The 57,671-nt window shown below is 59.9% G+C and carries 43 protein-coding genes (2 of these 43 cut by a window edge); 28 read left to right on the forward strand and 15 right to left on the reverse strand.

Annotated features, from left to right (window positions below):
• From CFU_RS00200 to CFU_RS00230, 8 genes are all read left to right on the forward strand, one after another.
• Positions 1-896: the 3' portion of a YncE family protein gene (locus CFU_RS00200; RefSeq protein ID WP_014004031.1), read on the forward strand. Its footprint begins 307 nt before the window's first position; the window shows 896 of its 1,203 coding nt (coding positions 308-1,203); its start codon lies off the left edge, out of view; the stop codon is at positions 894-896.
• A gap of 198 nt (positions 897-1,094) precedes the next feature.
• On the forward strand, positions 1,095-1,811 hold the full coding sequence (locus tag CFU_RS00205; protein ID WP_148264718.1) for an alpha/beta fold hydrolase: 717 nt from the start codon (positions 1,095-1,097) through the stop codon (positions 1,809-1,811).
• 105 nt (positions 1,812-1,916) lie between these two features.
• A complete protein-coding gene (locus CFU_RS00210) occupies positions 1,917-2,711 on the forward strand; it encodes an SDR family NAD(P)-dependent oxidoreductase (RefSeq protein ID WP_041740993.1) in 795 nt (264 codons plus the stop codon).
• A gap of 231 nt (positions 2,712-2,942) precedes the next feature.
• Positions 2,943-3,083: a hypothetical protein gene (locus CFU_RS24750; RefSeq protein WP_014004034.1), complete on the forward strand. Its 141-nt coding sequence runs from the start codon at positions 2,943-2,945 to the stop codon at positions 3,081-3,083.
• A gap of 38 nt (positions 3,084-3,121) precedes the next feature.
• Positions 3,122-3,724: an SIS domain-containing protein gene (locus CFU_RS00215; protein ID WP_014004035.1), complete on the forward strand. Its 603-nt coding sequence runs from the start codon at positions 3,122-3,124 to the stop codon at positions 3,722-3,724.
• Between the two features lie 186 nt (positions 3,725-3,910).
• A complete protein-coding gene (locus CFU_RS00220; protein ID WP_014004036.1) occupies positions 3,911-5,875 on the forward strand; it encodes an arylsulfatase in 1,965 nt (654 codons plus the stop codon).
• 7 nt (positions 5,876-5,882) lie between these two features.
• Positions 5,883-6,917 carry a formylglycine-generating enzyme family protein gene (locus tag CFU_RS00225; protein ID WP_014004037.1) on the forward strand — a complete coding sequence of 345 codons (1,035 nt, stop codon included), beginning with the start codon at positions 5,883-5,885 and terminating at the stop codon, positions 6,915-6,917.
• Between the two features lie 5 nt (positions 6,918-6,922).
• Entirely contained in the window at positions 6,923-7,687 is a 765-nt protein-coding gene (locus CFU_RS00230; protein ID WP_014004038.1) for a MetQ/NlpA family ABC transporter substrate-binding protein, read from the forward strand.
• A gap of 15 nt (positions 7,688-7,702) precedes the next feature.
• Here the strand turns inward: CFU_RS00230 and CFU_RS00235 are convergent, their stop codons facing one another.
• Positions 7,703-8,428, reverse strand: a complete 726-nt coding sequence (locus tag CFU_RS00235) for a GntR family transcriptional regulator (protein ID WP_014004039.1) — start codon at positions 8,426-8,428, stop codon at positions 7,703-7,705.
• Between the two features lie 259 nt (positions 8,429-8,687).
• Between CFU_RS00235 and CFU_RS00240 the strand changes: the two genes are divergently transcribed.
• The 4 genes from CFU_RS00240 (at position 8,688) to CFU_RS00255 (ending at position 15,175) form a co-directional block, all read left to right on the forward strand.
• Positions 8,688-9,905 (forward strand): pyridoxal-phosphate-dependent aminotransferase family protein, encoded by a 1,218-nt coding sequence (locus CFU_RS00240; RefSeq protein ID WP_014004040.1) that lies wholly within the window; start codon positions 8,688-8,690, stop codon positions 9,903-9,905.
• A gap of 108 nt (positions 9,906-10,013) precedes the next feature.
• Positions 10,014-11,297 (forward strand): MFS transporter, encoded by a 1,284-nt coding sequence (locus tag CFU_RS00245; protein WP_041740997.1) that lies wholly within the window; start codon positions 10,014-10,016, stop codon positions 11,295-11,297.
• 49 nt (positions 11,298-11,346) lie between these two features.
• Complete coding sequence (locus CFU_RS00250; RefSeq protein WP_014004042.1) at positions 11,347-12,114, forward strand: 2-keto-4-pentenoate hydratase; 768 nt, start codon at positions 11,347-11,349, stop codon at positions 12,112-12,114.
• A 43-nt stretch (positions 12,115-12,157) separates the two neighbouring features.
• Positions 12,158-15,175, forward strand: coding sequence for an FAD-binding and (Fe-S)-binding domain-containing protein (locus tag CFU_RS00255; protein ID WP_014004043.1), 3,018 nt, complete (start codon positions 12,158-12,160; stop codon positions 15,173-15,175).
• 840 nt (positions 15,176-16,015) lie between these two features.
• Here CFU_RS00255 and CFU_RS23570 read toward each other — a convergent pair.
• Positions 16,016-16,192 carry a hypothetical protein gene (locus CFU_RS23570; protein WP_238531368.1) on the reverse strand — a complete coding sequence of 59 codons (177 nt, stop codon included), beginning with the start codon at positions 16,190-16,192 and terminating at the stop codon, positions 16,016-16,018.
• Between the two features lie 386 nt (positions 16,193-16,578).
• A complete protein-coding gene (locus tag CFU_RS00265; protein WP_041740999.1) occupies positions 16,579-17,151 on the reverse strand; it encodes an HNH endonuclease in 573 nt (190 codons plus the stop codon).
• 264 nt (positions 17,152-17,415) lie between these two features.
• Between CFU_RS00265 and CFU_RS00270 the strand changes: the two genes are divergently transcribed.
• The 3 genes from CFU_RS00270 (at position 17,416) to CFU_RS00280 (ending at position 22,585) form a co-directional block, all read left to right on the forward strand.
• Positions 17,416-20,238: a DUF2339 domain-containing protein gene (locus tag CFU_RS00270; protein WP_238531369.1), complete on the forward strand. Its 2,823-nt coding sequence runs from the start codon at positions 17,416-17,418 to the stop codon at positions 20,236-20,238.
• A 2-nt stretch (positions 20,239-20,240) separates the two neighbouring features.
• Positions 20,241-21,632 (forward strand): DUF3999 domain-containing protein, encoded by a 1,392-nt coding sequence (locus CFU_RS00275; protein WP_014004047.1) that lies wholly within the window; start codon positions 20,241-20,243, stop codon positions 21,630-21,632.
• A gap of 173 nt (positions 21,633-21,805) precedes the next feature.
• Positions 21,806-22,585, forward strand: coding sequence for a M48 family metalloprotease (locus tag CFU_RS00280; protein ID WP_014004048.1), 780 nt, complete (start codon positions 21,806-21,808; stop codon positions 22,583-22,585).
• A gap of 38 nt (positions 22,586-22,623) precedes the next feature.
• On the opposite strand, the gene CFU_RS00285 is transcribed toward CFU_RS00280, so the two are convergent.
• Positions 22,624-23,484 carry a CPBP family intramembrane glutamic endopeptidase gene (locus tag CFU_RS00285; protein WP_014004049.1) on the reverse strand — a complete coding sequence of 287 codons (861 nt, stop codon included), beginning with the start codon at positions 23,482-23,484 and terminating at the stop codon, positions 22,624-22,626.
• 55 nt (positions 23,485-23,539) lie between these two features.
• Complete coding sequence (locus CFU_RS00290) at positions 23,540-24,436, reverse strand: hypothetical protein (protein WP_041741001.1); 897 nt, start codon at positions 24,434-24,436, stop codon at positions 23,540-23,542.
• Between the two features lie 162 nt (positions 24,437-24,598).
• On the opposite strand from CFU_RS00290, the gene CFU_RS00295 reads away from it, so the two are divergent.
• From CFU_RS00295 to CFU_RS00310, 4 genes are all read left to right on the forward strand, one after another.
• Positions 24,599-25,438 (forward strand): M15 family metallopeptidase, encoded by an 840-nt coding sequence (locus tag CFU_RS00295; protein ID WP_014004051.1) that lies wholly within the window; start codon positions 24,599-24,601, stop codon positions 25,436-25,438.
• Positions 25,439-25,752: 314 nt separating this feature from the next.
• A complete protein-coding gene (tssM, locus tag CFU_RS00300) occupies positions 25,753-29,685 on the forward strand; it encodes a type VI secretion system membrane subunit TssM (protein WP_014004052.1) in 3,933 nt (1,310 codons plus the stop codon).
• The gene (gene tagF / locus CFU_RS00305; RefSeq protein WP_014004053.1) at positions 29,682-30,668 is read left to right on the forward strand and encodes a type VI secretion system-associated protein TagF; all 987 of its coding nucleotides are present in this window, start codon (positions 29,682-29,684) and stop codon (positions 30,666-30,668) included. Before tssM ends, tagF begins: the two co-directional genes overlap by 4 nt.
• Before the next feature lie 3 nt (positions 30,669-30,671).
• On the forward strand, positions 30,672-31,454 hold the full coding sequence (locus CFU_RS00310; protein ID WP_014004054.1) for an OmpA family protein: 783 nt from the start codon (positions 30,672-30,674) through the stop codon (positions 31,452-31,454).
• Between the two features lie 7 nt (positions 31,455-31,461).
• On the opposite strand, the gene tssA is transcribed toward CFU_RS00310, so the two are convergent.
• On the reverse strand, positions 31,462-32,547 hold the full coding sequence (gene tssA / locus CFU_RS00315; RefSeq protein WP_050808426.1) for a type VI secretion system protein TssA: 1,086 nt from the start codon (positions 32,545-32,547) through the stop codon (positions 31,462-31,464).
• 404 nt (positions 32,548-32,951) lie between these two features.
• Between tssA and CFU_RS00320 the strand changes: the two genes are divergently transcribed.
• The 5 genes from CFU_RS00320 (at position 32,952) to CFU_RS00340 (ending at position 42,953) form a co-directional block, all read left to right on the forward strand.
• A complete protein-coding gene (locus tag CFU_RS00320; RefSeq protein WP_050808427.1) occupies positions 32,952-33,464 on the forward strand; it encodes a hypothetical protein in 513 nt (170 codons plus the stop codon).
• A 295-nt stretch (positions 33,465-33,759) separates the two neighbouring features.
• On the forward strand, positions 33,760-36,003 hold the full coding sequence (locus tag CFU_RS00325) for a type VI secretion system Vgr family protein (protein WP_050808428.1): 2,244 nt from the start codon (positions 33,760-33,762) through the stop codon (positions 36,001-36,003).
• 23 nt (positions 36,004-36,026) lie between these two features.
• Entirely contained in the window at positions 36,027-37,673 is a 1,647-nt protein-coding gene (locus CFU_RS00330; RefSeq protein ID WP_014004058.1) for a hypothetical protein, read from the forward strand.
• A gap of 13 nt (positions 37,674-37,686) precedes the next feature.
• Positions 37,687-42,081 (forward strand): RHS repeat-associated core domain-containing protein, encoded by a 4,395-nt coding sequence (locus CFU_RS00335; protein WP_014004059.1) that lies wholly within the window; start codon positions 37,687-37,689, stop codon positions 42,079-42,081.
• Positions 42,075-42,953, forward strand: a complete 879-nt coding sequence (locus tag CFU_RS00340) for a hypothetical protein (protein ID WP_014004060.1) — start codon at positions 42,075-42,077, stop codon at positions 42,951-42,953. The genes CFU_RS00335 and CFU_RS00340 overlap by 7 nt, the downstream gene beginning before the upstream one ends.
• Positions 42,954-43,058: 105 nt before the next feature.
• Here CFU_RS00340 and CFU_RS00345 read toward each other — a convergent pair whose 3' ends face one another.
• The 9 genes from CFU_RS00345 to CFU_RS00385 all read right to left on the reverse strand — a co-directional run bounded on the left by CFU_RS00345 (position 43,059) and on the right by CFU_RS00385 (position 52,782).
• On the reverse strand, positions 43,059-43,424 hold the full coding sequence (locus tag CFU_RS00345) for a hypothetical protein (RefSeq protein WP_014004061.1): 366 nt from the start codon (positions 43,422-43,424) through the stop codon (positions 43,059-43,061).
• A 12-nt stretch (positions 43,425-43,436) separates the two neighbouring features.
• Positions 43,437-46,136 carry a type VI secretion system ATPase TssH gene (tssH, locus tag CFU_RS00350; RefSeq protein WP_014004062.1) on the reverse strand — a complete coding sequence of 900 codons (2,700 nt, stop codon included), beginning with the start codon at positions 46,134-46,136 and terminating at the stop codon, positions 43,437-43,439.
• 24 nt (positions 46,137-46,160) lie between these two features.
• Positions 46,161-47,243, reverse strand: a complete 1,083-nt coding sequence (tssG, locus tag CFU_RS00355) for a type VI secretion system baseplate subunit TssG (RefSeq protein ID WP_014004063.1) — start codon at positions 47,241-47,243, stop codon at positions 46,161-46,163.
• Positions 47,207-49,051 (reverse strand): type VI secretion system baseplate subunit TssF, encoded by a 1,845-nt coding sequence (gene tssF, locus CFU_RS00360; protein WP_014004064.1) that lies wholly within the window; start codon positions 49,049-49,051, stop codon positions 47,207-47,209. Before tssF ends, tssG begins: the two co-directional genes overlap by 37 nt.
• Position 49,052: 1 nt before the next feature.
• On the reverse strand, positions 49,053-49,544 hold the full coding sequence (gene tssE, locus CFU_RS00365) for a type VI secretion system baseplate subunit TssE (protein WP_014004065.1): 492 nt from the start codon (positions 49,542-49,544) through the stop codon (positions 49,053-49,055).
• Between the two features lie 62 nt (positions 49,545-49,606).
• Positions 49,607-50,098: an Hcp family type VI secretion system effector gene (locus CFU_RS00370; protein WP_014004066.1), complete on the reverse strand. Its 492-nt coding sequence runs from the start codon at positions 50,096-50,098 to the stop codon at positions 49,607-49,609.
• Between the two features lie 23 nt (positions 50,099-50,121).
• Positions 50,122-51,609, reverse strand: coding sequence for a type VI secretion system contractile sheath large subunit (gene tssC / locus CFU_RS00375; protein WP_014004067.1), 1,488 nt, complete (start codon positions 51,607-51,609; stop codon positions 50,122-50,124).
• Between the two features lies 1 nt (position 51,610).
• The gene (tssB, locus tag CFU_RS00380; protein ID WP_014004068.1) at positions 51,611-52,120 is read right to left on the reverse strand and encodes a type VI secretion system contractile sheath small subunit; all 510 of its coding nucleotides are present in this window, start codon (positions 52,118-52,120) and stop codon (positions 51,611-51,613) included.
• Positions 52,121-52,185: 65 nt separating this feature from the next.
• A complete protein-coding gene (locus tag CFU_RS00385) occupies positions 52,186-52,782 on the reverse strand; it encodes a tetratricopeptide repeat protein (protein ID WP_014004069.1) in 597 nt (198 codons plus the stop codon).
• Positions 52,783-53,043: 261 nt separating this feature from the next.
• On the opposite strand from CFU_RS00385, the gene tssJ reads away from it, so the two are divergent.
• From tssJ to CFU_RS00405, 4 genes are all read left to right on the forward strand, one after another.
• The gene (gene tssJ, locus CFU_RS00390) at positions 53,044-53,643 is read left to right on the forward strand and encodes a type VI secretion system lipoprotein TssJ (RefSeq protein WP_014004070.1); all 600 of its coding nucleotides are present in this window, start codon (positions 53,044-53,046) and stop codon (positions 53,641-53,643) included.
• A 67-nt stretch (positions 53,644-53,710) separates the two neighbouring features.
• Entirely contained in the window at positions 53,711-55,057 is a 1,347-nt protein-coding gene (gene tssK, locus CFU_RS00395) for a type VI secretion system baseplate subunit TssK (RefSeq protein ID WP_041741005.1), read from the forward strand.
• The gene (icmH, locus tag CFU_RS00400) at positions 55,054-55,830 is read left to right on the forward strand and encodes a type IVB secretion system protein IcmH/DotU (RefSeq protein ID WP_014004072.1); all 777 of its coding nucleotides are present in this window, start codon (positions 55,054-55,056) and stop codon (positions 55,828-55,830) included. Before tssK ends, icmH begins: the two co-directional genes overlap by 4 nt.
• A 63-nt stretch (positions 55,831-55,893) precedes the next feature.
• Positions 55,894-57,671, forward strand: the 5' portion of a protein-coding gene (locus CFU_RS00405; RefSeq protein ID WP_050808701.1) for a type VI secretion system Vgr family protein. It continues 862 nt past the right edge of the window; the window shows 1,778 of its 2,640 coding nt (coding positions 1-1,778); its start codon is at positions 55,894-55,896; its stop codon lies beyond the right edge, outside the window.

Consider the following 57,671-nt stretch of genomic DNA (forward strand, 5'->3'; position numbering starts at 1 on the left):
TCCGTGTCGGCTACAGCCCGCAGCACGTGGTTCCGGCCTGGGACCTGAAAACCCTGTGGGTGGCGAACAATGCCGAAGGCCGGCCCGACGGCAGCCTGACTCCCATCGATCCGAAGACCGCCAAGCCGGGCAAGGAAGTGGCAGTGGAAGACCCCTACAATATGTACTTCACGCCGGACGGCAAGGAAGCCATCGTGGTGGTGGAAGCACATGCCCAGCTGGACTTCCGCGATGCGCACACGATGGCCTTGAAATCGAGCCTGCCGGTGCCGGAATGCAAGGGCATCAACCACGCCGATTTTTCGATCGACGGCAAATACGCCCTGTTCACCTGCGAGTTCGGCGGCAAGCTGGCCAAGATCGACATGGTCAACCGCAAGGTGCTCGGTTACCTGCTGCTCGACAAGAAAGGCATGCCGCAAGACATTCGCATCGCGCCGGACGGCAAGGCGTTTTTCGTGGCCGACATGATGGCCGACGGCATTTATGTGGTGGATGGCGACAGCTTCACCAAGACCGGTTTCATCAAGACCGGCGTCGGCACCCACGGCTTGTATCCGAGCCGCGACGGCAGCAAGCTGTACATCTCCAACCGCGGCTCGAACAAGGTCCACGGCGCACGCCATGGCAAGGGCAGCATCTCGGTGCTCGACTTCGCCACACGCCAGGTGGTAGCCAACTGGCCGATCCCGGGCGGCGGCAGTCCTGACATGGGCAACGTCAGCGCGGACGGCAAGATGCTGTGGCTGTCGGGACGTTTCGACGATGTCGTGTACGCCATCGACACCACCAGCGGCGCGGTCAAGTCGATTCCTGTCGGCATGGAGCCGCACGGCCTGACGGTGTGGCCGCAACCGGGCCGTTATTCGCTGGGCCATACCGGCAACATGCGCTGACCGGCGTTACAGAACGCCCCTGCGATCGCTTTTCTCCGCGCCGCCGAGCGAAGACGTCGCCGCGGTGTTATTGCTGACATTTTTCCAGTTCGGCGGCGACAATCGCGGGCTTGTCATATTGATGGGTTATAGTTGGCGGGCAGCCTGCGTGCATCGCCGTCAGGGTGTGCCTGTCTGACCTCCACTTTCCACCCGATCATGCAAGCCACAGAATCTTTCGAAGTCGCCTACGACAACTTCGCGCTGAAAGGCGATTTCCATCCCGCCGCCTCGTCCAGCCATGTCCTGATACTGCACGGCGCGGGCGCCAGCTCGCGCGCTACCGCCAGCCGTTCGGGATTGCGGCCAGCGCTGCAGGCGCGCGGCGTCGCCAGCACTTCCTTCGATTGCATCGGCCATGGCGACACCGGCGGTTCGCTGCAATTTTCCTCGCTAAGCAGCCGCACGCGCCAGGCCGCAGCGGTGATCGCCGCGCGCAAGCTGGCGCAGCCGCTGGTGATCTGCGGCAGCAGCATGGGCGCTTACAACGCCATCCGGCTGACCCAGACCCATGATGTCGCCGGGCTGATCCTGATAGTGCCCGGCGTGTACACACCTTCGGCCTACAACGTGCCGTTCGGACCGCAATTCTCCACGATCATCCGGCGCGACCACAGCTGGGCCGACAGCGACGCCTGGGCGATCCTGGCGGAATTCAAGGGCAAGCTGCTGGTGATCGCCGCCGAACACGATGCGGTGATCCCGCCGGAGATACCGGAACGGCTGCTGCTGTCGGCGCGCAAGGCGCGTTCGCGCCGGCTGCGGGTGGTGGCCGGGACCGACCATCAGTGCCTGTTCCCATTGGTGAGTGAAGAACGTCCGGATGAGTTTGACGAATTGATGAGCTTGATTGTCGGCTGTGCGAGCGATTCCTAGCGGAGCCAGCGCCGGACCAATGCCGATTCCCGATTTCCTCTATGATTCAAGGGTGGCTGCATTGTGCATCGCGTGCCAGCGTTTCCAACCATCAGAGAGGATTCCATGAAAATCGATTTAAGCGACAAACATGCAATAGTGAGCGGTTCGACCGCCGGCATCGGCCTGGCGATTGCGCTCGGCCTGGCGCAGGCGGGGGCAACGGTGGTGGTGAACGGCCGCACCCAGGAACGGGTCGACCAAGCCCTGGCGCAGATCCGCGACAAAGTTCCCGGTGCCCGTCTGCAAGGCATCGCCGCCGATCTCGGCGCCCCGGACGGCGCCGCCTTGCTGTTCAAGCAAGTGCCCGAGACCGACATCCTGATCAACAACCTGGGCATCTTCGAAGCCAAGCCTTTCTTCGATATTTCCGACGAAGAGTGGCAGCGTTTCTTCGATGTCAACGTGATGAGCGCGGTGCGGCTGTCGCGCCACTATGCGCCGGCCATGGTCAAGCGCGGCTGGGGCCGGGTGCAGTTCCTGTCAAGCGAATCGGGTTTGCAGATTCCCAAGGAAATGGTTCACTACGGCGTGACCAAGACCGCCCTGCTGGCAGTCTCGCGCGGGCTGGCGGAAACCCTGGCCGGCAGCGGCGTCACCGTCAACGCAGTATTGCCTGGCCCGACCCGCTCCGAGGGTGTCGGCAATTTTTTCGCTTCGATGGCGCGCGACCAGGGTGTCGCAAGCGAAGCGCTGGAACGCGACTTCCTCAAAGAACATCGACCGAGCTCGCTGATCCAGCGCTTGGCGACGGTAGAAGAAGTCGCCAACATGGTGGTCTACCTGGCGTCTGTACAGGCATCGGCCACGACCGGTGCGGCCCTGCGCGTGGATGGCGGCGTGGTGCGGTCGATTTCCTGATCCACCCTGGATCCTAGGCGGCGGCTTCCGCTGCCCGCGCAGCCGATGTTTCCAGCTCTCCTGTGGGACCGCAGCGTTGTGCAGCGGCGCAGGAGAGTATGGTGATGTAGGTTTATTATAAAGAACGGAGATTTTTGTTAAATAGGTACATAAACTAGGAGCTGGCGCATTGACCGGAACATTTCACTCTACAGCCGGGTCTGTTAGAGCTACCATCCACACCATGAGACAATGATGCGCCTACTGTTTGCCCTGATAACAAGCCTGCTGCTGGCAGCCTGCGGCCATGTGACATCGCCTTCCGGCGAAAGCGGCACTACCATTACGCCCTACGGCGTGATCGATACCGGCGTCACGCGCACAAATCGCTAACAACGCGAACTTATGTCGCTAATTTATTCGAATGGAGCATGCAATTGAAGCAACACATTAACGCCAGCCTGGCCGAAGCGCAGCAATCGCTGGAAGCGCTGCTCGCCAACGACGCCGCACTGCAGTCGATCGAACAGGCGGCGGCGCTGCTGATCGATGTGTTTGAACGCAAAGGCCGCGTGTATTCATGCGGCAACGGCGGCTCCATGTGCGACGCCATGCACTTCGCCGAAGAGCTGACCGGCCGCTACCGGCTGGACCGGGCGGCGCTGGGCGCAACCGCGATCAGCGATGCCGGCCACCTGACCTGCGTCGGCAACGACCATGGTTACGAGCAGGTGTTTTCACGTTATATCGAAGGGCATGGACGCGCCGGCGATTGCCTGGTCGCGCTGAGCACCAGCGGCACCAGCAAGAACATCATCCGCGCGGCACAAACCGCACGCGACCTCGGCATGCATGTGATCGTGTTGTCCGGCAAGCAGGCCGAGCTGCTGTCGTCCCTGAGCGATGTTTATATCTGCACCCCGGGCGGCGCCTTTGCCGACCGCGTGCAGGAATTGCACATCAAGGTGCTGCACATCCTGATCGAGCTGATCGAACGTCATTTCTTTCCAGAGAATTACGCCTCCAAGGCATAGTTTCGGCAGCCCGCTGCATTTCTGTAATAAGGAAATGCAGTAATCGCGCATGGCTTCATTTCCGCGCAAACCGCAGGCGGGGCCTGGTTTCACGCGTGGATACATAAGCTAATAGATAGTAAGTAGTTGGGATGGAAACCGGATTTTTTTACGATGCATGCTCACTAAAGTGGGATGACATCAACAATGAAAAAAGCCGGATCGCAATCTCTCTCGCAATTTTTTGTTATTCGCCTCGGCGTGATCGCCGCCGCAATAGCCAGCCTGGTCACGCTCGCAGCGTGCGGCGGTTCGGACACGGGCCTGGCTGCGTCGGTTCCCGCCGCGCCGGTAGTGCAGAAACGCCCGAACATCCTCTATATCATGGCCGACGACCTCGGTTACTCGGACATCCGCGCTTTCGGCGGTGAAATCAATACGCCCAACCTCGATGCCCTGGTGCAGTCGGGCCGCATCCTGACCAACCACCACACCGGCACCGTCTGCGCGATCACGCGCTCGATGCTGATTTCCGGCACCGACCATCATTTGGTGGGCGAAGGTACGATGGGCGCGCCCGCCGACGAACGCAAGGGTTTGCCCGGCTACGAAGGTTACCTGAACGATCGTGCGCTGTCGGTGGCGCAGTTGCTGAAGGATGGCGGTTACCACACCTACATGGCGGGCAAGTGGCATATCGGTTCGGGCATTCCGGGCAGCGCCAACGGCGGCGGCCAGACTCCTGACCAGTGGGGCTTCGAGCACAGCTATGCCTTGCTCGGCGGCGCCGCCAGCAATCACTTTGCGCACGAACCGGCCGGCTCAAAGAACTACACCGAAGACGGCCAGTATGTACAGCCGGGCCAGCCAGGCCAGCCGGGCGGTACAGGCGGCAGCCCGGCGCTATTCTATTCGACCGATTTCTATACGCAGCGCCTGATTTCCTACATCGATGCCAACAAGGCCGACGGCAAGCCTTTCTTCGCTTACGCAGCTTTCACTTCGCCGCATTGGCCGCTGCAAGTGCCGGAGCCCTACTTGCATAACTATGCCGGCAAGTACGACCAGGGTTATGACGCCATACGCAACGCCCGCATCGCGCGCCAGAAAGCGCTCGGCATCATCCCGGCCGATTTCACGCCGTTTGCCGGGGTGCCGGAGAAACTGGTGTCGTCGCCCGCCACCGTCAACAACGGCAGCGCCAACGCCAAATACATCAACGCCGTGCACAGTGCGGCGCAAGGGTATTCGGACTATGGTCCGGGCGTGGTCGACAAGGCATGGAGCAGCTTGTCGCCGGCCGAAAAGAAAGCCCAGGCGCGCTACATGGAAATCTATGCCGGCATGGTCGAAAACCTTGACCACAACATCGGCCTGCTGGTCCAGCACCTGAAGGATATCGGCGAATACGACAATACGTTCATCATGTTCCAGTCGGACAATGGCGCGGAAGGCTGGCCGATCGACTCCGGCGCCGATCCGACCGCCACCGATACCGCCAATGCAGCCGATCCCGTGTATGCGGCGCTGGGCAGCGACAACGGCAAGCAGAATGCGCAGCGCCTGCAATACGGCTTGCGCTGGGCCGAGGTCAGCGCCACGCCGTTCCGCCTGACCAAGGGCTACGCCACCGAGGGCGGCGTGTCGACGCCGCTGATCGTGCACCTGCCGGGCCAGACCACGCAGCTGCCGACCTTGCGTCCGTTCACCCACGTGACTGACAACACCGCGACCTTCCTCGCCGTGGCCCAGATCGCCCCGCCCACACAGCCGGCGCCGCCGCTGCTCAACAGTTTGAACGGCGCCGACCAGAACGAGGGCAAGGTGGTCTACAACAACCGCTACGTTTATCCGATCAGCGGCCAGTCCCTGCTGCCGCTGCTGAACGGCCAGGGCGCGTCTGTGGTGCATAACGCGCCGTTCGGCGACGAGGCATACGGACGCGGTTACCTGCGCAGCAGCGACGGCCAGTGGAAAGCGCTCTGGACCGAACCGCCGAACGGCCCGCTGGACGGCCATTGGGAATTGTTCGACGTGACGGTGGACCGCGGCGAGAACCATGACGTATCGGCGCAGAATCCATCCGTCATCAGTAGCCTGATCCAGCAATGGAACAACTATATGAGCGCCGTCGGCGGCGTTGAACCGCAGCGTCCGCGCGGCTATTACTGAGCGCTCGATGAGAATGCGGATCTGGTTAAGCGGAGCGGCAGGCGCGGCGGCCTTGCTGGCGGCGGCAGTTGCCTTGCCGTTGACGGCGAGCGGCGGCGGCCTCGACCAGCAGAACCGGGCGCGCAGCCTGGCGCCGCTGGGTTCGGAGCCGCAGTGCGAGGCGTATTCGGGGTTGCCGGCGCGCTGGGGCAGCGATCCGCAAGCCGGCATGGTGCACCTGGGCGCCGGCGCATTCGTCTTCGGCAGCAAGTTCGGTTACGAAGACGAACGCCCGCGCGGCGACGGCAAGACCAGGGTGCGCGGATTCTGGATCGACCAGACCGATGTCACCAACGCCCAGTTTTCCTCCTTCGTTGCCGCAACCGGCTATGTCAGCGATGCCGAGCGCCAGGGTGGCGGCGCGGTGTTCCACAAGCCGACGCTGGAAGAACTGAACGCGCGCGACCTGGCATGGTGGAGCTGGGTAGCCGGCGCATCGTGGCGACACCCGGCCGGCCCCGGCAGCAGCCTGGAGGGTATCGGCAACCAGCCGGTGACCATGGTGACCCAGGCCGACGCTCTCGCCTACGCGCGCTGGCTGGGCCGCGACCTGCCCAGCGAAGCCGAATGGGAATACGCCGGCAAGGCTGGGCACGATGGCGCCGAACTCGACACCGCGCCGCGCGACCACCACGGCAGACCGACCGCCAACTACTGGCAAGGCGTATTTCCGCTGGTTAACAACAACGAAGACGGCCACATCGGCCTGGCCCCGGTCGGCTGCTACGCGGCCAATGACTTCAAACTCTACGATATGGTTGGCAACGCATGGGAATGGACCAAAGACATCTACAGCGGATCGCACCAGGTCCACAGCAACGGCGATACCGCAGCGGTGGCGCCGGCGTCGCGCCGCCACGACACGCCGATGGTGATCAAGGGCGGTTCCTTCCTCTGCTCGCGCGATTACTGCGTGCGCTACCGCGCCTCGTCGCGCGAACAGCAGGAAGCGGATTTGCCGGCATCGCACATCGGCTTCCGCACCATCTTGCGCGACAGCTGACGGGCATGCTGGCCGCCAGCCTGCTCGGGATTGTCGTGCCGCATGCGTATGCCGCGCCGAACGTGATCAGGGTCGGCGTGACGCCTGGCACGCATGCCGAGATCATGGAACAAGTGCGGCGTCTTGCATTAACCGGCGGCCTGAAGCTGGAGGTGGTTGTGTTCGATGACAAGAACCGTATCGATGCCGCGCTGGCGGCAGGCAAGATCGACGCCGCCAGTTTCGAGGACGGCCCGGGTTTCGAAGCGCAGCGCCGGCGTTACGCGCTGGCCGGCATAGGCAGCACCGTCACCTTGCCGATGGCGCTTTACTCGCGCAAGCTGAAGACGCTCACGCAGCTGCAGCGCGGCGCCACGATCGCGATTCCGGCCGATGCAGCGGGCACCGCAAGGGCGCTGGTGTTGCTGCAGAATTTCACGCTGCTGACATTTTCCGATCGCGCCGGCTTGCACGCAACGCTGGCCGATATCACCGGCAACCGCCTGCATCTGAACATCCGGCAAGTGCCGCGTTCGCAGCTGTTTGCCGCATTGGAGCAGGTGGCGTTCGCAGTGATCGACAGCGCCGACGCCGCCAAGGCCGGCCTGTATCCGGCGCGCGACAGCATCGGTATCGAGGATGCGCGCTCGCCCTGGCAGAATGTGCTGGCGGTGCGCGCCGGCGACCGCAACGAGCCCTGGGTGGCGCCGCTGCTTGCCGCCTATCATTCCGAACCGGTGGCGAAATTCATCCTGGAACGTTACCAGGACTCGGTGCGCAGGCCGTGGTGAACCAGCGCACGTGATTCAGGCCTGGGGACCGGCCTTGCTTTCAGCCGGCAGGGCCGCAGCCATCAGCACCGCATCGCGCTTGTCCAGCAAGTGCTGGCGCAATATCGCCGCCAGCCGTTTGCCGTCGCGCGCTTCCAGCGCTTTGACCATCTCGTCGTGGTCGTGCGCGGCGCTATCCCATTTGGTCGGCTGGAAATTCGATTTGAAGCGCAGTGCCTTCAGGCGCCGGTTCAGGCCGAGGTAAGTCTGGCGCAGGACTGAATTGCGGGCAGCATCGTTGATCTTGTCGTGTATCGCCTGGTTACGGCTGTAATAACCTGGCAGATCGTTCTGCGCCTTGCAAGCCAGCATCGCATAGTGCAAGGCCTTGATCTCGGCCAGTTCGACCGGCGTGATGCGGTCGCAGGCCAGCTCGCCCGACATCGCTTCCAGGCCGCTCATCAGTTCGAAGGTTTCCCAGATTTCGGTTTCCGACATCTTGGAGACCGACGCCCCCCGGTTCGGCGATATCTCTATCAAGCCTTCGGCCGCCAGCACCTTCAGCGCTTCACGCAACGGCGTGCGGGAAATCCCCAGCGTTTCGCATAACTCCCGCTCATTGAGCTTGGTGCCCGGCGTCAGCACCGCTTCGACGATCAGGTTGCGCAAATGGTCAACCACCGTGTCGTGCAAGCGCTGGCGCTCCAGTTTGGGCACCAGGGGAGCAGGTTTTTCTTCTTGCCCGGTTATCGCATTTTGCATTCAAAATCCTTTTTTACGCGTTTGATCGTATTTTAACATCAAATACAGGGTCAAAGAATCGTTGTCTGGCGCCATTCGAGATGAATGTAAAAAAGAATAAAACGGCTATAAAACCTCATATTTCATTGATTATTAAGGTTTTATGCTTGTTTTAAGCAAATGCCGCCATTCAGGTATTGTGAAAAATCTCTTTACGGCTGGAATTTGGACTGCTAAAGTATTTTGAATGCAAAATACAATTTGTTCAAAGGAGGCATACATGTTGACACTAGATTTCCATCCGGCCGGCCGTCATTTCCTGCAGATCCCGGGCCCTAGTCCGGTGCCTGACCGGATTTTGCGCGCCATGAGTTATCCGACCATCGACCATCGCGGCCCGGAATTCGGCGCGCTGGGTTTGCAGGTGCTGGCAGGCATCAAGAAGATTTTCAAGACCGTGCAACCGGTGGTGATCTATCCGGCTTCCGGCACCGGCGCCTGGGAAGCAGCGCTGACCAACACCCTGAGCGCCGGCGATACGGTGCTGATGTACGAGACCGGGCATTTCGCCACGCTCTGGAAAAAAATGGCCGAAGCGCTGGGTTTGAAGCCGGAGTTCCTCGGCCTGCCAGGCATCGAAGGCTGGCGCCACGGGGTGCAGGCCGACCGCATCGAACAGCGCCTGCGCCAGGACAGCGAGCATCAGATCAAGGCAGTGTGCGTGGTCCATAACGAAACCTCGACCGGCGTCACGTCCGACATCGCCGCCGTGCGCAGGGCGATCGACGCCGCCGGCCACCCGGCCCTGCTGATCGTCGATACGATTTCCGGCCTGGCTTCGGCCGATTACCGCCATGACGAATGGGGCGTCGACGTCACCGTGTCGGGATCGCAAAAAGGCTTGATGCTGCCGCCGGGCATCAGCTTCAATGCGGTATCGCAGAAAGCCATCGCCGCCAGCAAGAACGCCAAGCTGCCGAAAGCATTCTGGGACTGGACCGACATCATCGAGATGAACCAGGCCGGCTACTGGCCCTACACGCCCAACACCAATCTGCTGTACGGACTGTCGGAAGCGCTGGAGATGATCCTCGGCGAAGGCCTGGACAATGTCTTTGCTCGCCATCAACGTCTGGCCAGCGCTTGCCGCGACGCCGTGCGCGCCTGGGGCCTGGAAATCCAATGCGCCGATCCTGCGCTGTATTCGCCGGTGCTGACCGGCGTGATGACGCCGCCAGGTTTCGACGCCGATGCGATCCGCAAGATCATCTATGAAAACTTCAACATGTCGCTCGGCACCGGGCTCGGAAAAATGAAGGGTGGCATGTTCCGTATCGGCCACCTGGGCGAAGCCAACGACCTGACCCTGATGGCGACCCTGGCCGGCTGCGAAATGGGACTGAAGCTGGCCGGCGTGCCGCTGGCCGGCAGCGGCGTGGTGGCGGCGATGGACAACCTGGCTGCGCAAAAGAGCAAACCGGTATTGAAAGCCGCATAGGAACAGACACAGCGGAAACCGCTCCGGCACCGTCCCGCAGAGGACGGGCGGAGCAAGGATAAAGATGTCCTGCGGCGTTTGCCGGCCACCATAATATTGGAGACAACAATGAAACACCTGCGTTTGCGCGCGACCACCGTCGTGCTGATCATGTTATGCCTGATGTATTTCATTACCTACCTGGACCGCGTCAACGTCAGCACCGCCGCGGCCGGATTCGGCAAAGAATTCGATCTGTCGAAAACCCAGATCGGCCTGGTGTTTTCCGCATTCGCCTACCCTTACCTGGTGTTCCAGATCATCGGCGGCTGGGTCAGCGACAAGTTCGGCGCCAAGCGCACCCTGATCTATTGCGGAATCCTGTGGGGCATCGCCACCATCCTGACCGGCTTTGCCGGCGGCCTGTTTTCACTGCTGCTGGCGCGGCTGCTGCTGGGCCTGGGCGAAGGCGCCACCTTCCCCGCCGCCACCAGCGCCATGTCGCGCTGGGTCGCCAAGGAAAACCGCGGTTTCGCCCAGGGCGTCACGCATGCGTTCGCCCGCATCGGCAATGCGGTCGCGCCCACCTTGGTGGTGTTCATCATGGCCACCCACGGCTGGCGCGAATCCTTCTATATCTGCGGGGTGATCAGCCTGGTCTGGGTATTGGTGTGGGCATTTGTATTTGCCGAACATCCGGAAAAACATCCGCGCATCACCAAGGAAGAACTGGCGATACTGCCGGCAGTCAAGAAAAGCACGCCGAAGATTCCATGGGGGCCGCTGTTCAAGCGCATGCTGCCGGTGACCATCGTCTATTTCTGCTATGGCTGGACCTTGTGGTTGTTCCTGAGCTGGATTCCGCAATATTTCCTGCACAGCTACGACCTCGATATCAAGAAATCGGCGCTGTTCGCTTCCAGCGTGTTCTTTGCCGGGGTGATCGGCGATACCTTGGGCGGCATCGTAAGCGACAGGATCCTGAAGCGCACCGGCAACCTGAAGCGGGCGCGCAGCCAGATGGTGTCGGTCTGCATGCTGCTGACGCTGTTGTCGCTGCTGCCGTTGCTCGTCACCCACAATGTCTACGTCTCAATACTTTGCCTGAGCGCCGGTTTCTTTTTTGCCGAAATGACGATCGGCCCGATGTGGGCGATTCCGATGGATATCGCTCCGCAGTATTCAGGCACCGCCAGCGGCATGATGAATACCGGCTCGGCGCTGGCGGCGATCATCTCGCCGGTGCTGTCCGGCTACCTGATCGACCGCTTCGGCAGCTGGGAACTGCCGTTCGTCGGCAGCATGATCCTGATGGGATTCGGCGTGCTGCTGGCGTTCCGCATGCAGCCTGACAGCAAGTTCGAGCACAGCGTGGCGGATGGCGCGGCCAATTCGTTGAAAGCCGGGGCCTAGGGGTGCTGCCCGATCTGGTCATGCAGTCACAATTACTACAAGGGTTTTCATGATTTCTTCGCAATCTCCGCAAGAACGGCTGGCGCATCTGCTGAGCGCGGCATATGGCAAACATGCGGCAGTCGAATGCATCCCGCAGGAACTGGAACCGGCCAGTGCCGAGGATGCTTACCTGGTGCAGCAGGCATTCCTGCGGCAAAGGCAGGCGCGGATAGGCGGCTGGAAGATAGGCGCAAAATCGAACAAGGGACCGATACAGGGCGCACCGTTGCCGGCGGAGCGCATTTATCCGGCTACCTCGGTAGTCGAACGCGCGGATTACCCGGTGCTGGGCATCGAGCTGGAAATCATGTTTTGTTTCGATAGCGATTTCCAGCCCGGAGCGGCGCCGGTCCCGGAGCAGGAAGTCATGAGTCACATAAGCACGATGGCGGCGTCGATAGAGATCGTCTCCAGCCGCATCGCCGGCTGGCCGGAAGTGCCCAAGCTGAACCAGCTGGCGGACCTGCAAAACCACGGCGCGCTGGTCAGCGGCGAATTTGTCGCTTACGACGCTGCTTTTCCGTTCTTGCACCCTGCTGCGCACCTGACCTTGAACGGCAAAGACATATTCAAGGGCAGCGCCAGCAATCCGGCCGGCGACCCGCGGCGCCTGCTGGGCTGGCTGGTGAACCACTGCCGCACGCACGGCATGGCCCTGCCTGCAGGCACGATAGTCACTACCGGATCCTATACCGGCATCCACTTTCCGGATGAACCCGGCCTGGTGATCGGCCAGATTGCGGGTTTGCCGCCGATTCATTTCGAGCTGGCCTAAGCCGGGCATCGGCAATTTTTCAAGTTTTTGACAGGACTCCATCATGCTGGTCAAGCCCATCCACCTGGTTCCTCGCAGTCCGACGCTCACTACGCCGCTGGCCGCGCAATTGCGGCGCGAACTGAGGGGCGAAGTCTTGTTCGGCCGGGCCGACCGTGGCCGCTACGCCACCGACGCCTCGATCTACCAGATCATGCCGCTCGGCGTGGTAGTGCCGCGCGACCAGGACGACCTGCTGCTGGCGCTGGACATCGCCCGCAGCCACCACATCCCGGTGCTGGCGCGCGGCGCTGGCACCAGCCAGTGCGGCCAGACTGTGGGCGAGGCGCTGGTGCTCGACAACAGCAAATGGCTGAATCAGGTCATCGATTTCGATCCTGCTGCGCGCACCGTGACGGTGGAGCCCGGCATGGTGCTCGACCATCTTAACGCCTGGCTTAAGCCCCACGGGCTGTGGTTCCCGGTGGATGTCTCGACCGCGGCCCAGTGCACGATAGGCGGCATGGCAGGCAACAATTCCTGCGGCTCCAGGTCGATCGAATACGGCAACATGGTGCACAACGTGGCCGCCATCGACGCCGTCCTGGCGGACGGCACGCAAGGGCGCTTTGAACGACTGGACCGCATGGCGCAGAACGGACGGATCGGCGCCATCGTCGCCGGGCTGCAGCACATCGCCCAGCGCGAACGGGCCGAGATCGCGGAACGCGTGCCCAAGGTGTTGCGGCGGGTCGGCGGCTACAACATCGATCTCTTCGATTGCCAGAACCCGCGCGCCTACACCGACGACGGCGTCGCCAACCTGGCGCATATCCTGGTCGGTTCCGAAGGAACGCTGGCCTACAGCCGCCAGCTCACCCTGTCGCTGGCGCCGCTGCCGGCGCACAAGGTGCTGGGCGTGGTCAATTTCCCGACCTTCTACCAGGCCATGGACATGACGCAGCATATCGTCAAGCTCGGCCCGACCGCGGTCGAACTGGTCGACCGCACCATGATCGACCTCTCCATGAGCAATCCGGCATTCAAGCCGGTGATTGAAAAAGCCCTGGCAGGCCAGCCGCAAGCGATCTTGCTGGTGGAGTTTGCCGGGGACGATCACGCCGCGTTGCTGAACAAACTGGCCAGCCTGGATCAATTGATGGCCGACTTGGGCTTGCCCGGTTCAGTAGTGCAAATGAGCGGCGCGGCCGACCAGAAAGCATTGTGGGATGTGCGCAAGGCCGGCCTCAACATCATGATGAGCATGAAGGGCGACGGCAAGCCGGTGTCGTTCATCGAAGATTGCGCCGTGCCGCTGGAACACCTGGCCGAATACACCAGCCAGCTGACCGAAGTATTCCATCAATACGGCACCGAAGGCACCTGGTATGCACACGCCAGCGTCGGCACCCTGCACGTGCGGCCGATACTCGACATGCGCCGCGGCGGCGCCAAGGACATGCGCGAGATTGCCGAAGCGGCGTCGGTGCTGGTGCGCAAATACAAAGGTGCGTATTCGGGCGAACATGGCGACGGCCTGTGCCGCGGCGAATGGGTGGCCTGGCAATACGGCCCGAAAATCAATGCGGCCTTCACCGAAATCAAGGAACTGTTCGATCCGGAGAACCGTTTTAACCCGGACAAGATCGTGCGGCCGCCGAAAATGGACGATGCCAGCAATTTCCGCTTTGCGCCGGGTTACAGCGAGTTGCCGCATCGTCCTTTGCTGGACTGGTCGTCCTGGAACGTCAGGCGCAATCCCCTGACCGGCGCAGAAACCGCAGCCGGCAGCGGCGGCGACAAGACCGGCGGCCTGGCCAAACTGGTTGAGATGTGCAACAACAACGGCCATTGCCGCAAATTCGACGCCGGCACCATGTGCCCCAGCTATCGCATCACCAAAGATGAAAAGCACGTCACGCGCGGCCGCGCCAATACCCTGCGCCTGGCGCTTTCGGGCCAGCTCGGGAGCGAGGGCCTGGCCAGCGCCGAGGTCAAGGAAGTGCTTGACCTGTGCGTGTCGTGCAAAGGCTGCAAGCGCGATTGCCCGACTGGCGTCGACATGGCCAAAATCAAAATTGAAGCGCGCGCCGCATGGGCCGATAAGCATGGCCTCAGCCTGCGCGACAAGCTGGTCGGTTTCATGCCGAAATATGCGCCGTACGCCAGCGCCATCGGCGGCCTGATTGCCTGGGCAGACGGCATTCCGGTGCTGTCCGGCTGGTTGAAAAAGCAGCTAGGCCTGGCGCCGCAGCGATCTTTTCCGCGGTTCAAAAGCGCTTTCCTGAACCATGCAAGATCGGCTGCAGGGGGCGGACGCGAAGTATTGCTGTTCGTCGACACTTTCAATAATTACATGGAGCCGGAAAACGCCCGCGCCGCGCAAGCGGTGCTGGAAGCCGCCGGTTACCAGATGCACTTCAACACGGTGGCGGGCCAAAAACCTTTGTGCTGCGGCCGCACCTACCTGTCCGCCGGCCTGGTCGGACAGGCAAAAGCGGAAGCGCGCAGGACGCTGGATGCATTGATGCCTTTTGTTGAACGCGGAATCGCCATCGTCGGGCTGGAGCCCTCCTGCCTGCTGTCTTTGCGCGATGAGTTCCTCAACTACGGTTATGGCGAGGAAGCGCAGAAACTGGCGAAGTCGGCCTATCTTTTTGAAGAGTTCCTGGTCAAAGAAAAAAAGGAAGGCCGTTTCCATCTGGACTTGCAGCCGCTGCCAGGCAACAAAGTTCTGGTGCATGGACATTGCCATCAAAAAGCCTTCGACGCCTTTCGGCCGGTGCAAACGGTATTGCAGTGGATCCCGCAAATCGAGCTGGCCACGGTGGAATCCTCCTGCTGCGGCATGGCCGGCAGTTTCGGCTACGAGGCCGAACACTATGATGCTTCGGTCGCCATGGCTGAGCTGGCACTGTTACCGGCGGTGCGCGAGGCTGGCAAAGACAGTATCGTGGTTGCGGACGGCACCAGCTGCAGGCACCAGATCCGTGATGGGGCGGACATGGCTGCGCTGCATGTGGCGCGCGTGCTTGCCATGTCGTTAACCGGAAATGCGGCCGCAGGCGGTCCCGGCAAATAGCCGGAGCAAAAAAAAGACCCTTTCGGGTCTTTTTGAGGAGTATTCAACTGATATTTCTGAATTTCCCGTGAACTGAGCTGGCGCTTTCGTACCGCATACAGCGATGCGCAACCGTAATAATCCTGGCTGCTCCCCGTCGGCGCCATGCGGGCTTTATTTTCACGCATCACCCACGCCTTGCGGATAACATCCCAGCGCTTGTCGCAGACGGACTTTTTCGTGGCCACGCCGTCGATTTCCTGCAGGACAATGCGCGCCGGAGGCAGCTTATCCAGCGTCACCTCATACCAGACCTGATTGAGAAGATGCAATTGCACGCGATCTGAAACAATGCGGCGAATTTTGCTCTTTTCCTGTTCCAGCGCCAACTTCTGCCTGTTCCTGGCCGTGTAAAAATTTGTATAAAAGCGATTGCGCAGCAGGATTCCGGTCAGCGGATGGACAAACATTTCAGCGCGGGATTCCGCCAGTCCGACATAGTGTCCGGACCAGCTGTTTTGCCGAAGCACGACCCGGCCATCGCTGCCGTCCCCTTCCCAGCGTGTCTTGATCGCCACGAAATTATCCAGATGCTGCAGGATATGCTGTTTGACCGTGCTGCGTGCATCGATAGCAGCGCGGATTTCGCCGTAGACCTTATCCCACGGCCGGTTGATCTGTTTTTCCAGGAAGCGCTTCAATGGCGCCAGGTTTTCGTTGAGACCCTTGCGATCGTTGTAACCTTTCTTCATGCCGAGCAGGCCAGGCCTGTCTTCCCGATTGCGGAAAGAACGGCCATCGCCTTTGTACGCATTGCTGTGGACGCGGCGAGCCCGCTCTACTATCACCTTGAACATATCGTCACGCATCGTCGCCATCATTCATCTTTCGTCCTGAAAGCAACAGATTCAGGGTTTGTTTTTCGCTGCGCCGTGTCCGGCGCGCCGGATTGTGCGCCGCATGTGCTCCTGCTTTCCTTGCCCTGGCCGGGGCAACCAGCGGATTGCGCGGTTTCGGCAACTTGATCGTCATTTTCATATTCATCCTTTCACGCAGATGACCTGGCGCAGCGTGTGCGGCGCCATTTGTCATGCCAGTGCGTCTGCTGCGGGCCGGTCAATGCCTGGCCCGGAAAAGCAAAAACCCCGGCGAGTTTCCTCACCGGGGTTCTTGATTGGAACGACCGGCTCGGGTCGGCAATATCGCCGAAGACCCCGAGCAGTCATGCGCGGGGCTATTTATTTTTTGAATTGTTGATAGCCGTCCGTGGCATAGCCGTTCCTTTCCTGTAAAAAATGCGTTGGTCAAAATCCTGAGTTGCGATTCTGCGCTCGATGAAAACGCAGTGTCAAACGTTTCGTCGCTGCACAGCCGTGTTTTGTTGTTTTTTGCGCGAATCTTCGCGCCGAAGACGATGGCGCGGCTTAGTTCAAGTCGCGCATCCTGCTGTGCTTGGGCAGCCTGGCCGCCAGGTAATCATGCTGGTCCGCCAGCACATTCCTGCCGCTCAGGAGGTAGTGTTCGGCGCGGCATGGCACATAGGGCACATACAGCAGCGGGCGGAAGCTTTCCAGATGCTTGTTGCCCTTTTCCTGGTTGCAGTCCTTGCATGCGGTGACGCAGTTCATCCAGGTGTCCTTGCCGCCATGGGAACGCGCATGTATGTGATCGCGCGACAGTTCGTTGTGCGGGAAGCGGCCGCCGCAGTAGGCGCAAGTGTAGCGGTCGCGCCGGAACAGCAAGTCGTTGTGATGGCCCAGCGGCAGTTCCAGGTGCAGCATGCGCGCCATGATGGCGCTGCCGGCGATGGCGATGATGGGCTTGACGGAGATGCGCGACTGCACGCCGGCGCGGGAATAACCACCGCGGAAAACGATGTCGCCATCTCCCAATTCCCAAGCCACCTTCCCGCTCGCATAATAGAGCACAGCATCTTGCGGCGAGATCCAGTCGAACGGATTGCCTGCGATATCGAGAGTCAGAATATGGGAGATCATTTTCTTCACCTTTGCTGCTGATTATAACCAGCATCTTCAGGTTACGGAAACCCCTTCGCGCCGCCAAGCCGAACCAGGAAATCCTGGCGACTTGCATGCATCATCGGTCACGCTTCTGTCATTTACTTGAGCGTCCGCAAACCCGGTATTACGCGCTGCGCGATGCGAATCGTTGCATCGAGCAGGCACATAACAGACAATACCAGAGCTAATCACAACAAGCGAGCTAACACTATGATTATGTGGGGAATTTTGTGCGGAGCCGTGCTGGGTTGGTTATGGCCGAGCTCGGGATACGGTGACTTCAGCATCTTTTTGGGCGGCGGACTCGGTTTGCTGGCTGGATTGGGATTGCAGCATGCGATCCGTACCGAGATTCGCGCGGCCAATGAAAAATTGCGGCTGGAAATGTTGAAGCAGCGAACCGAGCCAAGCAGCCAGGCAACCGTTCCCGCTGCAAAGCCGGTCAGCAAGCCGGCGCCGACAAGCGATCCCGGCGCTGTTTCGGTTGCCGCAGCGCCGGCCGCAATCGCCGTCCAGCCCGCTGTTTCGAACATTCCCCCCAACCCGCAGCCGGCAACGCCGCCTGCACCTGCCCGCATCCTTCCACCGGCTGCACCGAACGCCGTGGAGCTGGCTTTCGCCGCGGCCAGGAACTGGCTCCTTGGCGGCAATACGATTGTGCGTATCGGCCTGGTGATCCTGTTCATCGGCCTGTCTTTCCTGTCCAGTTATGCGGCGGCTGCCGGCCTGTTTCCGGTGGAGTTGCGGCTGGCGGCGGTTGCTGTCGCCGGGATCGTGCTGCTGGCTGTCGGTTTCGCCAAGCGCCAGGCCAAGCCGGCTTTTGCGCTGGCCTTGCAGGGCGGCGGCGTGGCGGTGATCTACCTCACCGTGTTTGCCGCTTTCCGCCGCTTTGACTTGATTTCGCCGCTGCCTGCTTTCGGTCTGATGATCGTGGTGTGCGCCCTTAGCTGTGCGCTGGCGCTGCTGCAGAACTCGCGGGCGCTGGCGGTGGCGGCTTTTGCGGGCGGTTTTGCGGTGCCGCTGCTGCTCTCTACCGGAGGCGGCAGCAGTGTCGCCCTGTTCAGTTATTACACGGTGCTGAACCTGGCGATCCTGTTCATCGCCTATAAGCGTTCCTGGCGCGTGCTGAACATGGTGGGTTTTGTCGCCACCTTTGGCGTGGCTACGCTGTGGGGCGTGCTCAAGTACCAGCCGGCGCAATACATGAGTTCGCAGCTGTTCCTGATTGTATTCGTGCTGATTTATGTGGCGGCGGCGATCCTGTATGCGCGCAATACGCCGACCCGGCTTGGCAATACTGTCGACAGCACGCTGATGTTCGGCACGGCGTTGGTCGGTTTTGGCTTGCAGGCCGGCCTGGTCGACCAGTTCAAGTTCGGCAGCGCTTTTTCGGCATTGGGATTTGCCGCGCTGTATCTGGTGCTGGCGGCGCTATTGCTGCGCCGCGGGCGAGATAGTTATCGCCTGATGATTGAATCGATGATCGCCATCGGCCTCGGTTTTGTGACGCTGGCCGTGCCGCTTGCCCTCGACATGCGCTGGACCTCGGCGGTATGGGCGCTCGAAGGAGCCGGCGCGTTCTGGGTCGGCATGCGGCAGGCGCGCTGGATGCCGCGCGGGTTCGGGCTGCTGCTGCAAGTGGTGGCTGCCGGCGCTTTCCTGGCGGGGATCGATGACAATGTGTCGGCCTGGCCGCTGGCCAATCCGATGTTCATGGGCGCCATGTTTATCGCCTTGCCGGCATTTGCCATCGCCTGGTGGCTGCGTGGCGTGCTGCCGCATAGCGATTCGCGCTGGGCCAGGGAATTTGCCAAGGCCGAAGCGGTGCTGTCTCAGCCGGTGTACCTGTTCGGGTTCCTGTTCTGGTGCCTGGCGTGGATCCTGGAAATCTGCCGCGAACTGCCCGCCAGCGAAACCGGCATGGCAAGCGTGCCCGTATTCGGCGCCGGCACCCAGCAGTTGCTGGTAGTGCTGGCGCTGGTGGCGAGCGCATGGCTGTCGCTGCTGCTGGCGCGCCGTAGCAATTGGACGGTGGCCACCTGGCCCAGCCGGCTGACGCTGTTGCCGCTGGCGCTGGGGTTTATCGCGCAAGAGCTGTCGGGGGAGCGCGTCCTGTACACGCCGGCCTGGGCCATCTGGCTGCTGGCCCTTGGCTTGCATTACTGGATGCTCTACAAGAACGACACGCAAACCCAGAGCCATATCGCTGCCCTCAAACTGAATCGTGCCGTTCACGTCGGCAGCGTGTGGCTGCTTACGCTGTTGCTGGCCGACTGCCTGTGGTTCGGCATCAAGCGCGGCGATTTGTTGCACAGTTCGTGGGCCAGCGTGGTGCTGCTGGTCAGCGCGATCGCGGTGCTGCTGGGTTTGTCAGTGTGGGCCGGCCGGGCCAACCGTGTTTCGCTGCTGCCGGCATTCAAGTGGCCGCTTAATGCGCATGCTGTCGCTTACTACTGGTATGCGGCGCTGCCGCTGACGGTGCTGGTGTTTTTCGGCGCGCTTCTGATAGCGCTGCTGTCGTCGGGACATACGGCGCCGCTGCCCTATCTTCCCCTGCTCAATCCTACCGACCTGGCGCTGGCCCTGGCGCTCGGCGCGCTGGTATTCTGGCGCCGCGCAATCGTCGCCGCCCAGCCCTTGCCTGCCGGCGCTGCCTGGGTGCCACGCAAACAGACGCTGCTGGCGCTGGCCGTGCTGACGTTTGTCTTGCTCAATACCGTCTGGCTGCGTACCGTACATCACTTCTTCGGCGTGCGATGGGATAGTGCGGCGCTGTTCGACAGTTTTGTGGTGCAGACCGGCTACGCCATCTTGTGGACGCTGCTGGCGCTGGCCCTGATGCTGCTGGCGCACCGCCGCGTGCAGCGTGGATTGTGGCTGACCGGCGCCGCCTTGCTAGGCCTGGTGGTGGTCAAGCTGCTGCTGGTCGATTTGTCGAACGCGGGCGGCGCGGAACGCATCGTCACCTTTATCGCGGTGGGCGCGCTGATGCTGGTGGTCGGTTATTTTGCACCGTTGCCGCCGAAGACTGCGGCGGACGCCGCAACTGTGAAGGAAGCGTAGAGATGAGATATTTTCCGATGCGTGCTGTTATCTGCGCAGCCGCCATGGCGGTAACCGGCGCTGCCTGGCCGGCGTCCGACCCGAACAGCGCGCAGTCGTATGCACTGCACCTGCCGCTTGCCTTTGCCGCGGATGCGCCGCTGCAGCGCCTGATCCTGCCCGCGCAAGTGCTGGTGAACCTGCAAACCGGCGGCTTGGGCGATGTGCGGATCTTCAACGCCAAGGGCCAGCCCCTGGCCATGGCGTTGTCCGACAGCGCTAGCCTGCGGCAAACCGAAAAACGCAAGATCGAGCTGAGATCGTCGCCCATCATGGGCAGCGCCGATCTCAGCGACCTATCCGCTTCTTCGCTACGGATCGAAGAACAGCAGGGCAAGCGCATCGTGCAGATCGAGAGCAATCCGGCAGGCGCCGGCGCGCCGGCTAAAAAAGTGCTGGGGGCGCTGCTCGACACGCGCGCCGTCGACGATCCGGTGGTCGGCCTGGCGGTGGACGTCGATTTGCCCGATGCGCAGCCGATCACCTTTGATGTGCAGGCCAGCAAAGACTTGAAATACTGGCGTTCGCTGGCGCAAACCGTCTTCTATCGCGCCGAAGCCGGGAGCAGCGGCCTGGGCGCCGATCATATCGAGTTGCCCGCCGCCGATCTCAAGGATCAATATCTGCGCATCACCTGGACCGACGCCGCGGGGCGGACCGCGCCGGTGGTCATGCGCAGCGCCACATTGACCACTGCCCGTGGCGTCAGCAGCAGCGCGCGGGTCACGGCTGCACTGGCGCAGCCGGTGCTGGACAACCCCTATGCGCTGCGGTTTTCGCTGCCCTTCGCGACACCGGTGGCGGCGCTGAAAATCAAGCCGGCGGGCGACAATGTACTGCTGCCGGTGCGGGTGCTAGGCCGCCAGGATGCCGGCCAGCCATGGACCATGATGACCACGAGCGTGATCTACAAATTGCAGACAGGGGGCAAGCTGCAAACCAGCGCAGCGATCGAGTTGCCGCCGACCGCCTATCGCGAAATCAAGATCGAAGCCGACAAGAAAACCCAGGGTTTCTCCGCGCCGCCGGAAATCAGCCTGGAATTCGAACCGGTGCAGATCGTGGCGCTGGTCAACGGCCCCGCGCCGTTTACCCTGGCGGCAGGTCTTGCCAACGCTACGAGTCCTTATCTGCCGATGCAAAGCCTGATGCCGGATTACCGTCCGGCGCAAGAGAACAGCTTGCCGCTGGCGCAGGCAGACGGCGCAACAGCGCTGGTGCCGGCATCCGCCGGCCGCGACGGCATGCCGACGCGCAATATCATCCTGTGGGCAGTATTGCTGCTGGCGGCTGTGGCGCTGGGTGTCATGGCCTGGGTGCTGCTCAAGCAAAATGCCAGTCGGCCCCAACAGTGAACAAGCAGGTTTGTTGTTTTTGGGAAACGAATCACCAAAATTTATTGGTATTCTAGAAAGTAATTTATTGTATTATTGGACTGTTATTGGTGATTTTAGTAACTTTTTTCATCAATTAACTTTCCATTACTTTCGTTATTGACCAAAACAACAATTTCACAGAGGGGATTCAGATGAACTTGAAATTTAAGCTGTTGGCGTTAGCTGCGACCACGGCGTTGGCCGGTTGCGGATCGGCAGGCGGTGGCGGCGTCGCCGGCCTGAATATGGACGGCATGATGGCGGCAGGCAGCACTGCACTCAAGGCAGCCAACCTAAGCGATGCCGATGTCAAGACCATGTCGGATGAAGCGTGCGCCGCCAGCGACAAGCAAAACAAGATTGCCGCGCCGAAAAGCAAATACGACGTGCGCCTGACCAAGGTAGTACAAGGCTTTAGCCCCAGCCTCAACGGCGCACAGACCAACTACCGTGTTTACATGACCAAGGACGTCAACGCCTGGGCCATGTCGAACGGCTGCATCCGGGTGTATAGCGGCTTGATGGACATGATGAACGACAGCGAGTTGCGCGGCGTGATCGGGCACGAAATGGGGCACGTCGCATTAGGCCACACCAAAAAAGCCATGCAGACCGCGTATGCGGTGACGGCTGCGCGTACTGCCGCGGGCGCAACGGGCAATGCCGTGGTAACCAACCTGTCGTCGTCGCAGCTGGGCGAGCTGACCGAAAAAATCATCAACGCCCAATTCTCCCAGGTGCAGGAAAGCGCTGCCGACGACTATTCGTTTGACCAGCTGACCAAGATGAACATGGACCGCAAAGGGCTGGTGACAGCATTTCAGAAGCTGGCGAAACTGGACGGCGGCGCCGGCGCCAGCATGCTCAGCTCGCATCCGTCGTCGACCGATCGTGCCCAGCATATCCAGCAGCGGATCGATCAGAACAAGTGATCTGACACACATATCGCGCTCTGCCTGTGCCCGCCTGGTCAGTTGAGGTGGGGATAGGTAAAGCCGATGAAGTGAACCGCATTGACCGCGAAATGGACGATGATCGCGGCCTCGATGCGTTGCGTGACGTAATAAGCATAGGCATAAGCCAGGCCGGCGACCGTGGCCAGCAGCACATAAGTGCCGCCGCCGGCGATGTGCGCCGCGCCGAACAAGAGAGCCGAGCAGGCCACCGCCAGCAGCGGGCCGTAGCGAAAGCGCGCCAACGACAAGGCCAGGCGGTCTTGCAGCAAGCCGCGGAAAAAAGCTTCTTCCGCAACTACCGTAAAGAACAGGTTGGTGGACAAGAACAGCGCAGTAGCCTGGCTGATCTTGAAATCCGGCTTGACATAGCCGATGGCGGTCGCCAGGCTGAGTACGGCAACCGCTGCGATCAGCGCAATCGGCCAGGTCTGCCGCAACAGCTTGCGCCAGTCGGCCGCGGACTCGGCGCGGGCGCACAGGAACGCTAGCAGGACCAGGCCGGCGGCGCCTTTGTCGAAGTTTGCATATTGCGTGAAGGGTGCGGAGTCGGCGGACAGGCGCAGCTGCAAAAGCAGTATCGGATTGTTGAATCCCGGCAACTTATGCAAGGCCAGCGCCAAAGCCAGGATGGCGGCGGCGACGCCGAACAGCAAGCGCAGATTGCGCCGGGCCGTGGCGGCCAGGTAAGCGGCCAGGCAGAACAGCGCCAGTTCCAGCACCGCCAGGAGACTCAGGACAGCGCCCGCCAGGCCGCTGACAAGCGCGCAGGCGGCGATCGCCATCCACGGCAGCAGGACGATGCGATCAGTCAGTCGGAGGGGTTTCAGCCAGACCGCGGCAATCGCGGCGGCGAGTAAAACAAAGGTAATCAGCATCGGTCCTGGCGCTCCACCATGGCGAGTCCAGGAGCGATAACGCGCAGGACCGCGCCTAGCGGTTTACCTTGCATGCAGCGTCGGTATCCCAGCGTCCGGAACAAATGCGCCAACGGCACAATTCGCCTTCGATCATGCCCAGCTGCTTGCAGCGTTGCAGCAAGCCGCCAGTGCTGTCGCCGGCCTTGCGCTCGACGATGTCGGGTCCGTCAGAGGCATTTTGCGCAAGCGCCGGTTCTGCTGCTTTTTTCTTCGCCTGTTGTTTCGATTTGGCGGTTTCCTTGGCCTTGGGCGGCTGTTGTTCGGTCACGCTGTCGCCATGGGAAACCAGTGCGCTCAGGATGTTGACGTCGCTGTCGGCAGGCTGGACGCCGGCTTTCGGCGGCTTCGGAGCAACGGCTTTTTTCTCTTGCACATTGCGGTTCACCAGCGGTGCATTCACGCTCTTGGGAGCCGGCTTGGGTTTGGATGCCTTCGGTTCTTCCAGCGCTTTCTTCAACGCGGTCGAAGTGACCGGCACCCCAGCTTCCAGGGTTTCCGTCAGCTTGGCGCGGGGATCGGCCGATGCTTCATCGGCATGAGCGGCTGGATCGTTTTCGATCACTGCTGCTTGCGATTCTGTTTTTTCGGCAGGCGCGGGATCGTTTGCGGCAAGCGCCGGAGTGCTTGGCGGCAATTCCTTGGGTGCCGGCGCGCTGGCTGCGATGGCCGTTTCGGGCTGGACGCTGCGCTGGTTCCAGGCAAAATAGCCACCCGCGCCGATCGCCGCCAGCAAGACGACGACGAGCGCCGCGCGCAAGGCGCCGGATTTTTTTTGCACGCCGGCCTTAAAAGGCGATTCCTTGCCTTCCAGAGCGTTCAGGATGCTGCCGCTGCTATTTTCTGTCGCCGTCGAGCCCGATAACAAATTCGGTTTTACGGAGCCGCGCGCAGTTTCTTCAGATGGTTGCAAGACACAAATCTCCAAATGTCAGTTATTGGACAGTTATTGAGCACGGACCGACGTGACGCCAAGTTTGATAAGGTATACTCTCTGACAACTAAATATGTCAACTGGCAATATATTACCAAAAAATTATAATTTTTCTTTGGTAATATTCACGAGAAGGTTTTTGTGTTCGTCTTAGCCATCGCCCTTTACTTTCTGCTTGCATGTGGTGTCGCCGGACTGCTGCTGTTTCCGGCTGCCCGCGAGATTGTTTATTCGGCATTGATCAAGCGGCGGCAGCAGATGGGGGCGCAGGTCCAGAACTGGCGAGACCGCCGGTCCCAGACCACCAGATCCCTGTCGCAAAACCTGCAGGCATCGAGGCTCTCAAGCTGGCAGTTCATCAAGCAGCATCAGTGGATTCTACTCGCCGGAATGGCGGTTGTGCTGATACCGCCCTTGATTGCTTGGCTGTTGAGCGGTAAAACCATGCTTGGGAGTTACGATGATTCCGGGCAAGTAGTGAACCAGCAGATTGCCGCGTTGCTGGAAGGAGAGCAGCTGGTACCGCCGCCGCCGTTGCCGCCTGAGGTGTTTACTACGCAGGAAGTGGCGCAAGTGCGGCCGATGCTGGATACCGCCAGCCGTAACTGGCAAGCGCTGGATGCCGATTTCACCCAGCGCTTGCTGATGACTTTCAAGATCATGAAGGAGAAGTACGGTTACGACATGGTCATTATTGAAGGTTATCGTAGTCCGGAACGGCAGAATGCGCTGGCGCAAATGGGCGGCAGCGTGACCAACGCCAAGGCGTTCCAGAGCTACCACCAGTACGGCCTGGCAGCCGACTCTGCGTTCATGCGCAGCGGCAAGCTGGTGATTACGGAGAAAGATCCGTGGGCCATGCGCGGTTATCAGTTATACGGCGAAGTGGCGGAATCGGTGGGACTGACCTGGGGCGGCCGCTGGAAAATGATGGACCTCGGCCACGTGGAATTCCGCAAGCCGGGCGTAATGAAAAGATAAGTGAAAAGATAAGAAAAAACGTAAAACCGTTGTATCTGCGCAAAAGAATCGACAAAAAGAGGGATGGCATGGCGAGGCGATTGATAGTATCGGGCAATAAAATTTCACGTGACGGCATAGCCGTCCAGCGGGCGACACCCGTTTCTTGCAATGCAATCCAGGTCCTTTGCCCAGGTTGATACCGTCATGCAGCACAGTTTGCCCAGCGGCCAACACAGCCATTACATTGTTGTGAATAAGCAACAATCTCTGGCCGTCGGCGCGCGCCGTTCGCATCCCTTCCAAAAGAATCAATCATTTAATTACTGATACCTATGCAAAGAATTTGGCAATTCCTGACGAATACACGAACCCTGGCGGTGGTCGGTTTTGTGGCGCTGGCCTGCTTTCTCTTTCTCGCCGCGGACGCTTTGCAGATCGACGGCATCTGGGTGGTGGTTTTCCTGGTGGCGATCCTGCTGGTATGGGGCCTGGTGGTGCTGTACCGCAAACAGCGCACCAAGACGGCGTCGAAAGATTTCAGCTCGATGCTGGAAGGCCAGGCCGAAAAGGGCAGCGATAAACCTAGTGTTGTCGGCCGCGACGAAACCGAAACCATCCGCAAGCGGATGCTGGAAGCGATTTCCACCATCAAGAATTCCAAGCTCGGCGAAAAATCCGGTGCTACAGCTTTATATGAGCTGCCGTGGTACATGATCATCGGCAATCCGGCCGCCGGCAAAAGTACAGCAGTCGCCAATTCCGGCCTGCAGTTCCCGCTGGCCGACAAGAACAGTAATATCGTGCAGGGCGTAGGCGGCACCCGCAACTGCGACTGGTTCTTCACGACCGACGGCATCCTGCTCGATACCGCGGGACGCTATTCGGTGCATGAAGAGGACCGCGCAGAGTGGTTCAGTTTCCTCGGCCTGCTGAAAAAGCATCGCAGCCGGGCGCCGATCAACGGCATCATCATCGCCGTCAGCGTGGCGGAACTGGCCGGCAACCGGCCCGAGTTCGGCATCAACCTGGCCAAGAACCTGCGCCAGCGGGTGCAGGAACTGACTGAAAAGCTGGAAGTGTTTGCACCGGTCTACGTCATGTTTACCAAGGCCGACCTGATCACCGGCTTCACCGAATTCTTTGTCGACATGGACCGCGGCGAAAAAGACCGGGTCTGGGGCGCCACCTTGCCCTACAGCCGCAAGACCAGCAGCCAGGATGTGCTGGCGTATTTCGACGAACGCTTCGACGAGTTGTTCGAAGGCCTGAAAGAAATCAGCCTGGCCAACATGGCGCTGAGCCGGGGCGACCGTCTGCCGCCCGGCGTGCTGACTTTCCCGCTCGAATTCGCCGCGGTAAAGAGCTCCTTGCGTGCCTTCATCGCCACCCTGTTCGAAGAAAACCCGTTCCAGTTCAAGCCGGTATTCCGCGGTTTCTATTTCACCAGCGCCTTGCAGGAAGGCAGCGGCCTCAGCACGTCGTCGGAACGGATCGCCGAGCGCTTCGATCTCAAGCTGCAACCGCTGGAGCGTCCGGAAATCCATTCCAAGCACGGCTTCTTCCTGCTCAACCTGTTCCGCAAGGTCATCTTTGCCGACAAGGACCTGGTCTCGCAATACGCCAGCCGCCACAAGACCCGCTTGCGCTACACCATGTTTTTCGCCGCCACTGCCTTCGTCGGGCTGGCCCTGGCGGGCTGGAGCTGGTCCTATATCGGCAACCGCCAGCTGACCGCCAACGTCCAGGCAGACCTGGACAAGGCCATCAAGCTGCAGGAAAAACGGCTGGACCTGCAATCGCGTTTCGAAGCAATGGAGATCCTGCAAGACCGTATCGAGCAATTGCAAAAATACGACAACCACCGGCCCCTGTCGGTCGGTTTCGGCCTGTACCAGGGCGAACTGCTGGAGCAGAAGCTGCGGGAAGAATATTTCGCCGGCGTCAAGGACATCATGCTCAAGCCGGTGACCGCGAATATCGAATCCTTCCTGTCTGAAATGAATGCCCATGCCGGTTCGCTGGAGCCGATGTCGCGTCCGGTGCAGCTGGTGGCCGGCGCGGCGCAGCCGGCGGCTGGCGCTGCGGCTGCAGCAAGCACGGCGGCAGCGCAGGCAGCCAATGCCGGCAGCACCCAGCAATACAAGGATTCTTCGCCGACCAATGTGGAAGACGGCTACAACGCCCTGAAGACCTACCTGATGCTGAGCGACCGCTCGCGCGCCGAGTCTAGCCATCTGAACGACCAGCTGACCCGCTTCTGGCGCGGCTGGCTGGAAAGCAACCGCGGCAACATGACGCGCGAACAGATGATTCGCAGCGCCGAACGCCTGATGAGTTTTTACCTGTCGCAAGTCAGCGATCCGTCCTGGCCTACGATTGAAAGCAAGCTGACCCTGGTCGACCAGTCGCGCGACAACCTGCGCCGCGTGGTGCGCGGCATGGCAGCGCGCGACCGGGTGTATGCGGATATCAAGGCGCGCGCCTCGACCCGCTTCCCGTCGATCACGGTGGCCAGCATCGTCGGCGACCAGGACAAGGAACTGATTGTCGGCAGCTACGCGATTCCGGGCACCTTCACCCGCGACGCCTGGGAGAAATTCGTCCAGGGCGCGTTCAAGGAAGCCGCCAACAAGGAACTGCAAAGCGCCGACTGGGTGCTCAAGACCGCCTCCAGCGACGACCTGACACTGGAGGGCAGCCCGGAGCAGATCCAGAAAGCCCTGGTTACCCAATACAAGACTGAGTACGCCAAGGAATGGCAGAAGTTCATGCAGGGCGCCAATATCGCCGACCTCGGCGGCTTCGACAACGCGGTCAAGGCGATGAACCGTTTCGGCGATCCTTCCACTTCGCCGATCAACAAGTTCGTCACCGCGGTTTACCAGCAGACCTCATGGGACAATCCGTCGCTGCTGAACACCGGCCTGGGGCGCGCGCAAAGCGGCTTCATCGCCTGGTTCAAGCAAACCATCCTGCGCCAGGCGCCGTCCGGGGTGAACGTCAACGTCAACCTGAATACCAGTACCGACCCTACAGCCGCGCCGATGGGCCCGGTCGGCAAGGAGTTCGCGGGCGTCGCACGCATGGTGACGGCCAAGGACAAGGACGCCACGCTGATGCGCGGCTACATGGAAAGCTTGTCGAAACTGCGCACCCGCTTCAACCAGATCAAGAACCAGGGCGATACCGGCCCCGGCGCCAACCAGCTGATGCAGCAGACCTTGAACGGCAGCGGTTCGGAACTGGCCGACGCTCTCAAGTATGTGGATGAGCAGATGCTGGTCGGCATGAGCGATTCGCAGAAACAGGCGATCCGTCCGATCCTGGTGCGGCCGCTGATCCAGGCTTTCGCCGTCACCATCAAGCCGACCGAGGCGGAGATGAACCGCACCTGGCTGGCGCAGGTGTATTCGCCGTTCGAGAAAACCCTGGCGGAAAAATATCCGTTTGCCGCCAATTCGAAAATCGAAGCGACCAGCGCCGAAATCGGCCAGACTTTCGGTCCGGACGGTAGCATTGCCAAGTTCGTCAATTCTTCCATGGGTCCGCTGGTGGTGCGCCGCGGCGACACTCTGGCCGCCAAGACCTGGGCTGACATGGGCATCACGCTGTCGCCAACCATGGTGTCGAGTTTCGCACGCTGGGTAGCGCCGCTGGGCGCCAGCAGCGCGGCAGCCGGCGGCAGCGCCGGCGGAGCGGATGCGCAAACCGTATTCCAGATACAGGCGCTGCCGGCCGGCGGCACCACTGAATACACGATCGAGATCGATGGCCAGCAACTGCGTTACCGCAACACCCAGGCGCAATGGACCAACTTCGTGTGGCCTAACCCGCAAGGCGTGGCCGGCGCCCGCATCACGGCCGTCACCTTCGACGGCCGGACGGTTGAAATCGCCAACCAGCCTGGCCGTTTCGGCCTGGAGCGCCTGATCAACACGGCGGTGCGCAAGCGCAAGGACGGTAATTTCGAACTGAGCTGGACCAACGAAAACATCACGGTGCCGATCAACCTGAAGATCATCAGCAGCCCGCAGGTCAGCGCCAAGTCGCCTGACGGCGGCGCCCAGCAAGGCCAGGGTTTCCGCGGCATGAGACTGCCGGAAACCATCGTCGGCACAGCGGCCAGCCCGGTCAGCAACCCTGCTGCGCCAGCGGCCGGAGCAGCACCGGCCCCGGCTGTCAGCGCGGCGGGTACAGCGCCGGCCGGAGCAACGGCTGCCGCAGCACCGGCTGCCGCAGCAACTGCAGGAGGGGCCGTACAATGAGCGTAGGAGAAAAATTGGCTAATATCGGTTATTTCGGCAAGATCCCCAGCCGCGGCGATTTCATCAAGGCCACCGACAACATGCCGTTGGTGTCCATCCTCGACGAATGGCTGGCGCAAGCGATGGACTTGCTGTCGGCCGAACCGCGCTGGAAAATCGCTTACGATGCCGTCAGTCCGCTGCATTTCGCCTTCATCGGCCCGCGCAGCAAACGCGCCATCGCCGGCCACCTGATCGCCAGCAACGACCAGGCTAACCGCCGTTTTCCTTTCCTCGCGGTCAGCACCATGGAAATCGACGAGCCGCAGGAATTCACCGCAAAGAGCCCGATGGCGTTCTCGCGCCTGTGGAACCGGCTGGAAAGCCAGGCTTCCGAAGTGGTGGCCGCCACCGATCCGGCGATCTCGCTGCAGAACCTGACCGCCACCGGCATTCCTTTGCAGCTGGGCAGCGGCGCTTATCACGCGGCTTTCACCGATTTCATGGAAATTCAGACCGTAGGCGGCCTGGAGAACATGCTGCACAGCGCCGGCTTCAAGGGGTCCTTGCGGCACCTGGTCCTGGCGCTGGGCATTTTGCTGCAGCCGGTGATGGCGAGTTCGTCGTCGCGTCTGGAAAAGAGTCTGGTGATGCCTTTGCCGGACGACCCCATGTACCGCAACCTGGTGGCTTCCTACTGGCTGCACCTGATCACGCCTTTCCTGTTGCGCGGCAATTTCGAACTGGCCACCTTCGTGACCAAGATCAACGACCGGCCATCCATGGTGATCGGCTTCAGCGGCGCTTCGCCGCGCACCCTGCAAGCCATCATGGATCCGCAGGTCGCGCTGGAGCACCATATTTCTTTCGAGGACGCCAGCTGGGTCGAAGAACAGGTCAAGTCGGATTACAGCATCACGAAGATCGCCAGCTACCTGGCGCAACCCACCCTATCTTTAAAATCGGCTCATGATTCGTTTCGTGACGCATTTATTGGAGCCTGACGCATGCGTTATCTGAGCATTGCCCTGACATCGTTATTGGTGTCGAACCTGGCGCTGGCACAAAATGTCGCGCCGCCCGTGGCTACCCCGAAACCGGGCCAGATCCTGGTCAGCGGCACGGTGCCGGACGAGGCCAGCAAGCAGAGCGCGCTGAGCAAGCTGCAGGAACTGTATGGCGCCGACCGCGTAGTCGACCAGATCTCGGTCGGTTCGGTGGTGTCGCCGGCCAACTGGAACGGTTATGTGCAGAAGCTGATCAGTCCGAGCCTGAAGCAGGTCAGCCGCGGCCAGCTGAAGATCGACGGCAATACCGTCACCATCAACGGCGAGGTCAGCAATGAAGCGCAGCGCCAGCAGATCGCCAGCGAAATCGCCGGCAACCTGAATCCGACTTACACCGTCAAGAACGGCTTGCGGGTTTCTGCCTCGGAGCAGAACGTCCTGGACCAGACCTTGGCCAACCGCACCATCGAATTCGAAAGCGGGCAAGCCACGCTGACGCCGTCGGGCATGCGCATCCTTGACGAAATGTCGGCTGCGCTGCTGAAGGTGAAAGACAAGAAAGTGGAAATCATCGGCCATACCGACAACCAGGGCTTGCGGGCGCGTAACGTCTCGCTGAGCAAGGCGCGCGCTGATGCGGTGAAGGATTACCTGGCGCAGAAGGGCATCAATCCGGACAGCGTCGTGACTTCAGGCCAGGGCCCGGACCGGCCGATCATGACCAACGATACCGCCGACGGCCGCTCGCGCAACCGTCGTATCGAGTTCCGGGTCTCGCAGTAAACAGCTTCTAGTTTTCGTCGTTCTGCTGGTTGCCGTGCAGTCCGAGCAGTTCTTCCACGTGCGCCAGCGAGCCGGGATCCTTGATGACCGTGCGCAGCCAGTGATGCAGCGGCAGGTCGCCCCAGCTGGCGGCCTTGTCCGCCAGGTAGGCGACCGGGCTGTGGGGCTCGGTGCGGCGGAAAAAATCGGCCACATGGCGCAGTTGCGCCAGGGCCTGGGCGCGGTTCTGTATCGGACCGTTCAGCGTGGCCTGTGCTTGCTCCACCTTGCTTACCTCCTGCTGCACCGTGGGTGCGGTTTGTGTTTCGTTGCTGGCTTTCGGCGCGCTGCCTGTATTGACCCCGGCTTCCTGGGCGAAGCGGGTAATGACCGCAATCACATTTTCCAGGGTGTCCTTGGCTGCTGAAAAAGCCGGGCCATCGTCACCCACGCGGAAATCGATCGACTTTTCCAGCTGCAGCAGCGCTTGCTGGCACAAGCTGGCATCGGCCAATAATTTTTCATAAAACTTCGGCGACGATTTGCGTTTTGCCGCTTCGATGTCGGCCAGCTTGACGCCTTCGCTGTTGACGCTCTCGCCGTTGGCCCTGTCGCGTTCTTCACTGGCTGCTCGGATGCGCGCCGATTCGAAATCGACGGTGGAAAAAGCGGTGCCGCGGCCTTCCGTGATCGGGATTTCGCGGATCAGGTGCACCGAGCGCGACAACAGCCAGCTCAGATTGCCGACCCGCAATTCCTGGTCGTCGTCATCCGGCACCGGATGCAAGCTTTCCCAATACCTGTCGCTCAAGCCGGCCAGCAGCAGGTAACCGTCGGCCAGGCCGCCGAAATGGCGCACCTTGGCGTTGGCTTCCGCCAGCCAGACCGCCAGCCGCAGATCCTTGCTCTGGGTTTCGATCAGCCGCGCGCAATTGTCGACGACGAAACCCCAGTCCGCCTCCTTGAGCTCGGTGACCCATTCGCCTTGATCGAGCGACGGATCGTCAAAGCGCCGGGCGTTGGCAATCGCATCCAGGTCGCTTGAGAAAGACAGGTCGGCGCCGCACGGTGCGGCGTCGCTGACAGGATTGAGTAATTGATCGACAGAAAACATAAATGACAAATCCAAATAAAAGTGATTCAAGCCGGCAAGCGGCGACGCTCTTGCGAGATATTCATCAGAATTTCCTTGGCACAATCATACCCTAGCGTTTCAAAAAAGGAATCTAAGTTGCGCCCGTAATGTGGCGCAAACCCGGCATCGGCGATGCTGGACGGATATGTCGAAATGTCAAAGGAGATGTTTCCGTAGTAACATGTGTCCTGAGTGCATCCCCAAAAAAGCGTCGATATCCGGTATTTTCGCCAGTTGATGTCTGGCGCGGCGATTGTTATATTTGCAATGACTGCGTTGTGCCTGTCTGTGTCTGCCCAGGTCTTAATATTTTCAGGAAAGTGAGTAAAGCTATGAAGCTTTGGAAAACCAAGTTGGTTTGCAGTGTCGCTTTAACATGTTTGATGGTTCCATTCGCTGCGTCGGCTGCTCCCGCCGCCGCGCCAGTTGCTGCAGATGCGGCACAGAAAAGCGCGGCCGACCAGGAAATCCAGGTGCTCAAGGACGTGGCGCAAGCCCGTCCGACCGAAAAAACGCCATGGGTGCGCATGACGCAGATCAAATACGACGCCGGCAGCTACGGCGATGCGGTGGCCTATGCATTGCAGGTATTGCAACGCGATCCGGCCGACAAGTACGCCAAAGGCGTGGTGGCGTTGGGCAGCCTCAAGCTGTCGATCAAGGCCCTGAACGACTTGAGCGCGCAAAGCGACTTGAACGGCGGCGTGCTCAGCGATGCCCAGAACCAGACAAAGCTGCTGCGCGAGAGCCTGGGCGAAACCGTGGTCGATCCGGCCGCGGTGGCCGACACCAAGCCTAAGGTGAGCCGTCCGCTGAAGAAAAAGGCGACGCGCGCTGCCAAGACCGCTACGCCGGATGCCAGCAGCGAGGGCAAGCCTTTCGGAGCGTTGCAATAAACCGGCAAGTGTTAAATATTGCTTTTAAAGTAATTTAAGTACTACCGCGGTCCGGCTCAGCACGCCGGCCGCCACCTCGCCGCCGCTGTCACTCGCTGGTAACGCCAGCGCTGTAAATTATTGAGACATGGCGTTGCGACGGCCTCAAATACCGATATAATTTCAGATCGGCAATACTTCTGCCGCATATTCGTTCCATCTGTTGTCACGGGCAAAGTCGACGTCCTCACCCAGGACCGTGGCTTAAATAGCTGCTCTATGCAAAGCCATTCCTTTTGCAAAACGGAGAATGCCAATGTATCCAAACCCTTCTGCAATGCTGGCCCGGGTAGGCCGCTTCAACCAGGACCGGCGCCTGGTCCGGATCAAGACCCCGTTGGATGCCGACCTGCTGCTGGTGCATCGGATGTACGGCAGCGAAGCATTGTCCAAGCCGTTCCAGCTGACGCTGGAATTGCTGTCGCCGTACGACCAGCTTGAACTCAAGCAGCTGGTCGGACAGCCGGTGCTGCTGACCATGCAGACCGCCGGCGACGAGCGCCATTTCCATGGTTTCGTGCAGGAATTCAGCCGCACCGGCAGCGACGGCGGCCTGGCCACTTACCAGGCGCAGCTGGCGCCATGGTTTTCCTTCCTCGACTACGCCAGCAACTGCCGCGTGTTCCAGGACCAGTCGGTGCTCGATATCGCGCAGGAAGTGTTCAGCAAGTACGGCCAGCTGGCCGACTATCGCTTCGACCTGGTTGCCGGCCGCTATCCAAAACTGCCGTACTGCGTGCAGTACAACGAATCCGATTTCACTTTCGTTTCGCGCCTGCTGGAAGATGCCGGGATCTACTACAGCTTCGAGCACAGCGAGAGCGGCCACAAGCTGGTGCTGGCCGACGACTCCACCCAATGCAAGCCGCTGGAAGGCGACGCCACCGTGCGTTTCCAGCCCAACCAGGAATTGCAGGCCAGCGACGTGCTGGACGACTGGCGGCCGCGGCGCCGGGTCGGGCCCTCGGTGCACAGCATCAAGAGTTTCGATTTCAAGCAGCCGCGCAATCCCCTCGCGGTCGAACTGAAGAATGATGCGCCGCGCGGCACCCTGCCGCAGTTCGAACACTATGCTTACGATGGTGCGGCCAGTTACGGCAACAGCTCGGTCGGCGAACAGCTGACCGCGGTGCGGGCCGAGGAAGCCGGCTGGCAGACCAAGGTGTTTGAGGGAGCCGGCACTACCCGGGTGCTGGCGATCGGCCGTTATTTCGACCTCAGCGGCCATTTCGAGCACGAGGACGACGACCAGACCGAACATCGCTTCACGGCGCTGCAGGTCAAGCACGATGCCCGCAACAATTTCTCCAGCGATTTCAGCGAAGCCCAGGATTGCATGTACCGGGTCGAGGTCAGCGCCTTGCGCCGCAAGATTCCCTACCGGCCCTTGCGCGAGACCGCCAAGCCGCGTATGCCGGGGCCGCAGACGGCGACCGTGGTGGGACCGAAAGGCGAGGAGATCTGGCACGACAAATACGGCCGCGTGAAATTGCAGTTCCACTGGGACCGTCTGGGCCAGTTCAATGACCAGAGCTCTTGCTGGGTGCGGGTCGCCAGCCCTTGGGCCGGCAGCGGCATGGGCGGGGTTTCGGCGCCGCGCGTCGGGCAGGAAGTGGTGGTTGATTTCCTCGACGGCAATCCGGACCGGCCTATCATCACCGGCCGCGTCTACAACGCCGACAACATGCCGCCGTTCGGCCAGGAAGTCAGCGGCATGCGCTCCAAGACGGTGCGCGGCGGCGGCTTCAACGAAGTCACCATGCACGACACCGGCGGCAGCGAGCTGCTCAACATGCATGCCCAGCGCGACATGGCGGTGACGGTGCTGAACGACCATAACAGCACCGTCAAGAACAACAAGGCGACCAAGGTGGCCGTCAACCACAGCCTGAATGTCGGCGCCAACCAGGATATTTCGGTGGGTGGCAACCGCGGCGCAACGGTCACCGGCAACGATACCCGCACCGTCACCGGCACCTCCACCGCCACCGTTACCGGCGCGGTGACGCAAACCTACCAGGCAGGCCAGAAACGCACCATCACTGCCGCCGGTTATAACGAAAACATCACCGGCGACTACGGCAGCACCCTGGTCGGCAACTATAGCGGCAGCACCAGCGGCAACTGGAAGCGCGCCATCACCGGCACCGCCACCCGCACCATCACCGGTGCGGTCAGCGACACCATGCATGCCGGCCGCGAAGTGACGGTGACCGGCACCGACAAGCGTACCGTGACCGGCGCGGTGGAAGACGGCAATACCGGCGCGCGCCTGTTGTCCGTGACCGGCAACATGCAGCACGAAGTGTCCGGCACTCATAGCGTGTATTCCGGCTCCGACCAGACAATTACCTCGGGCAGCAAGGTTGATCTTATTGTCGGCGGCGCCGGCATCAGTATCGTAGGCAGCGAAATCGTCATCACCGCAGGCGGCTCGACCATCAAGATCAACGGCAGCGGCGTGTCGATCAACGGCAGCAAGATCAACCTGAACAGCTGAGACCTTATTGAAAGGACGCGAACATGGCGAAGAATCCTGTCGAAAAGCGCGTCGAGACCCTGCGCGACCTGTGGCTGGAGCACACCGAGGAGCCTCAGGTGCGGCTGCTGGTATGGCGCATTCCCGATAATGCCGACCGCATGCTGCAAGCTTTTTTCGAGATGCAGCAGCATCCCGGCGACTGGACCACGCCGGACCTGTTCTTGCGCTTCGATGCGCCGTTCGATACCGGCTTCGGCTACAGCCGAGCATTGCGCCAGGCCCTGGCCGACAGCTATGTCGACAGCAAGGACAGCCTGCGCGAGCAAGGGGTAACGGCAGACTGGCCGTTTTCCCGGCTGCCGCTTCACGATTCGGCTTCCGGCGTCATGGCCATGCTGTCTTCGTTTGCGCAGCATCACAAGGCGCAGCTGCCGCACTTGCGTTATGTGAATGCGGTGCTGGCGCCGAACGGCGTGACCAGCCAGGATGGCTGGGAAGCGTGGCTGGATGCGGCGCTGCGCAGCCCGGGCCTGGCGCCGGACGGCGCAGGGGTGCGCTTGACATTGGTCGATACCTTGTCCGACAAGCGCTGGCAGACGCTGGCGCAGCGCCATGGCGCCAGCGTGCGCATAGTCGAAGCGCCGATCGACATGTTCGATATCGCTCGCGAAACGGTGGCGCAGTCGGGGGGCTCCGGTCCGACGGTAGCCTATCGCCAGCTGCTCACCGATGTCATCACCCTGGTCGAAAAAGGCAGCGCTGCGCAAACCGCGGCGCGCGCCGAAAAAGCCATGCAGATCGCGCAGCGCGAGCGGTGGCCGGACCAGCAGGTAGTGCTGCAGATGGCGGTCGCGGGCGCTTACGTAAAAGAAAAGAACTACGTCGACGCCATCAAGCGCTATCGCGACGCCCGTGAATGCGCCACCACGGCGGAACAGGACAAGCATCCGATGGCCGCCGACCTGATCATGCAAACCTGGTTTGGCGAAGCCGGCGTATGGCTGGTGGCGAAGCAGCCGGAAAAAGCGGCGCAAGCCTATCGCAGCGCCGCCGAGCAGGCACAGCGCGTGCCCAATCCCATGTTCGAAATCGAAGGTTTCCGCATGGCCGCCTGCAGTTATGCGCAAGCGCGGCAGGAAAAACTCGCGCGCGAACACGGCGCCCTGGCTCTGCGTGCTGCAAAAGCAATCGCTCCGGCCGAGCGCCCGCTCACCACCATGTCGCTGGCTTTGCAGGATTTGCTGCGGCTGCAGGATCCGGGCCGCACCGAAAAACTGGAGCGCAGCGCGGCCGATTACCAGGCTGCCATCGCCGCCGCCCACCTGCATGCCGAGCAACAGGCCGGCAAGCTGGGCGAGAAGCCGGCGCCGGCCGACCTGGAAAAGATAGAAACCGCCATGCACGCGCGTTTCGAAAGCAGCTTCCAGCGCCAGCGCCAGGAACGCGAACACCTGATCGCCGGCGGCGACGAATTCTTCCGTAAAGTGGTGGCGCTGGCGCGCGAACTGCTCAATCCGCTCTGGAACGGCCTGCCGGAGGTCAAGCATCCGCTCGACAAGGATGTCCCGGAATGGAGCGAGCCGCCGCAGTTCACCAATTTGCCCGACCCGGCCGGCGTGATCGACGCTGCCTCGGCCAATTCAAACGCAGCCGCCAAAGCGCCGATAGGCGCCGCCGCGACCGCCTGAAAAGGAAGCGTCCATGACCAACGCTGCCAAGCATTTCGACCCGCAGATCGGCATCGATATCCACATGTACGTACTGGTGCCCGGCACGCCGCCGGTGCCGCTGCCGACCGCGCATATCTCGATGGTGCTCGATCCTTTCGATTATCTGCCGTTTATCGGCGCGACAGTACAGGTAGCCGGCGTCAAGCGCGCCACGGCGGGAACCGGCGGCCTGTCGGTGCATATCCCGCTGGCGATATGGGTGCCGCCCCTGCGCGCCCCCGGCGGTCCGCAGTTCGACGACGAGCTGTTCATGGGCAGCAAGACCGTGCTGGCCGACGACTCGCCGTTCTCGCGCCTGGGCATGCCGGTGCTCGATTGCAGCGTGGTCGGCATGGTGCCGCCGTTCCGCCTGAAGAAACCGTCCAAACCGCATCTGTCGATGACCTTGCCGACTTCGGTCAACCTGGCGATACCCGACAGCGTGTTTGTCGGCGGGCCGCCGACGATTTCCTTGATGGCGATTGCGTCCAGGCTGGGACTGGCGGCTCTTGGCAAAGGATTCAAGGCGTTGCGCGGGACAAAGGGGTATAAGCGTGCGGCAGCAATGTTCAAGGAGGCACGGCAGAAGTTGTTCAAGAATATGGATTCCGGTTTCTTTAAATGCAAGATATTGCATGCCGAGCCGGTCGATATCCGCGATGGCAGCGTAGCGGTTTCGCAAGAAGATTTCGCCATCTCAGGACGCTTGCCATTGATCTGGACTCGCGATTATTCATCGGGCAATAGCTACGACGGCATGTGCGGTTACGGCTGGCAGACGCCCGCGGATTTCCGATTGGAAATCGAAGCGGATGGCATGGTACTGTTTTTCGAAGCCAACGGGGCTGCAGTATTTCCGCAACTGCCAGAAGCCGCTGGCGCTGAGCACGCTGTGACCGAATTTGTCGATGGCGCTCGATTAGCCTGGATTCAAAATGACGAAATTGCCGAGCTGCAGGTTCTGACCAAGGGCGATTTGCGTTATATCTTCCGCATGCCGACGCCCAATATCGCGCCACAGCATCAAGTCCTGCATCTGCAGATCGAGAGAATTGAAGACTTGTGCGGCAATCACTGGCGATTCGAGCGCGTTGAAGGACATCTGACCCGAATCATAGAGAATGGCATCGGCATCATGCCAGGCCGTTTTATCGAAGTGCATGAATCCGCCGGCAAAATTCATCAGCTAAGCCTACATGACCCGGCTACCGGCCTGAACTACCCGCTGAGTACTTACAAATACCAGAATCAGGACCTGATCGCTGAATTCGACGCACTCGATGTTCCCCGCACCTTCGACTACGACCGCCATCACATGGTGCGCCACGCCGACCGGCTGGGATTGTCCTTCTATTATGCTTATGACAGTGAATGGCGTGTAGTGCACGCCTGGGGCGACCATGGATTGCATGACTACCGGTTTGGGTACAACGCAGTATTGCGGGAAACCGAAGTCACCGATTCACTGGGCCATACTTCGCTGATCAAGTTCGATGAGGACAACCTGCCTCTTTGCGAAATCGATCCTTTAGGTGGGGTTACGAGCTTTGAATATGACGAGGTAGGGCGCACCACCGCGGTATCGGATCCGGTCGGATCGCGCACGGAATTTGAATATGACGAACGCGGAAACCTGTTGAAATTGCTGCAGGCAGACGGTAGCGTGATCAGCATGGAGTTCGACGGCGCCAATCGTATGACTTTGGTGGTCGACTCGCTTGGGCATCCTTGGCGGCGTGTCTGGGACGAAAGGGGTCGGATGCTGGAGCAAAGCACGCCTATGGGAGCGCGCTCGCGCTTTACCTACGATGCTCACGGCCAATTGCAAACCCACATCAACCCGCGCGGAGCTGTCACTAGGCTGGTTTTCGATCGCTACGGCAATATATCGCAGCTGACGGACCCGCTTGGTCATCGCAGCCATTTCGAATATGACGCGCTGGGCGACCTGACACGCCATACCGATGCTAGCGGAGCTGTCACTGAATATCGCTATGACGCCAAAGGACGTCTGCTGCAGACTCGCCAGGCCGACGGAGCCAGCACCCGCTGCGACTATGATGCGGAAGATCGGCTGACCGCCTATGCGGATCAGAACGGCGCCCTGACCAGGGTCGAGTATGTCGGCACCGGCCAGGTCGCCAAGCGCGCACTGGCTGACGGGCACATTGTGGAATATCTATACAATACCGAGGAACAACTGATCGGCCTGGTAAACCAGCGCAAGGAGCACTACCAGCTCAAGCGCGATGCCTTGGGCCGCGTCATTGAAGAATGTGATTATTGGCAGCAATCGCGCCGTTATTGTTACGATCCTGGTGGCAGCCTGGCAAGCGCCACCGATCCTCTGGGCCGCGTCGTCACCTATGTTACTGATCGACTGGGCCGCATCACAAAGAAAATCTTGCCCGATTCCGATAGTCCCGGACAGCATGTGCAGGAAATTTTCAGTTACGACAAGAACGGCAATCTGATCGAAATCCGTAATTCGCATCGGCATGTGCTGCGCAAATTCGACGCCGACGGTCGTCTTGGCGGAGAAATGCAAGACGGGTTTCAGGTTGAATACGGCTACGATGAGGCGGGTAACCGGGTGTCGCGACAAACCGGCGCAGGCAATAAGGTTGTTGCCCGCTTCGATTTACGCGACCAGGCAACCGCTATTGTCATTAACGACGCGACGCCGATCTTGATCGAGCGCGATGCGCTTGGACGCTCCATCAAGGAGCAATTGAGCGGCAGTCTTCAGCGTCAGCTGCGTTACGACACGGAAGGTCACCTCACAGCCCAAACCGTGCTGTGGGACCAGGCGCCTCTATTTGCCACTAGCTACGATTACGACAGCGCGGGAAATCAAACGCGGCGCAACGATAGCGAGCATGGCAGTGATCTGTATCATTACGACCCGTTGGGCAATATTCTGCGCCATATCGACCCTGCCGGTCGCATTACGGATTTTCTCAGCGATCCGACTGGCGATCGCTTGCGCACCCGGATCCAGCTAGCCGAAGTGATGCAGGCAGCGGGCGCTGAAGGCCTGGCCGATGCTCTATGGAGCCGCGAAGGCAGCTATGAGGGCAACCACTACATATTCGATCGTGCGGGCAACCTGGTCCGGCGCAACAGCGGCCAATCGTCGCCGGCAGAGCAATCCAACACCGAACCGGCCACGCAGCTCAGATGGGACGCCAATCAACGCCTGATCGAAAGCAGCAAAGGCGGCCAGGTGACTCGCTACGGCTACGACCCGCTTGGCCGGCGGGTATTCAAACGTAGCCTGGCTCACACCACCTGGTTTTTCTGGGACGGCGACGTCTTACTGGGAGAAGTGCATCAGGCCAGCAATGCCAAGAACCATGCCGACATTTGGTCAGCCGGCAATGTGGCTGATTTCATGGCGGCGCGTAAGCGGCTAGCGGCGCTGAAAACAATGCATGCCGGGGTGCGGGAATATGTCTATTATCCGGCTACATTTGCGCCGCTGGCGCTGATCGATGGACAAACTGAGGCAACAGCAAGAATGGTTCGGCCTGTCAATCCGATGGGATTGGGGATGGGAATACTGATTGGCGGTGTTGCCAATGCATCTCTATCCGGTGCGGCGCCGAGCGGCCTCCCGGAGATCGGCAGGCCCGAGACGGTGGCGACAGCTGACGAAACTCTTGGCACCGTCTTTTATTATCACAACGATCCCAATGGCTGTCCGACAAGGTTAACCGATAAGTACGGGAAAATTGTGTGGTCGGCCAGTTACGCAGCCTGGGGCGAGGTACGGCAGCTGCACGCAGCGGGGATCGACAACCCGATCAGGTTCCAGGGCCAATACCATGATGTAGAAACAGGATTGCATTACAACCGGTATCGATATTACGACCCGTATATCGGACAATTTGTCGGAAAGGATCCGATTGGACTGGATGGCGGCAACAACCTGTACCAGTATGCACCTAACCCGAATCGCTGGATTGACCCGTTGGGGTGGGATTGGAACTATCATCTTACAAATTCCGATGGCGATGTCTATTACCATGGACGCGCCAGCGATAAGCAGTCAATGGCTGACGTCGCGCGCAGACATGGGAAAAACGTGGGCACTGACGGTGCGCGGTTTGGTTCAGGCGACACCATGACGCAAATTACCAAGCCAGGCACGCCAAAATTGACCGCTCAAGGTGTGGAAGGCGTAGCGGTTCAGGAAACCGGGGTCATCGGTCGGAAAAAGACGAATGGCGGCAAAGTACGTGGCAACGCAATCGAAGGCGTTAACCCTAAATCAAAAAGAGCGACCATAAAAATGGAAGCCGGGGAAGATTTCTTGAAAGGCAAGAGCCCGAGCGAAATGACTGGAACCACATTAAAAGGAAAGGATTACAAAATAAAATGCTGAATAAAAATCTTATTGACGCACGTGCATTAAAAATTCTCCTGAAGTACGATGTGCTGGCCGCTGGCTATGAAGCACGAGGATATCCGCTCAATGCCCGTCAACAAGAATATGTAGAGAAAAACGGTACTTCGCCTGAAGATATGTCTTACATGAAACAGCACGGCCTGGCATTTGATTCGCTCAAGATCGGCCATGACGAAGCGGTGCGGAAAAGTTTTGAACACTATGCGCTATGCAAGAAGAAGCACGTTACTAATTTGTTTTTAGCCAGTTTCAGCAGTGGGCGCCAGGATTATAGAAGCGGACTGTCCGCTTATGCATTCATGCAAACGATGCCCGATCATGTGTGCGAGCTGAGTTCTGCGGATGTCTGCAAGATATGCTCTGCCGTAGAGGTAAAGGATCGCCTGGATTTGACCGGCTTGAATCAACAAAGATTTAAATGCGGTTCGATGATCGGATATAAAACGCCCTACGAGATCCATTTTTTTCTGGAACAGCACCACCAGCTCCAGGACGTCCCACCAGCTGCTGCGGATTTTGCTATTTTTAATGCAATCATCGACATACTGAAACATGCGGATGATGGCCTGAAACCGAAAGACGCGCATAAAGAACTGAAAAAAATTCCTGGCTTCAAACCTACTACCGACGAATGTCAATATGTGCTCGAGATTTTGGGATTTTGCAGCATCCTAGAGACAGAACAACATAGAGGATATTTGACGCATTACACCAATCCTGGTCTTGCTCCGAGTAAATCGCATAGCTCAGATTGGGCGTATCCAGTTGATTTCTGGACTGGGAAAAACGGCATAAACCGTGACGCATTAAAATTTTGGTTTGGCGCCTACAAAGAGATCAAGATTTAACCGGTGGTGCCGGACGAAAAATAAGCGATTGCGTCGGGAAACTATCAGTAATAATCCCGCCGCCTCGCATACTTTTATCCAGCGCTTACCAGTGCAATACGAGGATCAGGTAATCTGGATAATGTGCAACCCGGGCTGCTCCTTGCAACGCAAGTGATAGCTCTTGTCCCCCACCTTCAGCGTGATGTGCAGGTTGTTGTCCACTCCACGCTGATCTCCGGTCCCGCCCTCATGCGCCGTCGCCGACGGCAGCCAAGGCCGCCCCTGCATCAGCTGCAGCAGCTGGCGCGCCTGTGAACGCGCCGAAGCGGAAGCCATATCCAGCAGGTCGATGATATCGCCCGGCGTCAGCTTGACGAAATTGCGGACGTCGGTCGCCTTGTCCTGGTACTGGAATTTGCGGCTGTATTTCTCGTCGAATCGTTTTGAATAGCACTGTTTCAGGATTTTCTGCTTGATTGCTGCATCCATGTTTTCTCCGTTCTATTTGATCGCGTATTTGAATTGGCCTTGCTTGTTGGCAGTGACCTTGATCTTGGCGATGCTGCCGCCTTCGGCCATCTTGGCCAGCACCGTTTCGGCAATTTCCGGCAACAGCGTGCCGTTGAGGATATTGTCGACATTGCGGGCGCCGGAATCGACTTCCGTACAGCGCGCCAGCACCGCTTCCACCAGCGGTTCGTCGTAGCTGAACTCGGCCTTGTGGTTGATGGCGATGCGTTTCTGGATGCGTCCCAGCTTGAGATTGATGATCTCGACCAGCACGTCGTCCGAAATCGGGTAGTAAGGAATCACTTTCAGGCGACCGAGGAAGGCCGGCTTGAACGCCTTAACCAGCTGCGGCCGGATCGCCTGTTCCAGGTCGTCGGTGCTCGGCAGTTCCGCCGCCGCCTTGTTCAGGCAGCTCTGCATGATCAGGCTGGAGGCAACATTGCTGGTGAGGATGATGATGGTGTTCTTGAAGTCGATCTCGCGGCCCTCGGCGTCGTCCAGCACGCCCTTGTCGAACACCTGGAAAAACAGCTCGAGCACATCCGGATGGGCTTTTTCCACCTCGTCCAGCAGCACTACGCTGTACGGATTGCGCCGCACCGCTTCGGTCAGGACGCCGCCTTCGCCATAGCCGACATATCCCGGCGGCGAGCCTTTCAGGCCGGAGACGCTGTGCGCTTCCTGGTATTCGCTCATGTTGATGGTGACCAGCTTGCGTTCGCCGCCGTACAGCACGTCGGCCAGCGCCAGCGCGGTTTCGGTCTTGCCGACGCCGGACGGGCCGACGAACAGGAACACGCCCTTGGGTTTGTTCGGATCGTCCAGGTTGGCGCGCGAAGTGCGTACTCGCTGCGCCACGGCTTCGATGGCATGCGGCTGACCGAGCACGCGTTCGTGCAGCAGGGCGCCGAGATTGATCACGGTCTTGATTTCATCCTTGACCATCTTGCCGAGCGGGATGCCGGTCCAGCTGGCGACGATTTCCGCCACCACCAGGCCGTCGACCTGCACCGGCACCATCGGCGTTTCGCCTTGCAGCGTTTTCAATTCCTCGATCAGCTTCGCCAGTTCCTGGTTTTCCTTGCTGTCCTTGGCGGCTTTCTTGGAAGGCTTGGCGCCTTCTTCCGCCGCGGTTTGTTCGGCAGCGGGGATCGCTTCCAGTTCGGTACGGGCGGCCTTGATGCGGTCGGTCAGGGTTTTTTCCTTTTCCCAGCGTTCGCGGTGGATCGCCAGTTCCGCATTCAATGTGCTTTGCAGTTCGCGCAATTCCTTCAGGCGTTCGGCATGCTTGCCGCCGGCGTTCGATTCGCGCTCCAGCGAGTTCAGTTCTGCCACCAGGCGATCCAGCTTCTTGACGATATTTTCGATCAGGGCCGGCGTTGCATTCTGGCCCAGCGCAACCTTGGCGCAGGCGGTGTCGAGCACGCTGATCGCCTTGTCCGGCAGCTGGCGGCCGCTGATATAGCGGTGCGATAAACGCACGGCCTCGGTGATCGCTTCGTCGAAGACACGCACGCCGAAGTGTTTTTCCATCAGCGGCGCCATGCCGCGCAGCATCGCACAAGCCAGTTCTTCGCTCGGTTCCTCGACTTTCACGACTTGGAAGCGACGCGCCAGGGCAGCGTCTTTTTCGAAATATTTCTTGTACTCGCTCCAGGTGGTGGCGGCGATGGTGCGCAGCTCGCCGCGCGCCAGCGCCGGTTTCAGCAGGTTGGCGGCATCGTTCTGGCCAGCCTGGCCGCCGGCGCCGATCATGGTGTGGGCTTCGTCGATGAACAGGATGATGGCGTGCGAGCTTTTCTTGACCTCGTCGATCACGCTTTTCAGGCGGTTTTCAAACTCGCCCTTGACGCTGGCTCCGGCTTGCAGCAGGCCCATGTCGAGCGTATGCACTTCCACGCCTTGCAGCACGTCTGGCACGTCTTTTTGCGCAATGCGCAGCGCCAGGCCTTCCACCACGGCGGTTTTGCCGACGCCGGCCTCGCCGGTCAGGATCGGATTGTTTTGGCGGCGCCGCATCAGGATGTCGATGGTCTGGCGGATTTCGGTATCGCGGCCGATCACCGGGTCGACCTTGCCTTCGCGCGCGCGCTGCGTCAGGTTGGTAGTGAATTTGTCGAGCGAGGGGGTTTTCGAGGCTTCGCCGGTCAGGTCCTGTACCGGATCGCCGCCTTCGTCTTCAGTTGCGGCAGTGCCGTCGCCATTGACGGCTGCGCTTTCCTGCGAACCTTCAGTCAACTTTTCGAGGTCGTGCTTGAGATCGTCCAGCTTGAACTTGATGAACAGCTTGGAGCCGCGATAGGCCAGCTGCACCAGGTCCGGCTCGGTCAGCAGCGCCAGCAGCAGATGGCCGCTGCGGATCCGTCCCGACTGGTTGTCGAGCGAGGCGATCAGCCAGGCGTGTTCGAACAGCTTGGGCAGGTGCGGCGAAAAGACCGGGGTGCGCGCGTTGCCGTTCTTGAAACGGTCGATTTCACCCTGCAGGTCGCTTTCCAGCGCGGCCAGGCTGATGCCGGATTTGCGCGCAATCACTGCAAAATCGCTCTTGGGCTGTTCCAGCAGGGCCAGGAACAGGTGTTCGATATCCACTTCATACTGCCCACGGCCGACGCAGATGTTTGCCGCACGTTCTGCCGCCAGGCGCGAGGTATCGTTCAGTTTGCTGATTAAGGTTTTGAGATTAATGCTCATTGAAGCCTTCCCATCCATGCATGGTCAAAGTGAGTGAATTTCGTAACAGACATCGGTGCGGTCGCTTTCTTCCGGCTTGCTGGTGACAAAAGTATCCCAACCCAGCCGTCCGCTTTCACGGTCGGAGTTGAGGATGACGCTTTGTACCTGGTCTGCGCGCAAGATCAGCTGTATTTCATACTCCAGGAAGACACTGGTAAACATCGCCAGTATTTTTTGCAAGCCGATGGCGGCGGCGCCGCCCGGCAAAAAGCTCTCGAACTTCTTCTTCGCCAGCGGGCCGATTTTCAGGCGCATGCGCAGGTCGCGCTGCCATACCCGCTCGCCCACCATCGCCACGCTGCCTAGCAGGGCGTTGGTGGAACCCAGCACGGTTTGCTGGTCGACCGGCACGTTATACCAATGGCCGACAAACTGCTCGATGGTGATCGGCACCGAAAAATATTCGCGCAACACCCGCTGCATGTACGCTGCCGACGGTGGCCGATGGCGGATGGCGGCGGCGAAATGTCCGATCGACTCGTCCAGCACGCCGGCGCCGTCTTCCGACATGCGATCGCGCAAAGTGCGGTGGCCGAGGCCGGCGAGCGACATCAGCAGCGGCAGGAAACTGTCGGTGCCGTCGATCTGGTACTTGAATTCCAGCCGGTACTTGCGCCAGGCCTTGAAAAAAAGCGCTACGCTGCGGTTCGAGAAGACATCCAGGAAAGCGCGCGGCCCGTGATCTTTTTCATACAGCTGGTGCGCAGCGATACGTTCCGAGTAGTGGCTGGGCAAGGTGCCGTTGCTGCCTAAAAAACCGATGAACGCCGGCGTCAGCGCAATGCTGTCGAGCTGGTTGGTCTGCAATGCGTCCAGCAGCGCTTCCACCGTTTGTTCGGTCAGCTTGGGCGTTACCTCCAGCGCTTCGATTTCGCTCGGAGGAAAATTCAGCGACACGGTGTTCTGGAAACGCAGGAAATCGCTGACGGCTTCCTCATGGGGGATGCCGTTGCGTTTCAACCACAGCTCCAACATCATCACAGCCTGGAAAAACTGGAACCGATGCGGCTTGTCCAGCAAGCGCTGGATTACACTAGGTTCGAATCTCCGCTGCGCGGTAAGCATCGCAGTATCTCCTCACCTGTTCGTTTGGAAGCTATCACCAATTGCGTAAAGCTGTTGGCATGCACATACAGGCCGAGGAAGCGGTCCAGGACATTGGCAAACACATGGATGCCGCTACCCACAAAACCTTCCTCGTCCAGCGTTACCCTGATCTCGATGCCGCGCACCAGCGACGCAAACGGATTGCCGGGCAGCCAGGCGGTGGCGGCCTTGTGGTCGATGCCGACCACGCTGCCGATCTGGCGCTGGGAAATCGCCGAACGCGGTAAATCGTACAAGCTCAGGGTTTCTTGCAAAGCCTCCAGGCCGCCCTTGGCCAGCGACAGGTGGTTCAATGCAAGATGGGAAATCAGGCGCCAGTGCGCGCCGCGGCCGCGCTCGAAGCGGCACGGTTCGGACGGTTTGCGCAAGAAGCCGATGGAGTTCACCAGCGAACCGCCTTCCAAGAACAGGTCGCCGCCGGCCAGGCCGTAAGCCAGGGAAGCCGGCAGGTTGCGATTGCAGCAGGTCAGCTCGATGCTCAGCGTATCGGTTTCTATGGTGGCCGGATCGAAGTCGATGTCGACGATGGAAATTTCGGTTTCATAGCCCGGACTGCGCGACGCAACCATTTCGTCGCGCCGCATGGCCCAGTAATGGCCTGCCTTGTCCACGCTTTCGCCGTGACGCAAGGAATAGAAAGGCCGGAATTCGGTAATCGATTCACCTTCCGGGGTTTGCCGCACCAGCTGCACCGAATCGATGGAATGCACTTCATACGCATAGGCGCGCCGCGAGTCGCCTACTACCGGATAGTAGGCGCTGGTGTGGGTCAGCCGGATCGGGTCGCCGCGCTGCTTGAACAGGTTGATGACCGGGGTGCAGCCTAGCAGCAGGTTGTTGGTCGACAAGGTGCCCAGCATGCGCGCGGTGTTGGAGTCGGCGCGCAGCCCGGACAGCACCAGGTGCAAGGTGAATTTCTTGCAGCCGGGCGGCAGCAGCTTTGTGATTTCGGCAACATCGACGTCAAAGAAATTGAATTTCTCTGGATAGGAAAAGTACTCGGTCAGCAGCCGGTAGGCAGGATGCGAGCGGGCCGGGAAGTCGATCAACGATTCGTCTTCTTCAAAGCCGACAGGGGTGACCGGGATCTTGTTCACGGCATGCCATTTGCCGCTCTTGCCGACTTCGACATAGGCGCGCACGGTGCGCATGAACAGGGTGTCGCGCAGTGCCGCGCAGAACGACGGTTCGCCGTCGATGAATACGCGCAGGCTCTTGATGCCCAGTTCGGCAAAACCGGCTTGCTCCGCCGTGCTCTCGAAAGTGATGCCGATGCGTGAGCTGGCGGTAGGCGGCAGCAGCACCGCGTCCGGCGGTTCGATGATGGGGTCGAATACCGCATGCGACAGCTGCACCGGCGCCACCGTCACTTCATAGGTCGTCTTGAACTTGCAAGCCACGCCCTTGACCTGGCGCGTGGTCAGTTCGGTGCCGCGCGGCACCGGCATGGCGGTAGTCAGCTGCGCCGCCGCGACGCTGTAGTCCATGCGTGCGATCGAGCAGGAGGGAAACGGCCGCAGGTAATGCGGATACAGCACTTCGAACAGGGCTTCGGTAAATTCCGGGTAATCGTCGTCCAGCCGCTTCGAGGTGCGGGCATTGATCAGCGCAAACGACTGGATCATGCGCTCGATGTGCGGATCTTCGGATACTTCGCCGGACATCAGCAGGCGGCTGGCAATCTTCGGATAGCGTTCGGAAAATTCGCGCGAATAGCGTCTCAGGAAACCGAGCTCGCGCTCGTAATAGGGAAGTAATTCGTCCACGTTAACCGTCCATCCGCATCGCGCGGCGTGCTCTGCTGATTGAATATTGCAAGGTCGACGGCTGCAGCACGGCGTCGAAGCTCACGGCTTCCTTGGCCGGCCCCACCACCAGCATGGCTGCAATCGCAAAATTCAAGCGGTTGATCGATCCTTCGCGCAGCTCGAGCGAGGCGCGCACGTTCCTCAGGCGCGGCTCGTGGCGCGCAATGCCCTGTTCCAGGCACTGGCAGATATGCGCCCGGTCATCCAGGCTGGCCAGGCTCATGCCGGAAAAATCGTTCAAGCCGTAGGTCAGTATCGACTTGCTGCATTCGGGGAAATTCTTCAGCAATTCTTCGGGAATCACGGTGCGCGTATTGAGCATGGCCTCAAGGTCGCGGGCGACCGTGTCTTTCAAGGCATCCATCGACAATCGCACTACCAGATCGGATTGCGCAGGCGTGTTGTCGCCGCCCATCAACCGGTCAAACAATCCTGGAGTGAAACCTTTCATCGCTTACCATTCAGGAGAAAAAAAGAGCCGCAGCATGCGGCTCTTTGTTCAACACAAGAAAATTACACGACCTTGTTGGTCGACAGATCCCAGCCGCCGGAAGTATTGCCGCCCGAACCGCCGCCGATTTTTTGCTGTGTGTACTTCCATTTGACCTGGGAGTACTTCAGGCTGATGCTTTCGCTCAGCACGTCGCCTTCCTGGACCGATGGCGTGACGTCGGAAATCAGCAGGTTGACCAGCTCGATTTCGAAATACTTGATGCGGTCGCCCTTGCCGTCGGCGCGCAGGAATTCGAACTTGGCTTTCGGGATGGTCTTACCCGATGAGCAGTTCTGCAGCAGCAGCGGCGTAGCCAGATCGGCGATCTTGGTCACGACGATGTCCTTGTGTTCGCAACGCTCGGCTGTGTGGCCGCCGCCGGTGGATGCAGTCGCCGACTTTGGCTGCAGCACTTCCCATTGCACCGATTTGCACTCGATCCAGTCCTTGTGCGCACTGTCGGTCGACTCGCCCTTGATGCCGTCGATTTGCAGATAAACGTCAATTGCCATAGTGATACCCCTTGTGAATTAAGTTAAGACTTGGTTGACGCTGGTAATTCTGCAACCAAGCGCAGTGAAACTGAAAGTTCGTCAAGCTGGAAGTGCGGGCGCAGGAAGGACACTGCACGGTAGACGCCCGGACGTCCCGGTACTTCGGATACCTGCACCGAGGCTTCGCGCAAGGGAAATTGCGCTTTGGCTTCTTGGCTGGCATTGTCATCAAGCAGCACATACTGGGTCAGCCAACGGTTGAGAAAATCCTCCACGTTGCCTGCCGAAGCAAAGCTGCCGATCTTGTCGCGCATCATCGATTTCATGTAATGCGCAATACGCGATACGGCAAAAATGTACTGCAGCTGGGCTGACAGCACAGAATTGGCGTTGGCCGAATCGGTATTGTATTTCTTGGCTTTTTGCGTCGACTGCGCGCCGAAGAAGGCGGCGTAATCGGTGTTCTTGCAATGCACCAGCGAGATGAAGCCGAGGTCGCTCAGTTCTTTTTCGCGGCGGTCGGTAATCGCGATTTCGGTCGGGCACTTGAGCGCGACTTCGCCTTCGTCGGTCTTGAAGGTGTGGGTCGGCAAGTCTTCCACCAGGCCGCCGCCTTCGACGCCGCGGATCGCCGCGCACCAGCCGAAATCTTCAAATGCCTTGGTCAGCTTGGTGCCGAAGGCATACGCTGCGTTACACCAGAGGTACTTGGAGTGATCGGTGCCGTCGACATCTTCGACAAAGTTGAAGCCTTCGACTGTCTGGCCATCCTTCGGATTGAACGGCAGGCGGCCCAGGAAGCGCGGCAGGGTCAGGCCGACATAACGTGAATCTTCGGATTCGCGGAAAGACTTCCATTTGGCGTATTCGACGGTCTCGAACACCTTGGCCAAGTCGCGCGGCTTGCCGAGTTCGCTGTAGGTTTCCAGGCCGAACAGCTCAGGCGAGGCCGAGCTGATGAACGGTGCATGGGCAGCCGCTGCGATATGCGACATCTGTTCGACGAAATACATGTCTTCCGGCTGCCGGGTGATTTCGAAATCGCCCAGCAGGGAGCCGAACGGCGCACCGCCGAAAGTGCCGAACTCTTCTTCATAGACTTTCTTGAAGATTGCGCTCTGGTCGAACTCGAGGGCGCTCTGGAAGTCCTTGACCAATTCCCGCTTGGTGGCGTTCAAGACCTTGATCTTGAGGTTCTGGCTGGTGGTCGAGTTGAACACCAGGTAGTGCAGGCCGGTCCAGCTGCTTTCCAGTTTCTGGAATTCAGGCGCATGGATCACGGCGCTGACCTGGGCGGAAATCAGGCGGTCCAGCTCGGCCACGCGGGCGTCGATGGTGGCCGACAGGTTGGCCGACACCACCACGGTGCCTTGCATGACCTGGTTCACCAGTTCCGAAATGATGTCTTTGGCGCGGTCGTGCTCGGCGCCGGACTTGGCGACTTTGCTCTGTTCTACGATCTGGTCGAGCAAACCGGATTCTTCTGCGGCCGCCCCTGCGGCTGGCGCAGAATTATGCTGAAAGGACATCTCAGTCTCCTTGCTTCTTGGTTTGCTTGCTTAACGCCGCCAGCTTTTCGGTGCTGTTGAGCACATCGTTGAGGATATCTTCCAGCTTGTCGTTGCCGGCCAGCTTGTTGCGCAGGTCGGCCAGTTTGGTGCGGGCTTCGAGCAGCTGCTTGAGCGGCTCGATCTGCTGGACTACCGCTTCCGGGCGGAAATCGTCGATCGACTTGAACTTCAAGTCGACCCCGAACTCGCCGCCGGCGTCGCTCAAATGATTCGGCACGCGGAACGCAGCTCTCGGCTCGACGCCCTTCATCACTTCATCGAAGTTGTCGTTGTCGATATTGACGAACTTGCGGTCCTTCAGCTTGGTCTGGGCCACTTCGGACTTGCCGCTGAAATCGCCGATCACGCCCATCACGAACGGCAATTCCTTTTGCTCGATGGCGTCGCCGATTTCAACGTCGTATGTCATTTGCACCCGTGGTGGACGGACTTTCTGCAAACGTTTTTGAGTACTCTCTTTTTTAGCCATAAAACCCCCGCTGATACCGAATAATCAAGCCCCGACCCGCCTAGCGGGATCAGGATTCATATGAGTTACTGCAACGATCCGAATGGATTGGCGCCATCGCCGCTAGGTTCAGGCGTGCCCGGTTTGGCTGGGACAGCACCCTTTTTGGCGGCGGCTGCGGCTGCTGCCGGCGCCGGACGTGCTACTGCTTTTGGACGGGGCGGCACCAACACCGTCTCGCCCAGGCTTTCACGCAGGATTTTGGCCAGTCCCTGTGCTTCGGTGCGGACATTGCCGTTCAAATCGTTTTGTGTGCGTAAATCGTTCAGAGCCTTGGTCGACAAGCGCAGGCCGCCGACCGCGACTATGCTGTTGGCGACCTTGTCTTTCGGATCGCGTTGCAAGCCTTCCAGCGCATAAGAAATGGCGTCGCCATAGTTTTCCCCATCGAAACGGATCTGCGCCAAGCGCACCCATGGAGTCTTGTCTGCAGGAAACGCGCTGGTCGCGTCTTTCAGTAATTTGACGGCTTTGTCGGTCTGCCCGGCTTTTTGTGCGGCGTCGGCTTCAGCCACTATAGAATCCAGTTTGGCTGCGGGATCAACCGCAGGTGGGGTTGCGCAGGCGCTCACCAGACACGCCAATGCCACGCCGTAGATAAATTTGCTTTTCCATTGACTCATCGTAAACTCGCTTTCTATGTAGCAACTTTTAAATAGCCGAATCTTAACAAAACCCGGCAGATGCAGATATCATATTGCCAATCTACATCAAAATTTGTGAACTTTGGTTACACCATTGCAACAAGTTTAGTCCAGACCCATACTATGTGTCTAGGCGACAACTGAGAATGTTGTTGTTTTATACAATATTGGCAATAAAATATTATTCCAGACGTTATTATCTATCCGGTATTTTTGCAACCCAAATAAAGACTAACTTTAATGCGCCCCTTATCTCTCCTGGTTTCGCTGGCCGCAATACTGAGTTTGGCTGGTTGCGCCGCAGGCGCCGTTTCCGCGATCGGCTCTGTCGCCAGTTCTGTATTGCAGATGTCAGGCATCACCAAGCCAGAGGTTCCCGATGCTCAAAAACCGCCGCGCACCATAGCGATCAAGCTGCATGCAGGCAGCAATTTGAACGCCGACAGCTCCGGTACGCCGCTTGCCCTGGTCGCCAGAGTATATAAGTTACGACAAAATGGTGCTTTCCAACAGGCTACATACGATACATTTACCAATCCGCAGAAAGAAAAAGACGTATTGGGCGCCGATTTGATCGAAGTCAAGGAAATTACACTGGTTCCTGGACAACGTTATGAAGTCAGCGAAAAAGTCACCAGGGAAGCGGGTTTTGTCGGGATTGTGGCCTTGTTCCGCAAGCCCGCGGCACAACGCTGGAAGGTGACTTTCCCGACCGAGGCTGCGGAAAAATCAGGCATTACCGTTGGCGCCAACGCCTGTGCGCTGACAGTCGGCACCGGCGTCACGGTTGCGGAAACCGGCGCTGCGACTAAACTTTTAACCCCGGCCCCATGCGGCTAGCGCGGTCCAGCTAGCGCCACGCGGATTTTGCGTGATGGTTTGAATAAAATGACATGTGAGTAAATACGTGAATCGAACATCGAAAATTTTATGGGGCGAGGGCCTGTTTCTACGGCCCCAGCATTTCCAGCAGCAGGACCGGTATCACGAAAACCGCCTGCACGAAACCACCAACGCCTTGCATCCATATGCCTGGGGCGTGATGACGGTGCAGCTGGACCGCGATGCGCTGGCCAACAACACGCTGCGTTTATCCGAGCTGTCGGTGATTTTCCAGGACGGCGAGATTTACAACGCGCCTGGCGACGACGACCTGCCGGAAGTGGTCGACCTGAGCGATATCCCGCATGCGCAGCAAACCATTACTTATTACGCGGCGCTGCCGTACATGAAAGGCTTCGGCGGCAATTTCTCGCCGCTAGGCCAGACCAGCAACTCGACCCGTTACGCCCAGAACAATTCGGCCACGCCGGACCTGTTCACGCAAGCGGCGGAAGCCGAGCTGACCTATCTGAAAAAATCGGTGCGCATGGTGTCCGAAGTCGAGCCGCGCGATTCGCTGATCAGCTTCCCGCTGATCAAGCTGCGCCGCATTTCCACCGGCGGCTTCGAGCCGGATCCGACCTTCGTCGCGCCCAGCCTGACGATCCGCAGCGCACCGGCGCTGTATATCCAGCTGCGGCGCCTGATGGATGCGCTGCAGGCCAAGGTCAACGCCTTGTACGGCCATCATCGCGAGCCGAGCAAGAACGTCATCGAATTCCGTTCCGGCGATATTTCATCGTTCTGGCTGCTGCACACTGCTAGCTCGGCGTTCGCCGGACTGACGCATTATTTCCACAACCCGGCCTTCCATCCGGAGCGTTTGTACGAGCAGCTGCTGAGCCTGGCCGGCGCGCTGATGACGTTTTCCAAGAGTTATGCGCTGTCGGACCTGCCGGTGTACCAGCACCAGGATCCGGGGCCGTGTTTCGCCAAGCTCGACAGCATCATCCGCGAGCTGCTGGACACCGTGATTTCCTCGCGCTACTTCTCGATCGCGCTGTCGGAGAACAAGCCTTCGCACCACCACGGCATGCTCGACTCCGGCAAGATCGACGACAAGACCGCCTTCTACCTGGCGGTCAACGCCAGCATGCCGGCCATCGAACTGGTCGATATCGTGCCGCTGCGCTTCAAGATCGGCGCGCCGGACGACGTCGACAAGTTCGTGCTGTCGGCGATGCCGGGGGTCAAGCTGTCGCATTCGCCGCAAGTGCCGGCAGCCTTGCCGGTGCGGCCGGACACTTATTATTTTGCCTTGGAAAACAAGGGCGCCCTGTATGATCGTATGCTGCAGGCGCAGTCGATCTCGATTTATGTACCATCCGGCATCAACGACCTTAAACTTGAGCTCTTAGCGGTTACATCATGAACAGACCATCAGCCCCATCCCTGCTCGGCGACAGCGCCGGCGGCCAATACGTAGCGGCGGACACCAGCTCGGCCAATTCATTGCTGGACCTGATGTACGACGGGTTCTACGCCTTGTTCCTGCTGAAAAACCGCTGTGCGCCTACCGACGAAGCCGGTTTCACGTCGAAGATGCAGCGCTTCCTCAGCGATTTCGAACGCGGCGCAAAAAAGCTGGATGTGTCGGCCGAAGACGTCCACGCTGCGAAGTACGCATTTTGCGCGGCGGTCGACGAGAACATCCTGCATTCGCAATTCAATATCCGCGATACCTGGGCGCGCCGGCCGCTGCAATTGATCCTGTTCGGCGACCAGCTCGCCGGTGAACATTTCTTCACCCGCCTGGAAGACCTGCGCGCCAAGGGCGCCCAGCACCTGCAGGCGCTGGAAGTGTTCCACATGTGCCTGCTGCTGGGCTTCCAGGGCAAGTACATTATCGAAGGCCCGGAAAAACTGAACTACCTGACGGCCCGCCTGGGCGATGAAATCGCACGCATGAAAGGCAAGAGCGCCGGCTTCGCGCCGCACTGGGAGCGGCCGGATCAGATCAGCCACAAGCTGCGCAACGAAGTGCCGCTGTGGGCGCTGTGTTCGGTATTCGCCCTGATCGGACTGGGCGGCTATTTTGCACTGAACACCATGCTATCGCGCGCCACCGCATCGAGCATCAGCGGTTACAGCGACATCGTCAAACTGGCGCCGCGTGCGTCCTATCTGACCATTACCCTGCCTTGATCGGATTCGCCTGAGGCATTAACTATTTAATGCCCGGCATTCCGGGCACGTATGGGACACGGCATGAGCAACATACTTCAGAGCCTGCAAAGCCTCATTAGCGGGCGCCAGACCAACCGTATCCTGCGCCTGTCCTTTCCCCACGATGATGGCCCATCTGCGCAGCTGCTGGTCAACAAGCTCGATGCGGTGGAAAGCCTGTCGCGTGATTTTGAATTTACCGTAGAGCTGCTGTCCGATGATGCCAGCCTGGCGCTCAAGGATTTGCAAGGCAAGCTGTTTAACGTAGAACTGGTGCGCGCCGACGGCAGCCTGCGCTACTTCAGCGGCTACTGCTTTGAATTCCGCCTGGTGAAGACCGACGGCAGCATCAGTTTTTATCAGGCCAAACTCGGCCCCTGGTTGCACTACCTGCGCCTGCGCCAGGACAACTACATCTTCCACGGCAAGACCCTGCGCGAGCAGACCGAGAGCATCTTCAGCGATTACGGCACCCATCCCGACTGGGATGTGCGGGTGCGCGGCGAAGATGTGGCAATGACCGACGCCTGCCAGTTCAACGAGAGCGATTTCAATTACCTGCACCGGCGCTGGGAAGCGGCCGGCTGGTCGTACTGGTATGAACATACTGACAAGGGTCACAAGCTGATCCTGACCGACGACACCACCCAGGCAGCAGCGATCGACAACGGCCCCGAGATCCGCTTCCAGCGCCATGGCGGTGCGATTGAGGAAGACGGCATCGGCGACTGGTCGCCGGTGCGCCAGATCGTGCCCGGCAGCGTCAGCCTGGCAGGGTTTAATTTTAAAAGTCCGGTGCCCAGTAACGTCGGTGTGCCGACCCTGAACAAGCAGGGCGATGTCCTCAATATCGAATCCTACGAATACACCGGCACCTATGGCTATAAAGGTAGCCAGGATGGCGACAAGCAGGCGCAGCTGCGCATGGAAGAGATCGAGGCAGCCGGTAAACACTTTGAAGCCAAAGGCAATAACCGCTCGGTACTGCCGGGACGGTATTTCCGTTTAAGCAATCATTTTGCCTTCAATCCCTTCGGCAGCCATGAAGAAGCCGGTAAAAGCGAATTCCTGATCCTCACCGTCCACCACAAGGCGACCAACAATTATCTGCAGCAGGCCAGCGACAAGGCCGATTACAGCAACGCATTAACCTGCATCCGTAAAACCATCCCCTGGCGTCCAGGCCGCGGTTTTAACAGCACTGCCACCAGGATCCAGGCGCCACAGACCGCGACCGTGGTCGGACCTTCCGGCCAGGACAGCATCTATACCGATGAATACGGCCGTATCCGTGTCCAGTTCCACTGGGACCGGATCGGCAACAACGATGAAAAGAGCTCGGCCTGGATCCGTGTTGCCTCCGGCTGGGCCGGCAGCGAACTGGGAGCGGCGGCGATTCCCCGGGTCGGCAGCGAAGTGATCGTGCAATGGCTCGATGGCAACCCTGACCGGCCCCTGATTACCGGCAGCGTCTATAACCAGCGCAACATGCCGCCCTGGAAGCTGGCGACCCAGCAATCGTTGATGGGCCTCAGAAGCCGTGAGCTGACCCCGAATGGCGGCAACCAGGCAGGGGGTCGCAGCAACCACCTGATCCTGGACGACACCAACGCCAAGATCCAGGCCCAATTAAAGAGCGATCACCAGCACAGCCAGCTCAGCCTGGGCAACATCACCCGCATTGAAGACAATGCCGGCCGCAAGGATGCACGCGGCGAAGGCTGGGAACTGAGAACCGATGGTCATGGCGTGGCCCGTTCAGCGAAAGGCATGCTGATCACCACTGAAGGGCGCAGCAATGCGGCTTCGCACATGAAGGA

The sequence above is a fragment of the Collimonas fungivorans Ter331 genome, from assembly GCF_000221045.1.
In the GTDB taxonomy this organism is placed as follows: Bacteria; Pseudomonadota; Gammaproteobacteria; order Burkholderiales; family Burkholderiaceae_D; genus Collimonas; species Collimonas fungivorans_A.

Coding starts and splice junctions, on each gene's coding strand:
- CFU_RS00205 (WP_148264718.1), top strand. CDS start 1,095: ATGCAAGCCACAGAATCTTTCGAAGTCGCCTACGACAACTTCGCGCTG.
- CFU_RS00210 (WP_041740993.1), top strand. CDS start 1,917: ATGAAAATCGATTTAAGCGACAAACATGCAATAGTGAGCGGTTCGACC.
- CFU_RS24750 (WP_014004034.1), top strand. CDS start 2,943: ATGATGCGCCTACTGTTTGCCCTGATAACAAGCCTGCTGCTGGCAGCC.
- CFU_RS00215 (WP_014004035.1), top strand. CDS start 3,122: ATGCAATTGAAGCAACACATTAACGCCAGCCTGGCCGAAGCGCAGCAA.
- CFU_RS00220 (WP_014004036.1), top strand. CDS start 3,911: ATGAAAAAAGCCGGATCGCAATCTCTCTCGCAATTTTTTGTTATTCGC.
- CFU_RS00225 (WP_014004037.1), top strand. CDS start 5,883: ATGAGAATGCGGATCTGGTTAAGCGGAGCGGCAGGCGCGGCGGCCTTG.
- CFU_RS00230 (WP_014004038.1), top strand. CDS start 6,923: ATGCTGGCCGCCAGCCTGCTCGGGATTGTCGTGCCGCATGCGTATGCC.
- CFU_RS00235 (WP_014004039.1), bottom strand. CDS start 8,428: ATGCAAAATGCGATAACCGGGCAAGAAGAAAAACCTGCTCCCCTGGTG.
- CFU_RS00240 (WP_014004040.1), top strand. CDS start 8,688: ATGTTGACACTAGATTTCCATCCGGCCGGCCGTCATTTCCTGCAGATC.
- CFU_RS00245 (WP_041740997.1), top strand. CDS start 10,014: ATGAAACACCTGCGTTTGCGCGCGACCACCGTCGTGCTGATCATGTTA.
- CFU_RS00250 (WP_014004042.1), top strand. CDS start 11,347: ATGATTTCTTCGCAATCTCCGCAAGAACGGCTGGCGCATCTGCTGAGC.
- CFU_RS00255 (WP_014004043.1), top strand. CDS start 12,158: ATGCTGGTCAAGCCCATCCACCTGGTTCCTCGCAGTCCGACGCTCACT.
- CFU_RS23570 (WP_238531368.1), bottom strand. CDS start 16,192: ATGAAAATGACGATCAAGTTGCCGAAACCGCGCAATCCGCTGGTTGCC.
- CFU_RS00265 (WP_041740999.1), bottom strand. CDS start 17,151: ATGATCTCCCATATTCTGACTCTCGATATCGCAGGCAATCCGTTCGAC.
- CFU_RS00275 (WP_014004047.1), top strand. CDS start 20,241: ATGAGATATTTTCCGATGCGTGCTGTTATCTGCGCAGCCGCCATGGCG.
- CFU_RS00280 (WP_014004048.1), top strand. CDS start 21,806: ATGAACTTGAAATTTAAGCTGTTGGCGTTAGCTGCGACCACGGCGTTG.
- CFU_RS00285 (WP_014004049.1), bottom strand. CDS start 23,484: ATGCTGATTACCTTTGTTTTACTCGCCGCCGCGATTGCCGCGGTCTGG.
- tssM (WP_014004052.1), top strand. CDS start 25,753: ATGCAAAGAATTTGGCAATTCCTGACGAATACACGAACCCTGGCGGTG.
- tagF (WP_014004053.1), top strand. CDS start 29,682: ATGAGCGTAGGAGAAAAATTGGCTAATATCGGTTATTTCGGCAAGATC.
- CFU_RS00310 (WP_014004054.1), top strand. CDS start 30,672: ATGCGTTATCTGAGCATTGCCCTGACATCGTTATTGGTGTCGAACCTG.
- tssA (WP_050808426.1), bottom strand. CDS start 32,547: ATGTTTTCTGTCGATCAATTACTCAATCCTGTCAGCGACGCCGCACCG.
- CFU_RS00320 (WP_050808427.1), top strand. CDS start 32,952: ATGGTTCCATTCGCTGCGTCGGCTGCTCCCGCCGCCGCGCCAGTTGCT.
- CFU_RS00325 (WP_050808428.1), top strand. CDS start 33,760: ATGTATCCAAACCCTTCTGCAATGCTGGCCCGGGTAGGCCGCTTCAAC.
- CFU_RS00330 (WP_014004058.1), top strand. CDS start 36,027: ATGGCGAAGAATCCTGTCGAAAAGCGCGTCGAGACCCTGCGCGACCTG.
- CFU_RS00335 (WP_014004059.1), top strand. CDS start 37,687: ATGACCAACGCTGCCAAGCATTTCGACCCGCAGATCGGCATCGATATC.
- CFU_RS00340 (WP_014004060.1), top strand. CDS start 42,075: ATGCTGAATAAAAATCTTATTGACGCACGTGCATTAAAAATTCTCCTG.
- CFU_RS00345 (WP_014004061.1), bottom strand. CDS start 43,424: ATGGATGCAGCAATCAAGCAGAAAATCCTGAAACAGTGCTATTCAAAA.
- tssH (WP_014004062.1), bottom strand. CDS start 46,136: ATGAGCATTAATCTCAAAACCTTAATCAGCAAACTGAACGATACCTCG.
- tssG (WP_014004063.1), bottom strand. CDS start 47,243: ATGCTTACCGCGCAGCGGAGATTCGAACCTAGTGTAATCCAGCGCTTG.
- tssE (WP_014004065.1), bottom strand. CDS start 49,544: ATGAAAGGTTTCACTCCAGGATTGTTTGACCGGTTGATGGGCGGCGAC.
- CFU_RS00370 (WP_014004066.1), bottom strand. CDS start 50,098: ATGGCAATTGACGTTTATCTGCAAATCGACGGCATCAAGGGCGAGTCG.
- tssC (WP_014004067.1), bottom strand. CDS start 51,609: ATGTCCTTTCAGCATAATTCTGCGCCAGCCGCAGGGGCGGCCGCAGAA.
- tssB (WP_014004068.1), bottom strand. CDS start 52,120: ATGGCTAAAAAAGAGAGTACTCAAAAACGTTTGCAGAAAGTCCGTCCA.
- CFU_RS00385 (WP_014004069.1), bottom strand. CDS start 52,782: ATGAGTCAATGGAAAAGCAAATTTATCTACGGCGTGGCATTGGCGTGT.
- tssJ (WP_014004070.1), top strand. CDS start 53,044: ATGCGCCCCTTATCTCTCCTGGTTTCGCTGGCCGCAATACTGAGTTTG.
- icmH (WP_014004072.1), top strand. CDS start 55,054: ATGAACAGACCATCAGCCCCATCCCTGCTCGGCGACAGCGCCGGCGGC.